At 69.9% G+C, this 55,411-nt stretch carries 57 protein-coding genes and 2 pseudogenes (1 of these 59 cut by a window edge); 23 read left to right on the plus strand and 36 right to left on the minus strand.

Annotation, left to right across the window (positions count from 1 at the left end; genetic code table 11):
• The coding region (gene mobF / locus ACIBF8_RS16390; protein WP_396783792.1) for a MobF family relaxase at nt 1-4,550 on the minus strand (4,550 nt) is incomplete at its 3' end.
• A 347-nt stretch (nt 4,551-4,897) separates the two neighbouring features.
• Here mobF and ACIBF8_RS16395 point away from each other — a divergent pair.
• The gene (locus tag ACIBF8_RS16395) at nt 4,898-5,299 is read left to right on the plus strand and encodes a hypothetical protein (RefSeq protein WP_396783793.1); all 402 of its coding nucleotides are present in this window, start codon (nt 4,898-4,900) and stop codon (nt 5,297-5,299) included.
• A gap of 118 nt (nt 5,300-5,417) precedes the next feature.
• Here ACIBF8_RS16395 and ACIBF8_RS16400 read toward each other — a convergent pair whose 3' ends face one another.
• From ACIBF8_RS16400 to ACIBF8_RS16415, 4 genes are all read right to left on the minus strand, one after another.
• On the minus strand, nt 5,418-5,579 hold the full coding sequence (locus tag ACIBF8_RS16400; RefSeq protein ID WP_158630759.1) for a hypothetical protein: 162 nt from the start codon (nt 5,577-5,579) through the stop codon (nt 5,418-5,420).
• A gap of 292 nt (nt 5,580-5,871) precedes the next feature.
• A complete protein-coding gene (locus ACIBF8_RS16405; protein ID WP_396783795.1) occupies nt 5,872-6,348 on the minus strand; it encodes a hypothetical protein in 477 nt (158 codons plus the stop codon).
• Nucleotides 6,349-6,445: 97 nt separating this feature from the next.
• Nucleotides 6,446-6,892 (minus strand): single-stranded DNA-binding protein, encoded by a 447-nt coding sequence (locus ACIBF8_RS16410; RefSeq protein WP_357129833.1) that lies wholly within the window; start codon nt 6,890-6,892, stop codon nt 6,446-6,448.
• An 81-nt stretch (nt 6,893-6,973) separates the two neighbouring features.
• Nucleotides 6,974-7,399, minus strand: coding sequence for a single-stranded DNA-binding protein (locus ACIBF8_RS16415; protein ID WP_396783797.1), 426 nt, complete (start codon nt 7,397-7,399; stop codon nt 6,974-6,976).
• Between the two features lie 1,014 nt (nt 7,400-8,413).
• Between ACIBF8_RS16415 and ACIBF8_RS16420 the strand changes: the two genes are divergently transcribed.
• Both ACIBF8_RS16420 and ACIBF8_RS16425 read left to right on the plus strand, forming a co-directional pair.
• Complete coding sequence (locus ACIBF8_RS16420; protein ID WP_396783798.1) at nt 8,414-8,674, plus strand: hypothetical protein; 261 nt, start codon at nt 8,414-8,416, stop codon at nt 8,672-8,674.
• 231 nt (nt 8,675-8,905) lie between these two features.
• Nucleotides 8,906-9,172 carry a hypothetical protein gene (locus ACIBF8_RS16425; protein ID WP_396783799.1) on the plus strand — a complete coding sequence of 89 codons (267 nt, stop codon included), beginning with the start codon at nt 8,906-8,908 and terminating at the stop codon, nt 9,170-9,172.
• On the opposite strand, the gene ACIBF8_RS16430 is transcribed toward ACIBF8_RS16425, so the two are convergent.
• The 5 genes from ACIBF8_RS16430 to ACIBF8_RS16450 all read right to left on the minus strand — a co-directional run bounded on the left by ACIBF8_RS16430 (nt 9,150) and on the right by ACIBF8_RS16450 (nt 13,089).
• On the minus strand, nt 9,150-10,193 hold the full coding sequence (locus ACIBF8_RS16430) for a bifunctional DNA primase/polymerase (RefSeq protein ID WP_396783800.1): 1,044 nt from the start codon (nt 10,191-10,193) through the stop codon (nt 9,150-9,152). The genes ACIBF8_RS16425 and ACIBF8_RS16430 overlap by 23 nt on opposite strands.
• Entirely contained in the window at nt 10,193-10,705 is a 513-nt protein-coding gene (locus tag ACIBF8_RS16435) for a hypothetical protein (RefSeq protein WP_396783802.1), read from the minus strand. The genes ACIBF8_RS16430 and ACIBF8_RS16435 overlap by 1 nt, the downstream gene beginning before the upstream one ends.
• A gap of 103 nt (nt 10,706-10,808) precedes the next feature.
• Nucleotides 10,809-11,123 carry a DUF4192 family protein gene (locus ACIBF8_RS16440; protein WP_396784298.1) on the minus strand — a complete coding sequence of 105 codons (315 nt, stop codon included), beginning with the start codon at nt 11,121-11,123 and terminating at the stop codon, nt 10,809-10,811.
• The gene (locus tag ACIBF8_RS16445) at nt 11,117-11,737 is read right to left on the minus strand and encodes a DUF4192 family protein (RefSeq protein ID WP_396783803.1); all 621 of its coding nucleotides are present in this window, start codon (nt 11,735-11,737) and stop codon (nt 11,117-11,119) included. The genes ACIBF8_RS16440 and ACIBF8_RS16445 overlap by 7 nt, the downstream gene beginning before the upstream one ends.
• A gap of 74 nt (nt 11,738-11,811) precedes the next feature.
• Nucleotides 11,812-13,089: a hypothetical protein gene (locus tag ACIBF8_RS16450; RefSeq protein WP_396783804.1), complete on the minus strand. Its 1,278-nt coding sequence runs from the start codon at nt 13,087-13,089 to the stop codon at nt 11,812-11,814.
• A 481-nt stretch (nt 13,090-13,570) separates the two neighbouring features.
• On the opposite strand from ACIBF8_RS16450, the gene ACIBF8_RS16455 reads away from it, so the two are divergent.
• Nucleotides 13,571-14,776 carry a tetratricopeptide repeat protein gene (locus ACIBF8_RS16455; protein ID WP_396783805.1) on the plus strand — a complete coding sequence of 402 codons (1,206 nt, stop codon included), beginning with the start codon at nt 13,571-13,573 and terminating at the stop codon, nt 14,774-14,776.
• A gap of 103 nt (nt 14,777-14,879) precedes the next feature.
• On the opposite strand, the gene ACIBF8_RS16460 is transcribed toward ACIBF8_RS16455, so the two are convergent.
• From ACIBF8_RS16460 to ACIBF8_RS16500, 9 genes are all read right to left on the minus strand, one after another.
• Complete coding sequence (locus ACIBF8_RS16460) at nt 14,880-15,458, minus strand: GNAT family N-acetyltransferase (protein ID WP_396783806.1); 579 nt, start codon at nt 15,456-15,458, stop codon at nt 14,880-14,882.
• Nucleotides 15,459-15,704: 246 nt separating this feature from the next.
• Nucleotides 15,705-16,478 (minus strand): DUF932 domain-containing protein, encoded by a 774-nt coding sequence (locus ACIBF8_RS16465; protein WP_396783807.1) that lies wholly within the window; start codon nt 16,476-16,478, stop codon nt 15,705-15,707.
• Between the two features lie 16 nt (nt 16,479-16,494).
• A complete protein-coding gene (locus tag ACIBF8_RS16470) occupies nt 16,495-16,848 on the minus strand; it encodes a hypothetical protein (RefSeq protein ID WP_396783809.1) in 354 nt (117 codons plus the stop codon).
• 62 nt (nt 16,849-16,910) lie between these two features.
• Nucleotides 16,911-17,327 (minus strand): hypothetical protein, encoded by a 417-nt coding sequence (locus ACIBF8_RS16475; protein ID WP_396783810.1) that lies wholly within the window; start codon nt 17,325-17,327, stop codon nt 16,911-16,913.
• Between the two features lie 166 nt (nt 17,328-17,493).
• The gene (locus ACIBF8_RS16480) at nt 17,494-19,161 is read right to left on the minus strand and encodes a ParB/RepB/Spo0J family partition protein (RefSeq protein WP_396783811.1); all 1,668 of its coding nucleotides are present in this window, start codon (nt 19,159-19,161) and stop codon (nt 17,494-17,496) included.
• 738 nt (nt 19,162-19,899) lie between these two features.
• A complete protein-coding gene (locus tag ACIBF8_RS16485; RefSeq protein ID WP_396783813.1) occupies nt 19,900-20,967 on the minus strand; it encodes a hypothetical protein in 1,068 nt (355 codons plus the stop codon).
• A gap of 714 nt (nt 20,968-21,681) precedes the next feature.
• Nucleotides 21,682-22,215, minus strand: coding sequence for an AAA family ATPase (locus ACIBF8_RS16490; protein ID WP_396783815.1), 534 nt, complete (start codon nt 22,213-22,215; stop codon nt 21,682-21,684).
• 69 nt (nt 22,216-22,284) lie between these two features.
• Nucleotides 22,285-22,539 carry a hypothetical protein gene (locus ACIBF8_RS16495; protein WP_396783817.1) on the minus strand — a complete coding sequence of 85 codons (255 nt, stop codon included), beginning with the start codon at nt 22,537-22,539 and terminating at the stop codon, nt 22,285-22,287.
• An 88-nt stretch (nt 22,540-22,627) separates the two neighbouring features.
• Nucleotides 22,628-23,185, minus strand: a complete 558-nt coding sequence (locus ACIBF8_RS16500) for a DUF3592 domain-containing protein (RefSeq protein WP_396783819.1) — start codon at nt 23,183-23,185, stop codon at nt 22,628-22,630.
• Between the two features lie 49 nt (nt 23,186-23,234).
• Here ACIBF8_RS16500 and ACIBF8_RS16505 point away from each other — a divergent pair, with 49 nt between their 5' ends.
• Both ACIBF8_RS16505 and ACIBF8_RS16510 read left to right on the plus strand, forming a co-directional pair.
• Nucleotides 23,235-24,005 (plus strand): class I SAM-dependent methyltransferase, encoded by a 771-nt coding sequence (locus ACIBF8_RS16505; RefSeq protein WP_396783821.1) that lies wholly within the window; start codon nt 23,235-23,237, stop codon nt 24,003-24,005.
• 65 nt (nt 24,006-24,070) lie between these two features.
• Nucleotides 24,071-24,397 (plus strand): hypothetical protein, encoded by a 327-nt coding sequence (locus tag ACIBF8_RS16510; protein ID WP_396783822.1) that lies wholly within the window; start codon nt 24,071-24,073, stop codon nt 24,395-24,397.
• A gap of 4 nt (nt 24,398-24,401) precedes the next feature.
• Here the strand turns inward: ACIBF8_RS16510 and ACIBF8_RS16515 are convergent, their stop codons facing one another.
• Together ACIBF8_RS16515 and ACIBF8_RS16520 are read right to left on the minus strand one after the other, a co-directional pair.
• On the minus strand, nt 24,402-25,208 hold the full coding sequence (locus tag ACIBF8_RS16515) for a hypothetical protein (protein ID WP_396783823.1): 807 nt from the start codon (nt 25,206-25,208) through the stop codon (nt 24,402-24,404).
• 59 nt (nt 25,209-25,267) lie between these two features.
• Nucleotides 25,268-25,642, minus strand: a complete 375-nt coding sequence (locus ACIBF8_RS16520; protein WP_396783824.1) for a VOC family protein — start codon at nt 25,640-25,642, stop codon at nt 25,268-25,270.
• Nucleotides 25,643-25,757: 115 nt separating this feature from the next.
• Here ACIBF8_RS16520 and ACIBF8_RS16525 point away from each other — a divergent pair, with 115 nt between their 5' ends.
• Both ACIBF8_RS16525 and ACIBF8_RS16530 read left to right on the plus strand, forming a co-directional pair.
• Nucleotides 25,758-26,216 carry an SRPBCC domain-containing protein gene (locus tag ACIBF8_RS16525; RefSeq protein WP_396783826.1) on the plus strand — a complete coding sequence of 153 codons (459 nt, stop codon included), beginning with the start codon at nt 25,758-25,760 and terminating at the stop codon, nt 26,214-26,216.
• Nucleotides 26,213-26,563 (plus strand): ArsR/SmtB family transcription factor, encoded by a 351-nt coding sequence (locus ACIBF8_RS16530; protein WP_396783827.1) that lies wholly within the window; start codon nt 26,213-26,215, stop codon nt 26,561-26,563. Before ACIBF8_RS16525 ends, ACIBF8_RS16530 begins: the two co-directional genes overlap by 4 nt.
• 427 nt (nt 26,564-26,990) lie before the next feature.
• On the opposite strand, the gene ACIBF8_RS16535 is transcribed toward ACIBF8_RS16530, so the two are convergent.
• The 6 genes from ACIBF8_RS16535 to ACIBF8_RS16560 all read right to left on the minus strand — a co-directional run bounded on the left by ACIBF8_RS16535 (nt 26,991) and on the right by ACIBF8_RS16560 (nt 30,774).
• Nucleotides 26,991-28,271, minus strand: a complete 1,281-nt coding sequence (locus ACIBF8_RS16535; RefSeq protein ID WP_396783828.1) for an MFS transporter — start codon at nt 28,269-28,271, stop codon at nt 26,991-26,993.
• Nucleotides 28,272-28,518: 247 nt separating this feature from the next.
• Entirely contained in the window at nt 28,519-29,250 is a 732-nt protein-coding gene (locus ACIBF8_RS16540; RefSeq protein WP_396783829.1) for a class I SAM-dependent methyltransferase, read from the minus strand.
• 219 nt (nt 29,251-29,469) lie between these two features.
• Complete coding sequence (locus ACIBF8_RS16545; RefSeq protein WP_203147864.1) at nt 29,470-29,832, minus strand: PH domain-containing protein; 363 nt, start codon at nt 29,830-29,832, stop codon at nt 29,470-29,472.
• Nucleotides 29,833-29,842: 10 nt separating this feature from the next.
• Entirely contained in the window at nt 29,843-30,064 is a 222-nt protein-coding gene (locus ACIBF8_RS16550) for a hypothetical protein (protein WP_396783831.1), read from the minus strand.
• Complete coding sequence (locus ACIBF8_RS16555; protein ID WP_396783833.1) at nt 30,021-30,458, minus strand: class I SAM-dependent methyltransferase; 438 nt, start codon at nt 30,456-30,458, stop codon at nt 30,021-30,023. The genes ACIBF8_RS16550 and ACIBF8_RS16555 overlap by 44 nt, the downstream gene beginning before the upstream one ends.
• 7 nt (nt 30,459-30,465) lie before the next feature.
• Nucleotides 30,466-30,774 (minus strand): 4a-hydroxytetrahydrobiopterin dehydratase, encoded by a 309-nt coding sequence (locus ACIBF8_RS16560; RefSeq protein ID WP_396783835.1) that lies wholly within the window; start codon nt 30,772-30,774, stop codon nt 30,466-30,468.
• A gap of 183 nt (nt 30,775-30,957) precedes the next feature.
• Here ACIBF8_RS16560 and ACIBF8_RS16565 point away from each other — a divergent pair, with 183 nt between their 5' ends.
• On the plus strand, nt 30,958-31,401 hold the full coding sequence (locus tag ACIBF8_RS16565; protein ID WP_396783836.1) for a (deoxy)nucleoside triphosphate pyrophosphohydrolase: 444 nt from the start codon (nt 30,958-30,960) through the stop codon (nt 31,399-31,401).
• 214 nt (nt 31,402-31,615) lie between these two features.
• Here ACIBF8_RS16565 and ACIBF8_RS16570 read toward each other — a convergent pair whose 3' ends face one another.
• The 6 genes from ACIBF8_RS16570 to ACIBF8_RS16595 form a co-directional block, all read right to left on the minus strand.
• Nucleotides 31,616-32,680 carry a succinate dehydrogenase/fumarate reductase iron-sulfur subunit gene (locus tag ACIBF8_RS16570; protein ID WP_396783838.1) on the minus strand — a complete coding sequence of 355 codons (1,065 nt, stop codon included), beginning with the start codon at nt 32,678-32,680 and terminating at the stop codon, nt 31,616-31,618.
• Nucleotides 32,677-34,605 (minus strand): fumarate reductase/succinate dehydrogenase flavoprotein subunit, encoded by a 1,929-nt coding sequence (locus ACIBF8_RS16575; RefSeq protein WP_396783839.1) that lies wholly within the window; start codon nt 34,603-34,605, stop codon nt 32,677-32,679. Before ACIBF8_RS16575 ends, ACIBF8_RS16570 begins: the two co-directional genes overlap by 4 nt.
• Before the next feature lie 12 nt (nt 34,606-34,617).
• Nucleotides 34,618-35,424: a hypothetical protein gene (locus ACIBF8_RS16580; protein WP_396783840.1), complete on the minus strand. Its 807-nt coding sequence runs from the start codon at nt 35,422-35,424 to the stop codon at nt 34,618-34,620.
• A gap of 245 nt (nt 35,425-35,669) precedes the next feature.
• On the minus strand, nt 35,670-37,085 hold the full coding sequence (locus tag ACIBF8_RS16585; protein ID WP_396783841.1) for a TldD/PmbA family protein: 1,416 nt from the start codon (nt 37,083-37,085) through the stop codon (nt 35,670-35,672).
• 48 nt (nt 37,086-37,133) lie between these two features.
• Nucleotides 37,134-38,570 carry a TldD/PmbA family protein gene (locus tag ACIBF8_RS16590; RefSeq protein WP_396783842.1) on the minus strand — a complete coding sequence of 479 codons (1,437 nt, stop codon included), beginning with the start codon at nt 38,568-38,570 and terminating at the stop codon, nt 37,134-37,136.
• Between the two features lie 32 nt (nt 38,571-38,602).
• The gene (locus ACIBF8_RS16595) at nt 38,603-39,151 is read right to left on the minus strand and encodes a Uma2 family endonuclease (RefSeq protein ID WP_396784299.1); all 549 of its coding nucleotides are present in this window, start codon (nt 39,149-39,151) and stop codon (nt 38,603-38,605) included.
• 277 nt (nt 39,152-39,428) lie between these two features.
• Between ACIBF8_RS16595 and ACIBF8_RS16600 the strand changes: the two genes are divergently transcribed.
• The 7 genes and pseudogenes from ACIBF8_RS16600 to ACIBF8_RS16630 all read left to right on the plus strand — a co-directional run bounded on the left by ACIBF8_RS16600 (nt 39,429) and on the right by ACIBF8_RS16630 (nt 46,644).
• The gene (locus ACIBF8_RS16600) at nt 39,429-40,487 is read left to right on the plus strand and encodes an ABC transporter ATP-binding protein (protein WP_396784300.1); all 1,059 of its coding nucleotides are present in this window, start codon (nt 39,429-39,431) and stop codon (nt 40,485-40,487) included.
• 55 nt (nt 40,488-40,542) lie between these two features.
• A complete protein-coding gene (locus ACIBF8_RS16605; RefSeq protein WP_396783843.1) occupies nt 40,543-41,583 on the plus strand; it encodes an ABC transporter ATP-binding protein in 1,041 nt (346 codons plus the stop codon).
• Nucleotides 41,580-42,587 (plus strand): ABC transporter permease, encoded by a 1,008-nt coding sequence (locus ACIBF8_RS16610; RefSeq protein ID WP_396783845.1) that lies wholly within the window; start codon nt 41,580-41,582, stop codon nt 42,585-42,587. The genes ACIBF8_RS16605 and ACIBF8_RS16610 overlap by 4 nt, the downstream gene beginning before the upstream one ends.
• A 67-nt stretch (nt 42,588-42,654) precedes the next feature.
• A complete protein-coding gene (locus ACIBF8_RS16615) occupies nt 42,655-43,641 on the plus strand; it encodes an ABC transporter permease (RefSeq protein WP_396783847.1) in 987 nt (328 codons plus the stop codon).
• A gap of 146 nt (nt 43,642-43,787) precedes the next feature.
• On the plus strand, nt 43,788-45,530 hold the full coding sequence (locus ACIBF8_RS16620; protein ID WP_396783848.1) for an ABC transporter substrate-binding protein: 1,743 nt from the start codon (nt 43,788-43,790) through the stop codon (nt 45,528-45,530).
• Between the two features lie 158 nt (nt 45,531-45,688).
• Nucleotides 45,689-46,121, plus strand: a pseudogene (locus tag ACIBF8_RS16625) (uridylate kinase); the annotation flags it as partial.
• Nucleotides 46,122-46,269: 148 nt separating this feature from the next.
• Nucleotides 46,270-46,644, plus strand: coding sequence for a DUF805 domain-containing protein (locus ACIBF8_RS16630; protein ID WP_396783849.1), 375 nt, complete (start codon nt 46,270-46,272; stop codon nt 46,642-46,644).
• A 202-nt stretch (nt 46,645-46,846) separates the two neighbouring features.
• On the opposite strand, the pseudogene ACIBF8_RS16635 reads toward ACIBF8_RS16630, so the two are convergent.
• Nucleotides 46,847-47,589: pseudogene (locus ACIBF8_RS16635) on the minus strand (XRE family transcriptional regulator).
• A gap of 192 nt (nt 47,590-47,781) precedes the next feature.
• On the opposite strand from ACIBF8_RS16635, the gene ACIBF8_RS16640 reads away from it, so the two are divergent.
• The 3 genes from ACIBF8_RS16640 (at nt 47,782) to ACIBF8_RS16650 (ending at nt 50,302) form a co-directional block, all read left to right on the plus strand.
• Entirely contained in the window at nt 47,782-48,969 is a 1,188-nt protein-coding gene (locus ACIBF8_RS16640) for a helix-turn-helix domain-containing protein (RefSeq protein ID WP_396783851.1), read from the plus strand.
• Between the two features lie 135 nt (nt 48,970-49,104).
• Nucleotides 49,105-49,272, plus strand: a complete 168-nt coding sequence (locus ACIBF8_RS16645) for a hypothetical protein (protein ID WP_396783852.1) — start codon at nt 49,105-49,107, stop codon at nt 49,270-49,272.
• Nucleotides 49,262-50,302: a helix-turn-helix domain-containing protein gene (locus tag ACIBF8_RS16650; RefSeq protein WP_396783853.1), complete on the plus strand. Its 1,041-nt coding sequence runs from the start codon at nt 49,262-49,264 to the stop codon at nt 50,300-50,302. Before ACIBF8_RS16645 ends, ACIBF8_RS16650 begins: the two co-directional genes overlap by 11 nt.
• Here the strand turns inward: ACIBF8_RS16650 and ACIBF8_RS16655 are convergent.
• A complete protein-coding gene (locus ACIBF8_RS16655; RefSeq protein WP_396783855.1) occupies nt 50,184-51,086 on the minus strand; it encodes an NADP-dependent oxidoreductase in 903 nt (300 codons plus the stop codon). The two genes, ACIBF8_RS16650 and ACIBF8_RS16655, sit on opposite strands and share 119 nt — an antisense overlap.
• Before the next feature lie 105 nt (nt 51,087-51,191).
• On the opposite strand from ACIBF8_RS16655, the gene ACIBF8_RS16660 reads away from it, so the two are divergent.
• The gene (locus ACIBF8_RS16660) at nt 51,192-51,590 is read left to right on the plus strand and encodes a winged helix-turn-helix transcriptional regulator (RefSeq protein ID WP_396783856.1); all 399 of its coding nucleotides are present in this window, start codon (nt 51,192-51,194) and stop codon (nt 51,588-51,590) included.
• Nucleotides 51,591-51,641: 51 nt separating this feature from the next.
• On the opposite strand, the gene ACIBF8_RS16665 is transcribed toward ACIBF8_RS16660, so the two are convergent.
• Nucleotides 51,642-53,786 carry a prolyl oligopeptidase family serine peptidase gene (locus ACIBF8_RS16665; RefSeq protein ID WP_396783857.1) on the minus strand — a complete coding sequence of 715 codons (2,145 nt, stop codon included), beginning with the start codon at nt 53,784-53,786 and terminating at the stop codon, nt 51,642-51,644.
• An 86-nt stretch (nt 53,787-53,872) separates the two neighbouring features.
• Here ACIBF8_RS16665 and mshB point away from each other — a divergent pair, with 86 nt between their 5' ends.
• The 3 genes from mshB to ACIBF8_RS16680 all read left to right on the plus strand — a co-directional run.
• Nucleotides 53,873-54,796, plus strand: a complete 924-nt coding sequence (gene mshB / locus ACIBF8_RS16670; RefSeq protein WP_396783859.1) for an N-acetyl-1-D-myo-inositol-2-amino-2-deoxy-alpha-D-glucopyranoside deacetylase — start codon at nt 53,873-53,875, stop codon at nt 54,794-54,796.
• 17 nt (nt 54,797-54,813) lie between these two features.
• A complete protein-coding gene (locus ACIBF8_RS16675) occupies nt 54,814-55,251 on the plus strand; it encodes a hypothetical protein (RefSeq protein ID WP_396783860.1) in 438 nt (145 codons plus the stop codon).
• Between the two features lie 114 nt (nt 55,252-55,365).
• Nucleotides 55,366-55,411, plus strand: the 5' portion of a protein-coding gene (locus tag ACIBF8_RS16680) for a hypothetical protein (RefSeq protein WP_396783862.1). 419 nt of this gene lie beyond the right edge of the window; the window shows 46 of its 465 coding nt (coding positions 1-46); it begins with the start codon at nt 55,366-55,368; the stop codon falls past the right edge of the window.

Here is a 55,411-nt window from a genome sequence, read left to right on the forward strand (position 1 = left end):
CCGCCCAGTCCTCCACGCTCAGCACCTCCCGATGCTTCAGGAGGTGGTCCCGATTCAGCCGGAACCACATGGTCAGTTTTCAGGCGGAGCCGACAGGGCGGGGTGTGCTGTATGCCGACGCGCTGATCAGGCGGTGCGGCAGGCCGCGCGGGGTCGGGCGTGGCTGCAGAGATGCAGTAGCCCTCGGCGATGAGTTGAGCGTTTAGACGTGCTGCGTACGTGGGCGTGGTGAGGATGCCGTCCGGATCGCCCTCGCGGGGGCCGAGCCAGTCTCTGCCCAAGTCGTCGGCGATTCGGGCGGCGATGTGTGCCCGTTGTTCGTCGGGTAGAGCGAGGTAGATGTCGCGTGTGATTCTCGCGGTGGCGGGGTCCGCGGGGGCGGTCTGCGGGTGTCGGGCGGCGAGGACGGCGTCGGCGGCGTGGAGGTATGCCCGATGCCCGGCGTGGTGCTGGGGAACGTAGGGGCCGATGGGTTGGTCGGGGTCGTCGCCGGTGATCTGGTACTGGTCGCGGTAGGCCGCGACAGTCGCCACGTGGGTCCTCCACGTCGTGTGCATGTTCGGCTGGGTGACGTCGCCCTTAAGCCCGGCGAGCCAGGCGGGTTGCTCGGCGAGGGCGCGGTCGGTGACCTCGTTGACCCGCTTCTGGATGAGCCGGGTGGCGTCTTCGAGGTAGGCCGTCAAGGCGGTGTCTGCGGTACGTGACGTGGCGTCGAGCCAGGGAACCGGCCCGGCCTCGGGGGCGGGGCGGGTGAGTTTGTGGAGTTGGTGGCGGACGCTGTCGAGGTCGCTGCCGGGACGGGCAACGGTGAGGAGTTGTTCGGCGGGGTGGCCGTGGGTTTCGGCGGCCTTGAGGGTCCATGCGAGGGTGCGCCAGCCGTCGGTGGTGCCGACTTCGACGGGTGGTGGGGTGGTGTCGAGGTGCTGGTTGAGGCGCCAGGCGAGGACTTCGGAGAGCGACCGAGCGTCGTGCAGCGGTCGAGCGAGGGCGGCCGTGGCGACGGCGGTGAGGGCGTCGTGTCCGGCGTTTTCGGCGCGGCGGATCGCGGCGGTGAGGGCTGGCCAGGCGGGCTCGCCGGTAGCTTGGTCGGCCTTTCGGTCGCCGAGAACGGTGGCGATCAGCTGTCGGTGGTCGCCGTCGTGTGAGGTGGGCTCGCTTGCGAGAAGCCGCGGCGGGCGGGTCGCGTCGGTGGGGTCGAGGGGTTCGGCCGTACGCAGGATCGGTCGGAGGAGGGCGGCGTACCGCGCGGTGTCGTCGACGCTTGGTTGGGTAAGGCCCGGGCTTGGGCGGCGGCCGTCAAGGTGGTCTTTGATGCGCCAGGTGAGAAGTTGAGCAGGGGATTCGGCGTCGGCGAGGGTGCCACGGCGGGCGGTGCTGGCGAGGACTTGGGGCAGGTCCCAGCCGTTGCTCTCGGCGGTGCGCAGCGCGCGGACGACGGTAGGCCAGGCGGCGTCACGGTGCACCGCGCCGGCGTCGGGGCCGAGTGCGTCGGAGACGAGGGTGTGCAGGCGTTGATTGTCGGCGAGCTCGGTCGCGTAGCGCAGTCGGGGGACCAGGGTGGCGAGGCTGCGGGCCTGGTCGGCGGCGTGGGCGATGGCTTCGGTGGCGGAGGTTTGCGCGCCTTCGGTGGCGAGGACGGTTTCGAGGACTTCTCGGGCGGCGCGGGCGTGTGGGTCGTAGCCGGCGCGGTCGAGGCGGGCGTCCTCGTCGAGGGGCAGGATCCGGTGGGTGACGGCGTAGAGGGTGGTGTGCTGGCGGGCGCGGGTGGCGGCGACGTAGAGCTGTTCGCGGGCCATGTCGTCGGTGATGAGGGCGTGGGAGGTGTCGACGGTGGCGCCCTGGGCGCGGTGGACCGTGGTGGCGTAGAGCAGTTCGACGTGCGCGCCGACGTAGGCGGCGGGGAGGGTGAGAGTGCCGCCGTGCTGTTGGTGTTTGACGGTGAGGGCCCCGTCGGTGCGGCGGTGGGTGACGGTCCAGGCGTCGCCGTTGCGGACCCAGTCCTTGCCCCGGTTGCTGGTCATGGTGCGGCTGTTGAGGCGGGTGACGATCCAGTCCCCGCGGCCTGCGCGGTTGCCGTCGTGCAGGTTGACGCCGTCGGGTTCGACCTGGCCGGCGGTGACGCGGTCGGCGCGGGCGCGGGCGGACAGGGCGGTGACGCCGGCGCTGGTGGACGACGACATGAGGGTGGTCAAGCCTGCGGTCATGTCGGTGTGCCAGGCGGTGTAGGCCTGTTCGACCATTGCCTCGTAGGAGCCGCCGCGGATCCGGCCGTTGCTCTGGTAGTGGTCGAGGGCGGTGGTGTCGCCGTCGCGGAGGCGGCGGGTGGCGTCGGCTTCGGCAGCTGTGGTGAAGCGGTGCAGGGCGGTGAGTTCGACGGCGCCGGCCTCCGTTGCGAGCAGGCGCAGTGCGCCGCCGGACTCGACGGCGGCGAGTTGCCGGTGGTCTCCGAGCAGGCGTACGAGGGCGCCGTGGCGGGTGGCGATGTCGCGTAGGGCGTCGAGGTTGTGGGTGCCGGCGAGGCCCGCTTCGTCGACGAGGATGACGTCGCCGGGCCGTACCCGGAAGAAGTCCTTCTCAGCGGGGAAGGTGCTGTCGGCGTGCCGGTGGGTGGTGTGTTCGTGGACGAACTTGTGCAGGTTTTCGGCGGGGACGCCGAGGTCGGCGCTGAGGACGGCGGACGCGGCGGCGGAGGTGGCCAGGGGGATGAGTCGCTGCCCGTGGGCAGCGACGACGTGTTGGTACGCGCGCATGGTCGTGGTTTTTCCGGCGCCAGCGGGGCCGAGCCCAACGGCGATCAGCCGTGCGTCGGTGGCGAACGCGACGACCATGGCCCGCTGCCCGGCATCGAGCGTGGTGCCGGTGGTGGCCTCGTAACTATCGAGCATCGCCTGCACGGCGGGGGCCGCGTAGCCCAGGACCGTGGGGGTGCGGGCGGCGTCGAGGAGGCGTTGTTCCGCGTCGAGGATCGCCTGGCTGGTGTAGCGGGCGGCGCCGTGCTGCACGAACACCGACGTTCCGTCCTCGCGGCGCAGCCCGGCGGGCTCGACCAGATCCGGCTCGGCCGTCACGGGTACGCAGAGCGCGGTGACGGCCTGGTGGACGACCTGCTGCAGCACCTCAGAGCGATCATGCGGATCGGTGAAGCGCAGCCCGCGAGGGGCGACGGTGGCGGGTGGTTCGCGCAGTAGCCGGTCGGCTTCGGCACGCAGGTTCCACACGGTCCACGTCGACCGGGATCCCTCCGCCTGCCGCACCGCCAGAGCGGCGAGGGCCCCGATCTGCTCTGTGGATAACGTTGTGGAAACCGTCTCGTGTCTGTGGGCGGTGCCGGTGGCGCTGACTACCTGGGCAAGGGATCGCGCGGCCGATTGGCCGTGTTCGGCGTGCAGTCGGGCCGTCCATTCCTCGCGCAGCGCGGCGAGGGAACGGGGAGCGGGTTTGGGACCGCGGGTGTCGAGGTTGGCCTGGCCCGCGAGGCGGAACGCGGCCTGGTTGTCCGGGTCGCGGCCGTGGGCGCGACGGAAGTCGACGACCAACTGCTCGTAGCGGGCCTCGATCTGCGACCGCCGCGATGAGAACGTCCCGATCACGCCGCGCGAAACACCGGCTACCTCACGGACCGGATGCCGCTTGCCCATGGTGTCAGGGCGGACCGCGAACTGCACCCCGAGGTGTTGGATGGCGAGGGTCTCGACGGTGGAGTTGTAGTGCTCGGACGCGGCGACCGCGACGCGGTGCAACGGGCCGCCGTCGAGGCTGCGCCACTTGCCATCCGCTCCCTGGATCTTGTTGCTGATCGCGACGTGGGTGTGCAGGTTCGGGTCGCCGTCGCGGGAGTCGTAGTGGTCGAACATGGCGTAGACCAAGCCGCGGGTGTCCAGCTGCGCCTGCCCGGTATCGCCGCTGCGGGTGAACGCCGCATGCTTCTCCAACAGCTGTAGCGCGGAGTCGCGGGCCTGCTCGTGGATCGCCTTCACCGCGTCGCGGACCCACTCGCGCTCGTCGAGGGCCCACAGCAGGACGAGACTCTTCACGGGGGTGAAGACGAGGTCGTAGCCGGCGACGGCACCGCGGGCCCGGCGGGCCTCCTCGGCGCGTACCTTGCCCGTCTCGGCCTGTGTCGGCTCCCGCCCCGTCTCGGCGCGCACCACGTCGAGCCGCTGCTCGACACGGGTGTCGAAGTCCTGCAGGGTCGCGTAGACGGGGAAACGGCGCCCGAGGGTGGCCTGACGGATCGCCTCCTGCGTGAGACGCTCGACCTCCTCGTCGTCCATGCCGGGCCGAACCCGGGTAGCGAGATGTCGGGCGATGATGGCATCGGCATCGGGGTGCATCCCCTGGCCAAACAGGTGCCGCATCTGCTCCTCGGACACCTGCCCGGCCAGACCGAGCGGGGCCAGACCTCGGCCGCCCCACCGGCCGGGAGGGTTGCCGGGGGCGGTGTAGTAGTCGGTCGCGTCCTGCCCGGGAAGCCGGTCGCGGTCGCCGCCGACGACGTGTCGGGTGAGGTAGGTGTAGCCGTCCCCGACCGACAGCTTGTGCAACGTCATCACTGGGCGACCACCCCCTTCCCTTGCGTCGAATCGCCCCCACCCGCCTTCGTTGGCGCGATTGTTTGCGCCGTCTATTTGACGGTGGAGAAGGGACGGTACCCGCCGCAGGCGATCCATGGCAAGAGCATCTGCAAGAGGTGTGTCGGCGTTCTCTTTTGAAGCTGTGGATCCACGTTTGCGCTGGTAGAGGCGGTGTTGTGCCGGAGTTTAGGCGGCTTTTCTTTTCGGTTGTTTGTAGTTGGATTGACATGGCTTGAAATTGCGACTTGGTCTTGTTGGAAATGGGTTTACGTAGCTAGGGTTTCGGTATGGCTAAGCGAAATTCTGGTGCTGGTGTTAATCGGATGGCGGCGCGGAAGGCGTCGGAGGTTCGGGCGGCGCGGGTCGCGCGGCTCGCGGCGCACGAGGCGAACGTGACGGAGGCGGTGAGGGTCTACTTCGACCGGGTGACACGAGCGGATCAGGTGCGGGACGAGGCGAACCTTCGGGCTCAGCGGATCCTCGCTGCCGGACAGAGCAGGGCGGGGGCGCTGGTCCGGGAAGCCGATGCGGCCGTCGCCCGGCTTCGGAAACTTGGCGAGCCGGTCGCGGAGATCGCGGCCATGATCGAGATTCCTGTCGCCGGGGTGCGCGCCGCCCTCGTCCGCGCCAGCGACCAACCGACCCCCGTGGGCGACCAGCCGGCCCTCGTCGATGAGCACATGGAGCTCCCCACGCAGGAGGAGCCGGCATTGTCGACGGCATGAGGTCGGGCGCGGCCTCCACCACGGCGCAGCGGGCGCGGTCGGCGGGGCGGGCGAGTTCGCCACCGGGATGGTGCGGCGGGGCCAGACTCGACAGTCCGGCCCCGCCGCGCGTCGCGTGTCAGCGGTCGCCGTAGCGCAGGACGGTCCGGTACTCGGCGGCGTCGGCGGCGCTGTACGGGTCGTAGGCGTCCTTCTGCCCGACCAGCACGAGCCGGCGGCGGACGGACGCCGTGGTGGGGGAGCGGTGCTGCGGGGCAGTGGGAGTGGCGGTGGTGCTCATGGGTGAGTCCTCCTGACGGTTCGGGTTGGTGCGCTGCTGCCCGGGTGGGCCCGGGGTGCCGCGCTGACAGGCCGGTGAGGGACCGGCCGCGGCCGGCGGCGGGCAAGCGGGAAGGCCGCGAGATCTTGGGAGCGCAGCGGTCCGGGGAGCGCAGCGAGCCGGCCAAGATGTTGGGGTCGGCGCTTGCCGGACGTGGCCGGGTCGGTCACCACTGGGGACTGGCCAGCGCGCACCACGGACACCGGCGAGACCCCAGCCGGGGTCAGGGCGCAGTGGCGATGCGCGACCTCTCCTACGGGCGGGCGCGTCGTCCGATGAGCCGTAGGCGCAGATGCCTGACCGGTGAGGTGGGGTAGGCGCGGAGGTAAGTCACCAGCGTGTAGGCGAGGTCGGCGGCGCGCTTTTCGACGTCGCCGAGGCTGGGCTGACCCTGGAAGCGGGCGTTGAGGGCAACGAGGAGTTGGTACCAGCCGTAGTAGAGCTCCTTGATGGCGATGACGTTGTCTGCCGTCAGGTGGGTGCAGGTTCGGGTGGCAGTGAGCCACTGCTGGTTCACGGCTTGGGCGTGCTCGTCGAAGAGGTTGCCGGTGAGCATGTCGATTTGGCGGCGTACGTCGTCGGCGTCCTGCGGGAGGTTGATCGCGGGCAGGGGCAGGCAGGCTCCTGGCTGGGGGTGGGCGGCGTGGACGACTTGGGTGATCGTTGCGCAGCCGCGGACCAGGTCCCGGTATGCGTCGGCAAGGTGGTGGCCGGCTGAGGGAGTCTTCACAGGTTCTCCGGGGCGTCGGGCGGGGGGCTCAGTGTTCGAACTGCGGATGGACTGGGCCACGGGCGGGCCGTGGTCAGCGGCCCGCCCGATGTGGTGGTCAGCGGTGCAGGAGCTGTGGGTCGGTGGTGACCTCGGGGTAGAGGTGCGCGGCGTACTGCTCGCCGTCGGGGGTGGTGACGATGTCGCCGCGGCGGGCCTTGACCGCAGTGCCAGCGTGGGCGTCGGTGAACCGCATGGAGACCGACAGGTTGCGGGCCTGGACTTTGAGGCTGGGCATGTCGGAGTCATTGAGGTAGGGCAGGAGTTGGCCGGCTTCGACGAGGACCTGGTCGCCGCGGGTGAGGTTGCGGGCCCGGGCGGCGAGGTCGCCCCAGCACATGACCTCGAAGAACATGGCGCGGGTGTCGACCCACTTGCCGCTGTGGTCGCGGTAACGGTCGCGGTGCACGATCGGGAACTGGACGTACTCGCGGCCGTCGCGGGTGTGGCCGGTCTGCGGGGAGGCGGTGAGCCGGCCCTCGACGATGCAGGTGAACAGGGACATGACGACGCTCCAGACAGTCAGGTCGGGTGAGGGGTGATGGGCGGGGCCGGCCGGCGCGGCCGGCCCCGCCTGCGGTGAGGGCTAGAAGGCGGGCTCAAGCTCGCGGGCGTCGGCGCTCCACGGGTCCTCGACCTGCTCGGCCTTGGCGGTGCGGGCGGACTGGGCGCCGGCGAACCGCATCGAGACCGCGACGTTGCCGGCGGTGACCTGCAGCTGCCCGGCCGGCTTGTCGCTGTTGGGTGACTGGTAGGCCCAGACGGAGAGGTCGTCGCGGGCCTCGACGATGACCGTGTCGCCCTTGCGCAGGTGCTCGGCGCACCGTTCGGCGAGGCTCTCCCAGCAGGTGACCGTGACCCACATCGTCGGCCCGTTGGTCCACTCACCGCCGTTGCTACGGCGGCGGGTGTTGTGGCCGACCCGCAGCTTGCAGACGGCCTTGCCGGAGGGGGTGACGCGCAGCTCGGGCTCGTCGGCGAGGTTGCCTTCGAAGGTGAGGTTGAACAGCATGACCGTGCTCCCTGTCGCTTGGTGTGCGGCGGGCGGGCCGGTCGGGTGACCGGGGCGCCGGGGTGCCGCGCTGACGGGGCCGGTCAGAGCCCGCCCTGGGGCCGGGGCTGCAAGCAACCGGCCAAAAGATCTTGGCGTCGAGCGGAGCGAGACAAGGGGCCAAGATGTTTTGGAAGGGGGCTTAGCGGCCCCGGCCCGGGTGGGCTGACCTTCGGGTCCCTCAGCAGCGGACCCCCGGCCGCCACCCGGGACACCAGCACCGCCAGTGCGCCTCACCCGTGACAGCCTGGCCCGGACGCCCTACCGACCTCGCCGGGCTGCCGAGCTCGGGCGCTGGCGGCACGCTTGGACGGAGCCAAACGTTGTGGGGGCATTCTGCGCCCGCCAGCGCCGTCCGGACGTGTCGTGGCCGGGTCGCTTGTTCCGGGGCGAGATGCTGCCCGCAGGGAGCGACCGTCCGCGCCTGGCATTCCTCGCGCGGGTTGCTGTCCAGCCACACGGGGTGCCGAGTCAGAGGCCCCGATGGCATACGGCGGCGGGGTGGTTGAACTCGACAACTGGTAGGCGCTGGGTGCTGGACTGGTCGTGTTGTGTTCTTACCAAAGTGTTCCGGCCCCACGATTCCGGCTTGTTGTGGCTCCACGGCGGGAGTTCCGAGACGTTCTGGCCCCAAGCGGCCGTCGATGCCGTACGCCGTCAGCGTGGCCCGCCTGGCAGCGTTCGGCCGGGACCATGGAGCTCGTCGGTCGCCGGCGAGCCGGGTGCCGGCCTCGATCCCTTGGCGATCGTGCTAGCGGACTATTTCTCGGTGAGGGTTTGTGCCACTCAACATTGCGCCAGGTTGCGTACGCGTGGCGACCACCCCAATGACGACGGAGCTGCTACGCGCGCCATATGGGCGCAAGGGTTCGACCCGGACATGGTGCGCACGTGACGGGTCGTAGCCGGGCCGATTTGGAGTGGGGTCAATGCAGCCTCCTTGCCCGCCAGCCTGCTGCGTGCCAGCATCTGGACATGGGCATCTTCGACTCCATCGCACGCGGCTTGGGCAGCCTCCGCCCGCTGTCCGACGCGGAACTCGAAGATGAGCGCGAGGCGTTGCGACAGCGCTGTGTGTCCAGCGACAGTGTCGGCGAGGCGTCGAACCTCTACGACGAGCTGCACCGCTACGACGGAGAGATGACGTGCCGCGCCAACGAGGCCTACAAGCGTGACAACCCGGACGCAACCACCAGGCACCGCGAACACGGCTGGTACCTGCCGAACGACGACTAGCCAATCGGGCATGATCTGCCGCCACCGGCTAGCAGCACCAGCGTCCAGACAATTTCTTGTCCGGATCTTCACCGCTCGGGTGACCGGGAGACAAGCTTCGGTGGCACGCGGACACACTTCGGTGGGAAAGGACACCCGCGCCCTGCTGAGCGAGACCGCCGTCTGGCGCAGAGCGCCGCAGATCGCGCGCGACACGAACATGGCGCAACGCCGTCGACGGCCTTACCGCGCATGGATGTGCCTGAGCAGGAGCGGGGCAGCCGGCAGGGCCAGAGCGACGCCGCCCGTGCCCAAGTGACGCGCTGGGCGGGACTGCCGGAGGAGGAGCGCCGTCGTCGACAGTCGCAGAGCGACGCTGCTCGCGCTGCGGCCCGGCGTACCGAGGCACCGCCTGCCCGACGCTCGGCAACCGAGTTGAGCGACGACGAGACCGTCCGGGCGATGGAAGACACGATCGACAACGGCGGCTCCGACTTCATGTCGAAGGACGACTGGTGACAGCAAGACGAAGGCGGCGGCCTGGGTGAGGGCTCGTACCGCCACTGCGCGGTTGTCGTCCCCGGGTTACTGCCCGGGGACGGCGTAGTCCGGCTCGCCAGCCGGAGGCGATCGTCGTACGAGCCTCAGCCGCCGACAGACCGACGGTGCGCGCGGCTTCCGCGAGCCGGGGCCACACCACCTGTGCGTCTAGCCCGTCGTGCGCAGCGAGTTGTCCGAGACGGAATGCCGCGAGGTGCAGGGCCGTGTTGCGGCCGCCAGCGGTGATCCGCTGTCCGCCGCGGATGACCGGTCGGGGTGCGGCGAGGATTCTGCCGACCTCGCCGTTGAGGGCGGCGAGCCCGTACCGGTCGGGGTCGTCGATCCGACCCGGGAGAGCCGTAGCCGGTTCGGGCATCGGGGCCGGCGGTGGTGACAGCATTCGCCGTAGGGCTGGTGGGCAGTCTGGCAGGGCACGGTCGAACTGTTGGGTGAAGATGTACCGGCGGCCGGTGGGGTGCAGCGACGGCGGTGCGACGACGAGTCCACCGCGTCCACGCCAGTCCACCCCGGGTATCACGCCGACGCGGTTGGCGTGCCCGGTCGCGGCGAACCAGAGATGCCACCCGGATCCGGTTCGTACGACGGGCCCCTTCGGGCGGGCGTTGTCGAGGATGGTTGTGACCGTTCGGAGTCCGTCTGCGGTGTCGATGTCGCAGACGTCGAGCAGGGTGCCGGTGGCGAGGCCGATGTTCGCGTCGGGCCACCTCGTCCACCATCGCCGTACGAGAGCGGGGTCGGTGGAGGCATCTCGCAGCCCGTGCCGCAGCCGGGGGTGTTTGCCGGGTGACGGGCAGGCGAGTACCCGCCGGCAGCTACAGCCACCAGCACGCTGGGGAGTGTGTAGGGGCATCACGGGGATACCGGCGGTGGCGTAACGAAGGGCCACGTTGAGGACGGGCTCGGATCGCAGGTCCTGCGGTGGGGGCGGTTGGGTGGCTGGTGCGGCGGTCGGCCCCTGGGCTTGGGTCAGCGTGGTCATCAGAGGGTCCTCAGGTGGTCATGGGTGCGGTTCGTGCCCGACGGATCTGTCGAGGCCGGGGATGGCACCAGGACGGCGGGATGGTGGGCGGGGTGCTGGTTGACCGTGAGGTCGAGGCTGACGTGCTCGCCGTTCTCGGTGGCGATCGCGACGCTGAGCGGCGCAGCGGTGCCGGGGACCGGGGTGACAGCGATGGTGACGGGGCCGGCGGTGATCGTGGCGGTCGGGACGCCGTATCGGTCCTCGCTGACCGCGGCGTTGACGTCCCAGGTTTCGGCCAGCAGCGGCCGGCCGCTGCTGTCGATGAGGCTGCTCATCAGTTCCAACGCGTCTGCGCCGGATGGCTCGGCTTCACGGTTGAGGAATGCGGTGAGCGCGTCGACGATCGCTGTGTCCGGGTGTTGCTGCCCGTTCGTCGTGTGGTGCGAACGCAGATCCCCGTCGTCGGCGACTGTCGGGGTGCGATGGCGCTGCATCAGGCCGGTGTTGGTCAGGGCAGCTTGCGGCGTCACGAGGTACTCCAGAGGCAGTGGTGCGGGCGGGATGGATCAAGGCCGGGGCATGGTTACTTCGGCCCAGGAGGGTTGGCCGTGCGGAGGCGCGACGGGGAACGCGTCACTCGGCGCGCGCGGCGTCGAAGTCGCAGGCTCCGAGCAAGGCCAGGTCGCGGGCGGGTATGTGCCTGCCGGCGGCGAACGCCACGATGCGGCTTATCCGGTCCTGTGGGTCGACGGTGAGTGCCCGCCGGGCCGCGGCGAGTGCGAGGGTCTCGTCGCCGAGTCGCCAGGCGCACCAGGCGGCGAGACCTGCCGGGGCGGTGACGTACTCGTCGGGGAGGCGGCGGGTCAGATCCAGCCACAGATCCCGCTCCCACATCGCCCCCGACGTGGCCCGCCGTACCGTGTCTCGGTTGTGCGGATCGGTCAGCAGATCGCCAGGCGGGCGGCCTGCTCGACGGTGAGGCGGTGGCCGTCCCGGGCCCGGTCGAGCAGCGCTCGTAGCGTCTCCGGCCCGTCGGAGGCGGGCCGTAGAGCGGCAATGGCTGCGGCGACCGCGGCGTGTTGTGCCGGGTCGGGATCGATGAGCGCGAGCAGGGCGGCGCGACTCGGTAGCGCGACGAGGCCCTCGACGGTCGACTGTGCGGCGGTCGCGGTCGCCTTGGCGTCGAAGCTGACCCCCTCGGTGGCGTCGCAGGGGCATTCGAGGCAGAAGTAGCGGTCGGTGATCACCAGGAGTGTCTGGCTGACGGTGAGGTGCGCGGCAAGGGCGTCACTTGCGGCCGTGACCGTTGGTGCGACGTCTCGGTTGCCGTAGCCGACGAGGACGAGGGTCTGCGCCGCCGTCCGATCGGTGACGTCGCGGAAGGCGTCGACGACCTGCGCCATCGGGGCGGCGAGGTCGACCCGGGCCGCGACGGCGACTCTCCGGTCGGCCTTCAAGAACAGCGCGACGAGACTCTGCTCGGGGTGGTAGCCCAGCAGGTAGGGCACCAGGCCCGGTAGCTCCGCCTGCGACCGTACCGTGAAGGTGGGGACATGGGACACGACAAACTCCTTGATCGAGTACGGGTAGAAAACGACCGGCTGTGGTCGCCCGGACCACGGCAGGGGACGCCGCTCTACTGCGGCTTCGGGCGTCGCCGCTCACCGGCGAGGACCCGGACAGTGGTGCTCGCCGCGATAGGCGCGTCAGCGGGGCCGCGGAGGTAGGCGAAGACGTAGACGTCCTTTCGCAGCGCCCGCCCGGGACCGTGGGGCTGGGAGCGCCAGTAGCCGCTGATCCACCGCCGCTGCGCCTGCGGCTCCCGCGCCTCACCCGGCCTGGTCTCCCGCGGGCCGGTGGCCTGCCGGCCGCGGATGCGGACCAGCCGGACCTCCGGTGCGGGCCGTCGGGTCCGTGCGTACGCCTTACGGATCGACCGATCCGCCGCGACGGAGACGGTTTCGCCGGTGCGCTGCGCGATGAGCAGCCACGTCGCGGCCAGCACCGCGAGAGCACCGTCAACGCGTGTGATCGCCTCGCCGTGGACGAGGAGGCGGTGGCTGACGGGGATGAGCCAGCCGACCTGCTCCCGCAGCGCCTGCACCGCCGGCCCGTCGGCGACGCCGGCCGAGCCACCGACCCCGCGGTAGGAGACGATCCGAATCCCTTCATCAGTGCTGGCCCACGATGCGGCGCAGACACCCCCGGCGACCGGATTGGCCCACAGGAGCAGCCCGTGGGGTGCGGGGAGGTCTTCGACGTCGAGGACGGTCGCCGGGAGGTCCGTGGCGGCGGTACAGGCGAGGTCGGTGAACTCGTCGTCAACGGCGAAGAGCCGCCCACCCTGCAAGCGCGCCGCGATGTCCTGCCGCTGGCGGACCTCCAGCAGGTCCATGCGGTCTGGTCCGGTAAGCAGCGCGGTCAGCCGGTCACGGACCTTCGGCAGCGCCGTGGCCGTGACTGGGGTGTGGGGCCAGTGGACGTCGGTGAGCAGGGTGCGCCCTGGCCGCAGGGTCCCCACGACACCGGCATGAATCGCGCGCACGGCTTCGGCCGCGATCGTCGGATCCGCCCACCTCATCCGGGTGACCGCCCGCTGGGTCAGCGCTTCGGTCTTGCTGGCCTGGGCGAGCAGAGTGCAGGTGATGCACGCGGACCAGGTGGTGCCGAAGTCGTGGACGCTGCTGTGGTCCTCGCCGAGAGCGAGGGCCTGTACGGGGCCGCTGTCGAGCCGGAAGACGGGGTATCGGTCGCTGCAGAAATCGCAGGACCGTGCTACCCCGGCCACCTCTGCGCTCGGGACGGGGTCCGGGTCGTGGTCGTAGGAGGTGCGGGCGGCGGGGTGCAGGTGCCGGAGCCGGCCGGTCGCGTCGAAGTAGGTGTTCAGGATCCGCCGGCAGACGCGGCACGCCATATCTCGCCGCAGACCGATCGACGTACCAATGGCGATATCCGGCCCGTACTCCGGTGGTAAATCCTCAGGGGAAGGGGTGAAGTGAGACATGGGGTTGAGGGATCCTCCGGTCGGGGTGGGACTGGCTCGTCGTCAGGGGCCGCCTGTTCGTGGACGTTCGACACGAACCGGCGGGGCGCCGGCGCGCCGGTCAGGGCAGCTCGCGGCTACACACGTGTGCGGCGTGGTCACCGAGCAGACCCGCCACGCTCGCCCCGGGCGTGACCATGACGGTCTTCTGGTCGCAGGTCGGCTAGGTCAGCCAGTCGCCCTCGTCGTCAGCCGTGACGTAGGTGTGCAGGGAGACGCAGGGCAACTCGCCTGCGCACGCGCATGCCCGGGGGCGTCGGGAGCAGCGGCGACGGTGACCAATGCTGCAGCGCTTCCGCGATCGGGTCGGCAACGCCGGTTGCCGGGTTGCGGCTTCCCTACACTGCTCGGCGTGGCATTGCAGGCGTACGACCGTGGACTGCTCGCTGTGCAGCGTGGGGCCTTCCAGGAGGCTCGTGAGCAGTTGACCCTGGCTGGGCCGGATGGCCGTGCGTTGCTGTTGCTGGGGCAGTTGGCCAACGGCGGTTGCGGCGAGGCGGCCGATCCTGTGCGGGCTCGCGGGTGCTACGAACGTGCGGCTGAGTTGGGCAACGCCGAGGCGGCCCACAATCTCGGGGTCCTATTCGCGACCGGCCGGGGTGTCGGCCAGGACCAGGCGACGGCGTTGCGGTGGTACGAGCGTTCGGCTGATTTGGGGCATGTGCCCGCTCGTCGGATGGTCGGTCTGATGTACGCCACCGGTCAGGGTGTGCCGGCGGACCAGGACGAGGCGGAGCGGCATTGGCGCATGGCAGCAAGTGCCGGGGAGGTGCGCGCGCTGCACGATCTGGGCACGCTCTTCGCCTACCACAAGGTGGACTTGCCGGAGGCCGCGTTCTGGTACCTGGAGTCCGCCAAGGCGGGCATCGAGGCGGCAAAGCGCGAGTTGGTTCTGCTCGCGCCGAAGTTGCGCGTGCCGGCGTCGATGGACCGCCGGGCGCGAACGATGCTCGGGGTGATCTGTGCCTTCCATCTCGCAGATCCGGCCGGAGGTGTTGAGCTGCTGACCGTGTCGGCGGACGACGGTGATCCCGTCGCGCAGCGCTCGCTTGCCTACCTGCTTGAGTCCGGCGTCGGCGCGACGCGGGACGACGCCCGGACGGCCGTGCTCTATCGGGCTGCTGCCGAGGCGGGAGACGCGATCGCCGCGTTCAACCTCGGTGTGTTGGCTGGTGGGTCGGAGGATGCGGTGCGCTGGCTGCGCCAGGCCGCTGGGGCTGGGGTCACTGAGGCGTATGCACTGCTCGGTGACCGACTGAGCGAGCGTGATCTCGACGAGGAAGCACTGCGGTGGTACGTGCGGGGCGCTGAGTCCGGCGACAAGGCGAGCATGTACGCTGCGGCGTGCTGGTACCGCGACGGATTCGGCGGACCGGTCGACTTCGTACAGGCACTTCGGTGGTACCTGGCTATGCTCAACGTCGGCAGTGCCGACGGCATCCATGAAGCGCACGGAATCGTGTCACGGATGACCTCCGATGAGATCCACGAGGCCGGCAGGCTCTCAGGCCGATTACTGGAAGCGGACCTCTTCGTTCAGCGCCAGATCACCACTTGACGCGGTGTGCTCGGCTGGCTGCGTCAGGCCGCTGGGCGTCCTGTCTCATGGGTACGCGGATCTGCCGCCATCAGCGACGCGGTCGGGGCGATGGGGTGGGTGGCTATAGATCCGCTGCATAGTCGAGTACGAGCTCACCGAACGAGTTGACCGGGGACCACACGCCGAACCACTGCTCGGCACCGTACTCTTCGAACCGGTCGGCCTCGGTGAACCCCAGCTTCGCCGCGAGGCGCATCGAGCGGTCGTTGGCGGTCTGGGTGCAGAGCACGACCGGCTCGTCGGGAAGCGCGCCAGCGAACCAGTCGAGTGCCGCTGCACATGCCTCGGCGGCATAGCCGTATCCCCATGCTTCTGGCAGGAACATGTAGCCGAGCTCGGCCTCCCCGGCATCCGGACGGAGGTGACCCGGACGTTCTGCGTCGCGCCGGTCGAGCGTGATCGTGCCGATCATCGCTCCGTCGAGATCGACCACGAATAGGCCAGGGCGCCGCCGGGGTACCTCAGGCACCGTGCGCTCGAGCTCATCACGGAGGCGAGGGCCACCGATGTAGGTGCCAACCTCTGGCGAGGCGAATAGCTCGATGACCGCCACGCGGTCTCGGGCCTCGGGTTCACGGAGCACAAGCCGCTCGGTCCTGATCGGGGCAGGTGGCCAGGTGACAGGCCCGAGCTCAGTCATGGTGGGCAAACTACCAATGGATCTGGCTCTCGCCCTACGGGGTACCGCACCACGACGACTTCGGCTAGCCGTCGCGGTCCGTTGTTGCGACGTGCTGGACTCCAACGGCCTGGAAGGAGTTCCGCCACGCCGTCGGAGCGGCCCTCTCGCACGGGCCTGCCCGCGTTGACCAAGTCCTCTTTGGGTGCGCGGCGTGCCCAAACCGGGGGAAGGGTCCGGGCACGCCGGTGTGCGACGGGGTCAGATTTAGGCGGTGGCGGTGGCGGTGGTGGCGGCGAGGTGCAGGGCTTGGACGGCCGTGGCCTCGAGACCGTGGGCGGCGTCAGCGTCGGAAAGGGTCTGGGCGACGGAGGTGACGGCGTGCATGACTCCTCCGGCGGTGGGATCGGCGCCGGCGACGAAGTGGGCGAGGATGTCGCGCTGCTGGTCTTCGCTGTAGCGCAGCCGCTGGCCGACGATCTTGAGGGTGGTGTTGGGGTCGGTGATGGGGGTGCCGGCGGCGGTGTCGAGCTCGCGCAGGACCTCGGCGATGTAGTCGGCGTCGAGGAAGGCGGTGACCGCGTCTGTGGTGCGGGAGGTGATCAGGTCGAGGGTGCGGCGGGTGGTTGCCTCGGAGGCGGTGACGACCCCGTCTGAGCCGGTCATGCGGGAGCCGATGTGGGTACGGCGCAGGGCGTTGCGGCGGATGACCATGCCGTTGCGGCAGACCTCGAAGCGCACCCACGGAGCGATGCTGAATGCACCCGCCCCGGTTTCGGAGTTCGAGATCAGGAATCCGGCTGAGACGATCGGTAGTTCGGCGCCGGCCCGCCCGTCGAACGGGGACCGGTAGCGGGCCAGCAGGCGGGGCGCGGCGACCTGCACCTGGGGGGAGTAGACCCGCAGGTACATGCGCCGGTCGGTCAGGTCACAGCCGGCGAACTGGACTCGCACGTTCGCGCGCCGGATCCCGTCGAGAGCGGCGAAAAGGACATCGAGGTTGTCGATGCGGTGGTACCGGTCGGACAGAACCGCCCGCACAATGCCACCGCCGGTGTCATTGCGCAGGCAGCGGATGAGGAAGCTGCGGGGGTCGCGGGCAAGCCAGCCGTTGACGTTGTGGTCGAACAGGTCGGGGTGTTCGGCGGCGAGACCGCAGGTACGCGACGGGGATGCCGAGCTTGTCGGCGAGGCCGGCGGTGGCGACGTCGTTGACGCTGTAGGCGCCGGAGGTCATCGTCACCCCCTCCGGGCCGAGCTGCGGCTCGGTGCCGTCCAGGACGAGGCTGCCGCCGACGGCGCGCATCCGCCCGGCGCCGGCCTTGACGTCCAAGGCCCGGGTGGACTGGTCAGTGAGCATGCGGCGTAGCTGGTCGAGGTCGACGTTGCGGTGCGCCGGAACAGTGATCATCGAAGACATGAGGGATGGGTCCCTTCGAGAAGATTCTGGGGGTGGGGAGTTCGTTGAGGGAGTCAGCCGCCGGCGCCAGCGGCGGTCGCGACGGCCAGGCGTAGTCGCTCCCACTGCTCGGGCCCGACGGTGCCGAGCGCGCGGGCCTCGTCGAGGAGGTCCAGGGCGGCGGCGGTGTCGCCGGCGGTGACCGCGGCGTCGGCGGCGCGGAACGCCACTTCGCCCTGCTCGCGGCGCAGCTGTCGCCACTGCACGGGGTTGCGGCCCGACCCCGCCTGGGCCAGCACCTCGGGATGGGTTCGGGCGTGGGTGTAGATCCACTCCCACTCGGCGGGGGTGGCGTTGACGATCTGGGCGACGTACCGGCAGCCGTCGCCGGTGACCCGGTGAAAGCCGGGCCCGTACTCCTCGAACGCCAGCAGGATCTCCCGCTGGCGGATCAGCGCCAGACGGCGCTCACGGTCATCGACCTCAGACACCAAGTCGGCGTCAGCGGGCACGGGGCTCCAATCGGGAATGTCGAGAGCTGGCGCGGTGAGTGACTTCTCTCCGCTGCGGAGTCGGGTCGGCACGCGAGTCGGCGGGGGCCTACGCGCAATGCGTGGACCCCCGCCGATAGCGGATCTTCAGATCAGGACTCGTCGCTCACAGGCTCGTCGTCAGGGTCTGCCTCTCGACGTCGGCCAGTTCATCGGCGTCCGAGAGGTCATCGGCCTCGGGGCCCGCTGCCTCCGGCTCCGTCGCCTCGGGCTCGGGCTCCTGCGCGGTGTGTGGTGCGGCGAGCACGTCGTCGTCCGCAGCGACGCCGTCGGCCTGCTCGGTCTCCGCATCGACATCGCCGAAGTCGGGATCCTCGGCGTCTGCGGCCGTGGACTCGTCGGTGTCTTCGTCGTTGGGCAACTCGTCCTGCGGGTCACGGCCCAGCGACTCCCGCAGCGTCGTCTCCGCCTCGGAGAGGGTGTAGCCGTCGGCGACGAGCTGGTCGAGCCACAACGTCGCCGCTTCGTCATCCAACGCCCACGTCTCGTCGCGGGCCGCGTAGCCGAGGTTGCGTTCCTGGACGCAGATCCACTGCGCCACCAGGCAGCGGCGCAGCTTGTCCTCCCGAGCCATCGCGGCAGCGGCGCCGTCTACGCCACCAAGAGTTGCGTACAGGCCGTCGACGTCGTGGAACCGCAGCCCGTCCACGACGGTGGCCCGAAGCGCCTCCAGGAAGAGCCGCTTCACCGCCCGCGTCGACCCGTACGCGGTGCGGTAGAACTCCCGCCGTACCTCCGCCGCGACTGTCAGACCAGCGAGGTACTCGGCGCGGGCCTGCTCGGCTGCCTCCCGGCGGGCACGCTCCTCTTCCGTGACGCCCCGACGACTGCCGTAGCTCAGGCGCTGGTAGCCATACCGGTCCGGCTCCGCACAGTAGAAAGTCGTCTGGGCATGGTCGCCGATCTTCTCGACGAACGCTGCGAGCCCGGCCAACGTGGGAAACATCTCTGGGTCGAGCGGGTTGCCGTTGGCGTCGGCGAGTTGCGTGGCGGCCACGGCCGTACCGCTGTAGGGGTAGCCCTTCGGCTTGGACGTCACCTTCACCCCGGCGAGCACCAACTCCGCCTTCGCCTGCTCCTTCGCCGCCGCGAAGGTCCGCTTCGACCGCTCGGCGGCGATGGCGTGCCGGAATCCCCAACTCGACCCGGTGCTCTTCAGGATTCGATCCAGGGCGGCCGGGTCCTCGGTGAACTCGGTGAGCGCAGAGGCATCCTCCAGCGTCAGGGTGCCGGCGTCGGCCGCGCCGCGCGCCGCCTGCGGCAACTCCCGCAGCTTCAAGGTCTGCTTCACCCTCGCCGCCGGGATCGCCCGCACCGTGGCGATCTGCTCGGGCGACCAGTCCAGCAACGTCAGCTGGTGGAACGCCTCAGCCTCATCGGTGGGGGTCAGCCCCACCCGGTGGCCGTTCTCGGCAAGCTGCGCGACGATCTGCGCCGCCGCGCCCTCGTCGGAAGCGACCCACACCGGCACCTGCTCCATGCCGAGCTCGATCGCCGCGTACTTCCGGCGGTGCCCGATGATCAACTGAAACGCGTTCGGCTGGTCCGTGGCCGGGATGGCTACCAACGGGCAGAGGACTCCTACAACCGTCATCGAGGCAGTCAGATCGCTCAGGTCACCGACGTCCGTGCGCAGGTTACGCGGGTTATCGACCAGGTCACGGGGGTCGAGGTACTGGGCCTGGAGCGTAGGGCCCGCAGGGTCTGCAGGGGCTGTGACCTCGGCGATGCTGAGGTCGTCCGATACGGGTCGGGACAATAGAGTGGTCGTCATTACAGAGAACGTCCTTCCCGAACACAAGGACGCCCTACCCGGCGCGGGAACGGCCGGGTGGGCGGTGTTGGCCCGATCCGCCCGGCCGGCCGATCGGCGCAGCCCCGCACAGGCCCACCCCAGGCTTTGTACGACGCACTGACGCGGCTGCGACGTTGGGCCTTGCGGGGCCAGTCGCGGCCGGTCAGGATCGAGGGCCAGCAACCGCACCCCGGCCTCCCGCCCGAGGGCAGGTCAGCGCACACGAAGAAGCTGCGCGAGAGGCACGGCTGCTATCGCTGGGGTGCTGCCGGACGGCACCTGAGCGCGGCCAGCGGGTGCTACGGTCGGAAGGCGGACCTGCCCCACGTTTGTGGATCGGCAGGTCCTGCTGTGTTCGGGCCGCCGCCGCGGACTCGCCACCGACGTCCTGGGATCGCTCATCGGTGTGATGGCGCCCGCCGGATGCTTTGAGGGCGACCTCACCTACCGGCGAGAGTGGCCAAACCGGTATCGATGGCGATGCTGCCCCGCCCGGGGGGACTCGGGCATGAGGTGACCGCAGTGATCGTCGGTGACCTTAAAGTTCGTATTGCCCAGCCAGACCACGAACTGATGTTGCGGACAGGTGCGGGGCAGAAAGTTGCCACTGCGAAAATGTGGGACCATGGGAAGCGCTGTATGAGTAGCGGACCCGGCGCGGGAGCAGCATTCGCCCCGGGGTAAGCGGTGTCAGAGCCACAGGCGTGGAGCGGAGGCTTACCCGCCTGGTCGTTCGCCCAGCCAGCCCGTAGGAAGGACGCCGTTATTGTCCTTCGCGGCCTCGTCCGCGCGGGCGATGTCGCCGTACGTCTCAGGCATCCACAGGGAGAACTCCACGCGACTCAGGTGCAGGGCAGAGTCGGTCACGAAGGATTCGCAGAACGCGTAGTTCTCCGGTGTGTAGTGGTACTGCCCCTCCATGTGGATCACGTAACGCTCGCCGCCGAACTGCATATCGACCTGCGGGGCAATCATCGCGAAGCGCACGTAGCGGGCTGTGTCGATGCCGGCCACCTGAAGTCGTAGAGCGTGGCGCATGCCGTCTAGTTCGGCGTCCACCTCCTCGAAGGTGCGCAGGACCTCGCGTTTGACGGCGTTGATCGCCCGGTCAGTGTCGCTGTCGCGCACGCTGGTGCGATCGAATTGACGGCGGCGGCGTGTGCCTAGCGGCGACAGATCAAAGGACTTGCTGCCGGTGGTGGCACTCGGCAGGCGCTTCCCCTTCCCCCAGTCTGTGATCAGGGTGTCGAACCCGATCGCGAGCTCGGCCATCGCCGCGGGTATATCCGCCTCGCCTGCGGCCTTACGCGCAGCCAGCAACCGGGCACGGATCTGTTCTTGTGGCACGATCTGGATCATCGAGATCTCGGCGAACGGCATGCCGAAGTAGCGAGGGCAGTTTGCCTCTAGAAAGGCGGTCGCGTCCCGGCGGGTTTGAGCGATCGCGTCAGGGCCGGGGATCGCGCCCGAGTGTTTGAACGCGTTGCGGTGTCGGCCGACCCTGTCAACGGCGTCCGGGTGCGACATCGCCCGGCCGTCGACGGCCCTGAGCGCCTTTACGTTGCTTACGAAGGGCTTGTTCAGGTCGATGCTCTGGTGGCCGCCGCACTGAGCAACCGCGAGGACGTAGAAGAACTCCATCGCGTCGTGGAAGGTGAGCACGCTGGAGAAGTTCAGTGGTGGAGCGGCAAACGACTGGGTGACGGCCTGATCGTAGAGCAGGCGGGCGTAACCGAGTTGCCTGGCGACGGCTTCGTCCGGGGGTGCCGGAGTGGGCTGCGACATGCGAGGCAGCCTAACCCGCAACGCAGGTTTCGGCGCCCACCGCAGGCGGCCGGCAGGTCAGCGCCCAAGGGCTGAAGGGCATCGGCTGATTGGTCTTGTCAACCATGAGCCAACAATTCGGGCGACGTGGGCAGTCGACATGCCCTGAGGCTCCCACCGATAGTCGCGGAGGCCAGCGGCGACGTGCAGACGGCCACGTCGCCACCGCCAACGTCCTGGCCGGAGTTGCAACCTTCGTGCTCGGGCCGTGGCCGCCGATTCCAGGGCTGAACGGTCCGCGCGTAGTCCGCAGAGTCCGCGAGAAGTCCGCAGAATGACCAGTAATGACCAAGGATGATCAACGTTATCCAACGGGTATACGAGCAGTTCAGAGGGCTGTTGCGCCGATCGGTGCTGGTGGGAGGTCCGCCCTCAGAAGTTCCGCTTCAACGTCTGAACCCAGCCTGTTCCCACAGGTCAGGCGGGTTATTCGTTGACGCGCTGCACCACGGCGGCCAGTCGTTCGGAGGGATGCCTCGTCGGATCCGGGCAGTACGCCCCCAAAGCCATCCTTGTGGGCTCACTCGAATCCCGTCGTGCCCGACCCGTGCCCGATCTGGAGGGCAGCAAGGGCCACCAGCGGCCATGCGCCCGACGCGTTTCAGCTCCTTATTCGCCTTGCGCAAGATCCGGTAACGCTGTCGGCCTTGAGTGCAACCGATCCACAAGCTGAGGTTAGGCACCTGAGCGTCCCTCGGTAGCCCCGAGGACGATCTGCGCGGCGACTTGGGCGGGAGTCAGGTGCGTGGTGTCCACGACCTCGGCCTCGGCATGCAGCCACGTTCGGGCCGCCTCGGCGTAGGGCTGAAGGTACTTGAGACGAAACGGGGACGGGATGGGGTGTTCCCCCTCGATACGGCTGCGGAGGGTGTCTTGGTCAGCGTGGAGGACGAAGTGCCTGATCGGGATGGCGTATTGGGCGAGGCCCGTACCGATTTCGTGCCAGTACTGCTCGACCAGGACAGTCATCGGCACTACCAGCGTGCCGCCGGTGTAGTCGAGAACACGGCGGGCGGTCTCGACGACGAGTTGCCGCCACGGCGGCCAGTGCTGGAAGTTGTCCGTCGCGGGCAGTCCTGGCGTGATGTCCATGAGTGTCTCGCCGACTTTCTCGGCGTCGAACACTCGCGAATCTGGGATCAGTTGCTGCACGAGCATGCTGGTCGTCGTCTTGCCCACGCCGTGGGTGCCGTTGAGCCATACGATCACGGGCCACATTAACGCGAGTGAGCAACCGGATCTGGCCGGACTCCATCGTGACGCGTAGCAGCGGAGCTGTCATTGTTCCTCCCGGACCGACGAGTCGGCTGTGGTCTGCTGTTCCAGCTGCCGACGAGCGTCCCGCCACAGGCGCTCGAACTCCTGGGCCCCCGAATCGCGGGCGATGAGCACCTCCGCGAGCGACGCCGCCGCCATGAAGACCCCGTCCGAGCCGCGTAGCTCGACGTGGCGCAGCGCCCGCCGATCGGCGCCCAGCTCGTCGTAGTTCCAGCGGCCCTCATCTGGCCAGTACCAACGGACGTAGGTGAGCACCTGGCTAGTGTCGTGCGTCGTCGGTTCCTGAGCTGACCGGGAAGCGGAGCGTGCGGTGGAGGCTTGGTTTCCGCTGCGGATCGTGAGATCAGTCCTGGTTCGGCCGTCGCCGGCTCGGCTTGCGTTTTCTTCCGGCCCCGGCGTTCGCGAACTGTCGTTGGCGCTGGTCTCGTTGCTGCCGCTGCCAGTTCTGTCGCCGGCGGTCGCGTCGTCGCTGGTAGCCGCGGGCGATGACGGCTAGCGCCATCCACCCGGACAGCACTAGGCCTGCCGCCCCGACCACCCCTTGCAGCCGGCCCCGGTGCCCGCTGAGTATGCCGAAATCGGTGATGAAATCCCCCGGATCGTTGGGGTTCACCCAGATCCGCACCGCACTGCCGGCCGGCAGGCAGACCTCCCAACAGCCAACCTCGGCCTGCCGGTGAGCGCCGGCGAACTCGTAGCGCAGGTGCATCGTGTTCCGCCGCTTGTGTACGAGTTCATCGACGGCTGCCTGGGCTGGCACGCCATCGACCCGCAGCCGACGTCCCCAGGTGTCGTTGTCCTGAGCGGTCTTGAACGGCAGCCACATCATGACCAGCCCGACCGCGAGGCCGAGTATGTAGAGGGGGTAGCGGACGCGCCACCAGCTCCGCAAGATCTGCACGGTGGTCATGGTCGCAGTCGATGTCGACAAGCGGCGGTACGTTGACCGCGTGACGAGACAGCTGCTCCGATCGTCGTTCGGCGCGGCGGCGACCGCGTACGCCGAGCACCGCCCGGACTACGCGCAGGCCGCGGTGTGGTGGGCGCTGGAGTCCGCACCCGGCCTGCGCGTGCTCGACCTGGGTGCCGGCACCGGGAAGTTGTCCGCGACGCTGGCGGCGGTGGGCGCGGACGTCGTGGCGGTCGAGCCCGACCCGGCGATGCTCACCGAGCTACGCCGCGCGCTGCCGGCGATCCGTGCCCTGGCGGGTAGCGCGGAGGCGATCCCGTTGCCGGACGCGTCCGTCGACGCCGTGCTGGCCGGCAACGCCCTGCACTGGTTCGACATGGCCGTTGCTGGGGCGGAGATCGCCAGAGTCTTGGCACCCGGCGGCATCCTGGCCGGTCTGTGGAACGTGATGGACGACCGGGTCGACTGGGTTGCCGGGCTCGAACGGGTCAGCGGGAGTGCGGCCATCGGCCCGCGTGACACGCTGAGCAGTTGGCGCGCGGCGACGGCGGGCATGCTCGTTCCGAGCACCGGCCTGGTCGCCCGGTTCGGGTCGGCGGAGCAGGTCGAGTTCCCGCACGGGCAGCGGCGTACCGCCGACTCGCTCGTCGCGACGCTCGCGACGCGGGCCGGGATGCTGGTCATGGCGGACGAGGAGCGGGAGGCCATGCTCGGCCGGATCCGCGCCTTCCTCGCGAGCCGACCCGAAACCGCCCACGGCGAGTTCACCCTGCCCATGCTGACCGGCGTGCTGCGCGCCCGGCGACGCTGACGGCCGGTGACCCGGCGGACCGACATCGGGGCGGGGCGTTGAAAGCTGTGCTGGCAGGTGCCGACGTGGCACTGGTGGGCCTGTTCTCGGCGAAGGACAAGGATTTCGAAAGCAAGCTCAATCTGCTGGCCAGCTTGGTGGAAGCCCACGGTGGCCAGGTCGTGAGCCGGCACGTGCAGCGGCGGGGTGTCTCTTCTGGCGGCGCGGACAAGATGGGCGAGCCGTTCTCGCGGCGGACGTTGCTCAGCCCCGGTAGGGCACGCGAAGTCGCGGACGCCTGCCAGCAGTGCGGGGTCGGCGTCGCGGTCTTCGCGAACCCGTTGACCGACCACCAGCGGGCCGTCCTCACTGACATGTTCGGCTGTCTCGTCCTGAGTGGCGAGGACCTCTGACAGGTCAGGGACGGGCGGCCTTCTCGCCGTGGACGGTCACGTACTCGGCGGCGAGCCAGGGCCCAAGGTCGTCGATGAGTTCGTGCAGCACAAGCGGGACCGGCGGGGGCGTGCGGCCAACGACGGCAGCTCTACGCATCTGCTCGGCGCGTTGCGGATAGTAGACCCCGAACGCCTCGGCGGACTCGCTGAGGTCGCTTGTCCAGCCTCCCCACCGCGGCATGACCAGCGTGAGTCCTGTCCTGACGATGCGCCGCGCGACGATCCGGCTGAGGGCCTTTCGTTGCTGGTCGGTGTTCGCTTCGGCTGCCTGGCGGCGCCATTTCGGCAGCGCACGTGACAGGTCGCCGTTCGTCTCGCGGGCGAGCAGGGGAGTGGGCCGGTAACGGGGAAGTTGGTCGGCGAGGTCGTCGCCCAGCAGGGGACTGCACAGGCAGGCGACGAAGAAGCCGAGGTCGTACCGCTCAAGCTCGCTCAGCAGCGTACGTGCACTGAGCAGCAGGATGCCCACGCCGTCGATCTGCGGAAATGACTCATCGAGGTCTTGCTCGATCCTGGTGGCAGCCGCCCGGTCGGCCTCGGTTGGTTCGCTGCGCAGGGCGAGGAGCAGGTCGAGATCGGAGACGCCGAGGATGGCGCTGCCACGCGGGATGCTGCCGTAGATGTAGGCGCTGTGCAGCCGACCACCGTCGAACGACTCGGCTATCCGGGCGCGTGCCGCGTCGACAACACGGGCGAACGCGGCCGGGACCCGGCTCAGTGCACCCTCGCGCGCGATCCATCCCTCGACGTCCAGTCCTGTTCCGGCCATGGCGACACTCTGCCGGAGCTGGCGAGGACGCGCAGCCCAACCCGGGCGACCTCGGAGTCCTACTGCTCGGCCCAGGCGCCCAGCTCGTTGCCGCTGGGGTCGGTGAAGTGGAACCGCCGGCCGCCGGGAAACTCGTACGGCCCGTTCACCACCTGACCGCCGGCCTCCTGCACGGCCTGCACGGACCGGTCCAGGTCGCTGGAGTAGAGCAGCACGAGCGGGCCGCCTGGCCGAACCTCCTCGTCGAGCCGGAGCCCGCCCACCTCGGGTGCGTCGTCGCCGTGTGGGCTGCGAATGCCGGCGTACTCCGGCCCGTAGTCGGTGAACTGCCAACCGAACGCGTCGGCGTAGAAGCGCTTGGCCACGGCGAGGTCGGTCACCGTGAGCTCGACGTAGTCGATGGCGTGGTGTCGGTGCGGCACTGGGTCAGACATACCCCGCATCGTGCACCTCGGGTACGACGCAACCGCGACATGCAACGAAAGGTTGCGCGATGGGGGTGGGGTGTCATAGGTTCAGTGCAACCAAAGGTTGCGAAAGGTTGTGAGCATGGAACAGGGAACCATCGAACGCGACATCCACGTCGACGCGTCACCCGAGGTGGTCTTCGAGGTCGTCAGCCAGCCCGAGCACATGCGGGAGTGGTGGCCTGACGACGCCCGGTTCGAGTCGGTCGCCGGCGCGCCCGGCGAGCTGGTGTGGCGCAACGCCGACACCGGCGAGACGACGACCGTCGCGCTCGCCGTCGTCGAGGTCGACCCGCCCAAGCGATTCTCCTTCCGGTGGTGCTTCACCGAGCCGGACCGGGGCGGGCAGGCACTGCTCGTCACCTTCGACCTGATCCCCGACGGCACGGGGACGCAGATCCGGATGACCGAGACCGGGTTCCGCGAGATGGGCTGGGAGATTGCCGTCCTGGAGGAGCAGTACCGCGACCACGAGAACGGTTGGGACCACTACATGCCCCGGCTGGGCGCGTACGTCGCGCGGTTGGTCGCGACCCCGTGAGCGCGGTGGTCGACGACGAGTTGTGGTCGGCGATCGGCGACCCGACTCGGCGTACGATGATCGATCTTCTTCTCTCTGACGGGCCGGGCACGGCCACCTCGTTGAGTCGGCGGCTACCCGTCACCCGGCAGGCCGTCTCGAAGCACCTGGCGGTGCTGGACCGGGTTGGGCTGATCCACGCCGAGCCGGCCGGTCGCGAGCGCCACTACCAGGTGGACGAGGCGCAACTCGCCCGCGCTGTCGCCCAGTTGTCGGCGGTCGGCTCCACCTGGGACGCCCGACTTCGCCGGATCAAGCGCATCGCCGAGGCGATCGAACGCACCCGCACCACTGACGAAGGAGACTGAGAATGGTCGACATTCTGCACCGGGTCGGCGTCGTCGCTCCGCTCGGCGACGTCTATCGCGCGGTGGCGACGCCGGAGGGTCTCGCCGGCTGGTGGACCACCGACACGGTGGGCAAGAGCGAGGTCGGTGGGCAGTTGGCCTTCCGGTTCGGCGATGTCGGCGGCTTCGACATGGAGGTTCTGGAGTTGAACCCCGCCGGCCGGGTGCGGTGGCGCGTCGTCGACGGCCCTGAGGAGGGTCGGCACCGAGGTCGACTGGCGTCTCGACCAGCGTGGCGAGTACACGATCGTCCAGTTCGCGCACCAGGGCTGGCGCGAGCCGGTCGAGTTCATGCACCACTGCAGCACCAAATGGGCGCTGTTCCTGATGAGCCTCAAGGAACTGGTCGAGACCGGGCGTGGCCGGCCGGCACCGGACGACGTCCGCATCAGCGACTGGCACTGACCTCGGTGACGGCTTGGTCGCCGGAGGGTCGCGGGCTCCGCCGCGAGAGCGCCAACCCTCCGGCGGTCAGGCCGACGGTCACGATCGCTGTGGCGCAGAGCAGCATCGCCGACCGGGCGCCGATGGCACCCACCAACGGCCCGCCCAGCATGGCGCCCAGCGGCACCGCCACCACCAGGATGGCGCCGTTCGCGGCGAGCACCGCCGGTAGCTGCGCGATGGACGTGCTGCGCTGGAACAGCGCCATCGACGTGGACATGTACGGTGCCCAGATCAGGCCCGCCAGGGCGAACGCCGGCAGCGACACGCCGACGGGTGCACCCAGGCCCAGCGGCAGCATGGCCACGCCGAACGCGACGACGATGGTGATGGTGGTGGCCCGCAGCGGCCAGCGGCGTAGGTGTCCGGCAATCACACCGCCGACGAGACCGCCGACGCCGAACGCGGTGTAGTAGGCGCCCAGCAGCGTCGCCGAGGCGTGCAGGTCATCGGTGATGTGGATCGGCATGGCCACGTACACCGGTCCGAACAGGAAGAAGAACGCGAGGCTCAGCGCCAGCAGACCCAGAAGGGCGGGGTTGTGGCGAATGAACGCGAACCCGGCGGTCCGCGACGCGCCGTGCTCCTGCCGATGGTGGCTGTCCGCGGTGGACATTGCGAAGCGGTACGTGAGGGCCAGCGCGGCGAAGGTGGCGGCGTCGATGGCGATGACCCACACCGGCCCGACCCAGGCGATCAGGAGACCCGCCAGTGGTGGACCGACGATGGTGGCGAACCCGGCGATGGTGGAGAGCACCGCATTCGCCGGCAGGTGGTGTCGCTGCGGCAGCAGCTCGGCGATCAGGGTGAAACGCCCGGCGGAACCCCACGAGTGCAGCAGCGCGGACGCGGCCAGCAGGACGACGTACAGCCCGATGGTGAGCGCACCGAAGAGGTGGGCGACGGGGATCGCCGCGAGTGCCGTGGCCCGCAGGATCGCGTCCCACCCGGCGAGCTGGCCGCCGCCGCGACCGCGCAGCAGCCGGCCGAAGACGACAGTCCCGGCCGCGCTGGGCACTGTGTACGCCGCCATGGCCACCGCGATCCAGGTGCCGCGCTGGTCGTGCGGGGCGAGCTGGATGGCGAGCCAGGTCACCGCGACCACCGCCATCCCGTCGCCCAGCGCGGACACGGTCAGGCCGGGTAGGACCCGTCTGAGCAGTGGGTGACTCACCACCGGCCAGTACGGCGAGGTGCGCAGAAGGCGGGTGGGCTGCAGTGGCATGGTGCCAGCTGACCCCGTGCGGCCCTCGCAGACCAGCTAAAGCTGCTCTCAGCAGAATCCGCTCACGGCGGAGCGTGCCCGGATCTCAGCCGCGTCCCCGGTCTGGGCTGTCGCCGTCGCGGGACGCCCGGAAGGACGAGCCGATGGCCGCCTTCAGGCTGCGGGAGATCGACTCGGGTTCCTTGAAGTCGGGGTGTCGTCGTGGCGATGACACCCCGACTTTCCGAAACCCGAGTCGATCGAACCGCTACTCCGTCCGGTAGACGGAGATGTGCGACGGGCTGTCGGCCTGGAACGGCCGTCGGTGCCAGTCGGCGTACCGCTCGGTGAGCCGGAGCCCGGCCTGCTGAGCCATCTCGTCGATCTGGTGCGGCCAGGCGTACCGCATGGCGAACGGCTTCAGGTGCACACCGTCGCCGTCGAACGTGATGGTCTGCCGGATGAACCGCTGCGCCGGCCGGTCGTACCGGTGTAACCGGATCGTCGCGGAGTCCTCGGTGACCTCACGCACCTGCACCTGCTCGTCCGAGTCGAAGCTGCGTGGGTCGGGCACGAACGTCTCGATGACGAACGCGCCGCCGGGCGACAGCACCCGGGCGACGTTGCGGAAGCAGTCCGCCTGCCGCTCGGCGTCCACCAGGTTGAACAGGGTGTTGAAGACCAGGTACGCGAGCCGGAACTCACCGGTCACCGGTACGTCCGCCATGTCGGCGACGACCACCGGGATCCGCTCGCCGCCGGGCTTTGCCCGCAGCTGCGCGAGCATCTCCTCGGACGCCTCGACGCCGTGCACGGCGAGGCCGCGCTCGGCCAGTGGAAGCGCAACCCGGCCGGTGCCGATGGCCAGTTCGAGAACCGGGCCGTCGTCGGCCAGGTCGGCCAGGAATTCCACGGCGGGGGCCGGGTCGGGGTTGCCTGGGCCGTCGTAGTCGGCGGCCCACAGCCGGCCGAAGAGGCCGGGATCGTCGAAGACCGACATCAGCGGCCTCCGGGGTTGGAGTCAGTGGCGCCCAGCGCCAGGGGAACGGTGCTGCTCACGAAGTCTCGATTCGTCAGATCGGATGACGGTGGGTTCGGGGGACTTCGTCGTATTGGGCATGGCGGCTGCTCCCTTCGCGCGGCTGTCGACCGAGGACACCAGAGACGCCGCGGGCCGGCAAGGCAATTACGCCAGCCGGGCCCACGCCGGGATGTGCCGTCAGGAGATGTGGTGCAGGATCACGTTGTGTACGTGGTGGCTCTTCTGCGCGCCACGGAACTCCACCTCGTAGGTGTGCGTGCCGACGTGGATGGCGATGGCGCCGGTGGAGAAGAACGAACCACCCCACGACTTGTTGCTGACCACGCTCACGCTGGTGATCTTCGAGTACGGAATGCTGGTGATCGCGAACCGCTTCCCGACGAAGGAGCGGTCCTGGATGATCACGCGGCGGTCGGTCAGCCCGATGAACCCGGTGCCGGTGCCGACGGCGTCGTAGACGGCGATGATCTGCTCACCGTCGAGGAGGCCACTCTCGATCTGCTGGACCTGCTCTTTGCGGTCGTACGCGATGTTCGCCATGCGATCCAGGCTAGAAAACCGGTGCCAGCGCGCCCGCGCGGGCGAGGACCACGAACTCCCCGTCACCGTGGCCGACGGGCTCGCCGTGCCAGCCCCCGTGAATGCGGTCCACGAGGAAGCCCGCCCTGGTCAGGGAGGAGCGCAGCTCGGCCTCGGTGCGGAAGCGCAGGGTCGCCGAGCTGAGCAGCTCATCGCCGTCGTCGAAGCGGTAGTGGTGGGTGAAGTCGACCACGCCGTCGCGTACCCCGTTGACCGTGGTCCACGCGCGGACCCCGCCGCCGTCCGGCAGCCTGATCAGCCGCTGCGAATCCGCCGGGTTCCACCGCTCCCAGCAAAGCCCGCTCCGGCAGCAGCGCCGAGGTGCCCTCCAGCCAGGTCACCCGTTCACCGCCCGGCTTGGCGCGAGCGGCGGCCAGCGACGCGCCGGCCGGGTCCACGCCGGTGACGGTGTGGCCGGCGGCGGCGAGGGCAACGGTCAGCCGGCCGGTACCGCAGCCGAGGTCGAGCACCCGGGCGGCCGGGGTCTGGTCGACCACCGACTGGAAGAAGTCGTCGTCCGGCCCCCATCGGCACTCGGCGTCGTACACCTGGACCAGCCGGTGGTGGCGGAACTCGGCGTGTCTCATCCCGTCGTCAGGACTCGGTGACCGCCCGGTACGCGTCCTCGATGCGGGCGGCCAACAGCACCTCGCCCTCGGTCAGCGGCTCACCGTTGCCGTGCCCGACCCGGATCTGGGTGCTGTCGGCCCGGCGGCTGATCTCGGGCCGCAGATGCAGCGCATCCGCGACGACCTTGACGCGTTCAGTTAGTGCCGCGTGTTGGGTATCGTCGATCACGAGCGTCCGTCGGATCTGCTCGCCCTCGCGTGTCCAACCAGATAGCAAGGTCAACGCGTCGGAAAGGTAGTCGTGCTTGGCCCTGCTGTTGAACAGCACGCGCATCACCGCACCCCCCAAGCGCCGTTGCCGGCTTGTGGCCAAATCGTCGCCATCCCGTGTCTTGTCGGTGTCCCCTAGTCTCTCGCTGCTCGGAGGGGGTGTCCACGCCCACACTTCCGTGTCTTATTGGCCTAGCGGACGGCTACGGTACCCAAACCGCCGATTGATCTGGCACCCTGGACGCCCGTGCGGACCGAACGGGCGAATGGCGGCGGGCAGGCCGAACGGCGGGACCTAAAGGTGATCGTCGGTGCGGCGATCATCCGGGATGGGCGGGTGCTCGCCTGTGCGCGTTCCGCCCCACCGGAGGTGGCGGGCATGTGGGAGTTTCCGGGCGGAAAGGTCGAGCCGGGGGAGGCCGAGACCGACGCCCTGATCCGGGAGTGTGCCGAGGAGCTGGCCGTACGCGTCGAGATCGGCGACCGGGTCGGCCGCAACGTCCGGATGGCGCACGGCCGCTCGGTGCTGAAGGTGTACGCGGCCCGCCTGCTCGGCGGAGACCAGCCGCAGGCGTTGGAGCACGAGGCGATCCGTTGGCTCACCGCGAACGAGCTGGACTCGGTCACCTGGCTCCCCGCCGACGCCCCCATCGTGGCCGCCCTCCGCCCCCTCCTGACCCCAACCCCCTAACTCCACCCACCCCCACCCACCCGGCCCGACCCGACGGCTCTCGTTGATCATGAAGTTATTGCCACGACACGCCGCGCTCAGTGGCAACAACTTCATGATCACCGGGGGCGGTGGGTGGGCACGTGGGGGCGCCGGGGCGCCGGGAGGGGTGGGAGGGGTGGGACTGGGACGGGGGCCGTGGCAACTGCCACGGCCCCCGTTGTTGTTCAGGTGATCAGTGCTTGTTGTCCTGATCCGGGTGGGCGAAGTTGAGGTGCTCCGGAGGCAGCGGGAACGTCACGTCGTCGCCGAACGGCGACGGCGCGGCGGCCCGGTCGAAGGTGAGCTCGGTCAGCGGCAGCTTGCCCCGGTCGTCGACCGCCGGAGCGGTCGGGTGGGGCACCTCCCGGTGCCAGTTGACGCCGCTCTGCGCCTGCGCCTCAGCCCGCGAGTCGTGGGAGCCACCCGCGTGCGAGTGCACCCCACCCCGGGCTGAGCCCGGCGTCGCCGAGCCCGGACGGGCGGTGGTCACGCTGGTCTGGGGCGTCTCGCCCCGACGGAAGATCTTGCTACCAAGCCACACAAGGGGATCGTACCTGCGGTCGACGACCCGCTCCTTCATGGGGATGATCCCGTTGTCAGTGATCTTGATGTGCTCGGGGCAGACCTCGGTGCAGCACTTGGTGATGTTGCAGAAGCCGAGGCCCTGTTCGGCCTGCGCGTACTCCTTGCGGTCGGTCCGGGTGTCCAGCGGGTGCATGTCCAGCTCTGCCGCCCGGATGAAGTACCGCGGACCGGAGAACGCCTGCTTGTTCTCGTCGTGGTCGCGGATGACGTGGCAGACCGTCTGGCACAGGAAGCACTCGATGCACTTGCGGAACTCCTGCGAGCGCTCGACGTCGACCTGCTGCATCCGGTAGTCACCCGGGGCCACGTCCGCCGGAGGGGCGAACGCCGGGGTCTCCCGTGCCTTCTCGTAGTTGAACGAGACGTCGGTGACCAGGTCCCGGATGACCGGGAAGGTCCGCAGCGGGGTGACCGTGACGGTTTCGTCGTCGCCGAAGGTCGACATCCGCGTCATGCAGCCCAACCGCGGCTTGCCGTTGATCTCCATGGAGCAGGAGCCGCACTTGCCGGCCTTGCAGTTCCACCGGCAGGCCAGGTCGGGCGCGTCGGTGGCCTGCAGGCGGTGGATGACGTCGAGGACGACCTCGCCCTCGTTTACCTCCACCATGTAGTCCTGCAGGTCGCCGCCGGTCTCGTCGCCCCGCCAGATCCGGAACTGACGCTTCGCGCTCATCGGTTGTCCGCCTCTCCAGCGTCGGCAACGAGGGCGTCGAAGTCGGCGAGCTCCTCGTCGGTGAGGTACTTGGCCAACTCGGCCCGGTCGAAGAGGCCGATCAGCTCCGGCCGCATCTTCGGCAGCGGCTTGCGGGTCAGCCGCACGGTGTCGCCGTCCAACGCGCAGACCAGGTTGACCTGTCGCCACTTCGGCTCCATCGCCGGGTAGTCCTCCCGGGTGTGCCCGCCGCGCGACTCCTGCCGCTCCAGCGCCGCCTTCGCGGTGCACTCCGAGACCACCAGCATGTTGCGCAGGTCCAGGGCCAGGTGCCAGCCCGGGTTGTAGCGTCGGCCGCCGGCCGCGCTCACCTTGGCCACCCGCTCGCGCAGCTCGGCGAGCCGGACCAGCGCGTCGGCCAGCTCACCCTCCCGGCGGATGATCCCGACCAGGTCACCCATGACCGCCTGGAGGTCCTGCTGCAGGGTGTACGGGCTCTCGCCGGTGTCCCGCTGCAGCGGAGCGAGCGCGGTCTCCACCGCGGCCTCGACCGCGTCCACGGCCACCTTCGGCCGGGCGGTCAGCCCGTCGGCGTAACTGGCGGCGTGGCCGCCCGCCCGCTTGCCGAAGACCAGCAGGTCGGACAGGGAGTTGCCGCCCAGTCGGTTGGAGCCGTGCATGCCGCCGGAGACCTCACCGGCGGCGAACAACCCGCGTACGTGGCCGAAGGCGGCACCCGAATCCGGGTCCACCTCGACACCGCCCATCACGTAGTGGCAGGTCGGCCCGACCTCCATCGGCTCGGCCGTGATGTCGACGTCGGCCAGCTCCTTGAACTGGTGGTACATCGACGGCAGCCGCCGGCGGATCTCGTCGGCCGAACGCCGGCTCGCGATGTCCAGGAAGACCCCGCCGGCGGGGGAGCCCCGACCGGCCTTGACCTCACTGTTGATCGCGCGGGCCACCTCGTCACGGGGCAGCAGCTCCGGCGGACGCCGGTTGTTGTCCGGGTCGGTGTACCAGCGGTCCGCCTCCTCCTCGGTCTCCGCGTACTGCTTGCGGAAGACGTCGGGGACGTAGTCGAACATGAACCGCTTGCCCTCGGAGTTCTTGAGGACGCCGCCGTCGCCGCGCACCGACTCGGTGACCAGGATGCCCTTCACCGAGGGCGGCCAGACCATGCCGGTGGGGTGGAACTGGAGGAACTCCATGTTGATCAGCGTCGCCCCGGCGCGCAGTGCCAGCGCGTGCCCGTCCCCGGTGTACTCCCAGGAGTTCGAGGTGACCTTGTAGGAGCGTCCGACGCCGCCGGTGGCCAGCACGACTGCCGGCGCCTCGAAGAGGATGAACTCGCCCGACTCGCGGTAGTAGCCGAACGCGCCGGCCACCCGGTCACCGTCGAGCAGCAACTCGGTGATGGTGGTCTCGGAGAACACCTTGATCCGGGCGTCGTACGAGCCGAACTCCCGGTGGTCCTCCTGCTGCAGGGAGACGATCTTCTGCTGGAGAGTGCGGATCAGCTCCAGGCCGGTCCGGTCGCCCACGTGCGCCAGCCGCGGGTACTCGTGGCCGCCGAAGTTGCGCTGGGAGATCTTGCCGTCCTTGGTGCGGTCGAAGAGCGCACCGTACGTCTCCAGCTCCCAGATCCGCTGCGGCGACTCCTTCGCGTGCAGCTCGGCCATCCGGAAGTTGTTGAGGAACTTCCCGCCGCGCATGGTGTCGCGGAAGTGCACCTGCCAGTTGTCCCGGCTGTTCACGTTGCCCATCGCGGCGGCCGCGCCGCCCTCGGCCATCACCGTGTGCGCCTTGCCGAACAGCGACTTGGAGATGATCGCGGTCTTCTTGCCGGCAAGCCGGGCCTCGATGGCCGCGCGCAGACCGGCGCCGCCGGCCCCGATGACGACGACGTCGTAGTGGTGTCGTTCGATGCGAGTGGTAGTGGTCATGTCAGGGGCCCTTTAGTTGATGAACCGCAGGTCGGAGAACCAGCCGGCCGCGACCGCCATGATGTAGAAGTCGGCCAGCGCGAGGGTGCCGAGGGTGATCCAGGCGAGCTGCATGTGCCGGACGTTCAACGCCGAGACGAAGGTCCAGGCCCGGTAGCGCACCGGGTGCTTGGAGAAGTGCTTGAGCCGGCCGCCGATGATGTGCCGGCAGGAGTGGCAGGAGATCGTGTACGCCCAGAGCATCACCACGTTGACCAGCAGGATGATGTTGCCCAGCCCGAAGCCGAAGCCCTTCGGCGAGTGGAAGGCGAGGATCGCGTCCCAGGTGTTGATCAGCGAGATGATCGCGGCGGCGTAGAAGAAGTAGCGGTGCAGGTTCTGCCCGAGCAGCGGGAAGCGGGTCTCACCGCCGTACTCCTTGTGCCCGTCCGGGACCGCGCAGGCCGGCGGCGACAGCCAGAACGACCGGTAGTACGCCTTGCGGTAGTAGTAGCAGGTGAGCCGGAACAGCAGCAGGAACGGCAGGGTCAGCGCGGCGTCCGGGATGATCCACCAGCCGGGCAGGAATCGCCCGAAGTGCGAAGCCGCCTCCACGCACCGGTCGGTCACACAGGGGGAGTAGAACGGGGTCAGGTAGTGATACTCGTCGACCCAGTAGTTGTCGTGCATGAACACCCGGACCGTCGCGTACGCGACCCAGGCGCTGAGCCCGATCACGGTGATCAGCGGGGCGAACCACCATCGGTCGGTACGCAACGTCTTCGCCGCGATGGCGGCGCGCGCCCGCGCCCCCCTCGGCCTCGTTGCCGTTGAAGTCATTCGAGTCGTCTCCTCGACGGGCCCGTACGGGCGGGCTGGTCTCTCTCCGGTCGGCACGCGGACCGGCGAACCCGCACCCGCTGCCACGTCATGCGCACACCAACGACCACGCCGGATTGACCGGCGCAGCTAAGTGACACACGTTACGCCGATCTCTGCGAGCCGTCCGCGCAAGGGAGTGTCCCGTGTGTCTGGCCTGCGGCAATGCCCCCGACACGCCGATCTGTCGCGCGTCGTCGAGAACGTCAGCCCGAGGCGCCCCCGGTGAAGTGCCAGGACGCGAGGCGCAGCGAGGGGGCGGCCCACCAGGCACCGTCCACCCGGTCCGGTTGGCGTACCGCCCGCGCGCCCAGCCCGAGCACGGCCCCCGGCCCGAGCGCCCGCGGGTACGACTCGGTGAACCGCAGGTCACGGACTGCCCGGACGACCGTGCCGTCCTCGATCAGCCAGACGCCGTTGCGGGTCAGCCCGGTGACGACGAGGCTCTTCGGGTCCAGCACCCGGGTGTACCAGAGGTCGGTGACCAGCAGCCCCCGGCGTACGCCGGCGACCAGGGCGGCGGTGTCCGCGTCGACGACCGCTCCGGCGGCCGCGCCGGTGGTGCTCCGGCCGGCCGCGCTGGCCGGGCCCGCCACCGCGCCGGTCAGCCGCAGGTTGCGGGCCATCGGGCCCCAGGTGGCGCCACCCGCGACCGCGTGCCCGGTGGACTCCGCGCCCGCCTCGGCGGCGGTGCGCCGGTCGTGCGCCACTGCCCGGGTGGTGCCCGCCTCGACCAGCGTCAGCGCCCGTCGACCGGTGCCCTCCGCGTCGAACGGCAGCCCCGACCAGCCCAGCGGGTCGTCCACCAGGGTCACCGCCCGGTCGAACTGGGCCACGCCCGGCTCGGCGAACGACTGCCGCTCGGTGTACCGCTTGCCGTTGAAGCCGTACCAGGACAGGTTCTGCAGGAGGTCCGCCACGGCGGCCGGCTCGAACACCACCTCGTAGTGCCCCGGCGGCAGCTCGACCGGGTCGGCCGCCGCCTGCGCCTTCGCGGCCGCCTGCGCCCCCAACTCCGCGCCGTCGAGGTCGGACAGTCGGTCGGCGCAGCGCCGGGCCACCCCATCCGCGCCGTCGCGACGGGCGATGCCGTCCATCGCCGCCTCCACCGAGCGGCCGTACGCCGAGTGCCCGGCCGAGTTGGCGAACGCCGACGAGCGGTGGGCGGTACGGCAGTAGCCGGCGGTGCTCAGGCCCCCGGCGGCGGCCACGAACGCCCCCACCCGGTCGGCCCGCTGATCCGGCTCGGCGTGCGCCGTGGCCTCGTCGACGGGCGGCGCGTCCGGGGTGGGCATGGGCGGGGCCAGCCCTGGCCAGTTCGGGTCGGGCGGGCAGAGTCGCGCCGCGGCCAGGGTGCGCTCCACCAGGGCGCTCAGCCCGTCGGCGGTGACCACGCTGCCGCTGCCGGCGGCCGTCCGACCATCCACGTGCACCCGTAGCCGGACCCCGACGGTCGACTCGGAGACATTCTGGTGGATGCCCGAGTTGGCGAACCGGGTCAGCGCCAGGTCGGCCCGCGTCACCACCGCCTCGGCCTGGGCGGCCGGCCCGCCAACCCGGCGAACCAGCTCGACGACCTGCCCCGCCAGCTCCGGCTCACTCCTCGCGCTCACCTGTGCCACCTTCCGTTCGCGACTGCGGGGCTCGCAAACCCGGCTCACTCCTCGCGCTCACGCCGACACCCCCACCCGGACGTTGCGGAACCGGGCCGGCGCGGCCGGGTGGCCGGTGTGCCCGATCTGGCCGGGCTGGCCCTTGCCGCAGTTGGGCGTGCCCCAGGAGACCGTTTCGCTGGAGAGCATGTCCATCGAGCGCCAGAACAGCGGGCCGATCCCGGTGTAGGTGGGGTTGCGCAGCATCCGCCCCCGCCGCCCCTTCTTGATCTCCCAGCCGACCTCGCAGCCGAACTGGAAGTTGAGCCGCTTGTCGTCGATCGACCAGGACCGGTTGAGGTCCATCAGCACGCCGTCGTCGGTGGCCTCGATGATCTCCTCCAGGGTGTGCGGGCCGGGTTCCAGGCCGACGTTCGTCATCCGCACCATCGGCAGTCGGGCCCACCCGTCGGCGCGGACGCTGCCGCCGTAGTCGAGGCTGGCCATCGCGGCGGAATCCCGGCCGGCCAGCACACCCACCCAGCGACCGTCGCGGACCGCGTCCCGCTTGACCGCCGGGGAGCCCTCGTCGTCGAAACCGAAGCTGCCCAGCGCACCCGGGATCGTCGGGTCGATGGTGATGTTCATCAGCTCCGAGCCGTAGCGCAGCGAGCCGAGCTGGGCCAGGTCCAGCCAGGACGTGCCGGCGAACGCCGCCTCCCAGCCGAGGATCCGGTCCAGTTCGATGGCGTGCCCGACCGATTCGTGGATCTGCAGAGCCAACTGCTCGCCACCGAGGATCAGATCCGTCTCGCCGGCCGGGCAGGGCGGCGCGGTGAGCAGCGCCCGGGACTCCTCGGCGATCTGCGCGGCATGCGCGGCCAGGTCGAGCGATTCGACCAGCTCCCACCCGGTGGTGCCGTACTGCCCGCGGTAACTCGGCCAGGACCGCCGCTGCGTCTCGCCGTCGCCGATCGAGGTGGCCGAGATGCCACCCCCGCACTCGCGGATCCGCTGGTCGATGCGGTGGCCCTCACTGGACACGAACCATTTCGTGGTGTCCCAGACCTGGTAAAGGCCCTCGGCCAGGTCCGCGCCGTGCTCGGCCATCGTGCGGGTCGCGCCGACCAGCAGGTCGCCCTTGTCCGACAGGGGCACCCCGAGTGGGTCGATCTGGCAGCCGGAGGCCCAGCTCGCGGTGACGGCTTCGACCGGTACCAGGTCGACCGAAGGGCCCGGCACCCGCGCGCTCGCCATGGCGGTCCGCGTCGCGCGCCGGCCGGCGTCGCGGGCGGCGGCGTCCGACAGATCGGGTACGGCGTGAAAGCCCCAACTCGCCCCGACCAGCGCCCGGACGCCCAGCCCGATGCTCTCGTCCTGGGTCAACTCCTCGATGTCGCCGTTGCGCGCGGTCATCGACTCGTAGCGGCGGTGCATCACCCGGGCGTCGGCGTACCGGGCGCCCGCGTCGAGGGCGGCCTGGACGGCGGCGGTGGCCGCGTCGAACTCGGTCATGGACCGACCCTAGGCCAGCCGACCGACACCCGTCAGGGGAGCAGATCCTCCGGCCGGATGCTGACCTTCACCGGCTCGGTGAGCACCAACAGATCGCCCGGTCGGGTCACGGACTGCTCGCTGTAGTGGCCGCCCTGCTGTCGGTACAGACGCATGGTGCCGGTGTCCTGCTCGACCAGGAGATACCACTCGATGCCGGCGGCGGCGTAGTAGTGCATTTTGAGGACCTTGTCGGTCGACGCGTTGCTCGGCGAGATGATCTCGCAAACCAGCCGCACGTCCCCCGCCTCGACGTTGAGTTCGTCGAAGTCGATTGGGCCGGTAATAACAAGATCGGGAATCGGGATCCGGCCGGGCCGGAGGCGGACGTTGACCGCTTCCAGGACGTGCAGCCCGGCTTCGCGGACCGGGGCTCGCAGCACCGCGCGTAGTTCGCCGGAGATGTTCTGGTGTCGAGGGGTGGGGGCTGGGGTCACGTGGAGGCTCCCGTCGAAGAGTTCGACGCGTTGCTGCGTCTCGCCGAGGGCGAGGTACTCCTCTTCGGTCCACGGGCCTTCGTGGTTGAACACCGCCGCGGTCATCGTCACCTCCACCTCGTGCCACGGGCATCCGCTGCTGGTCGTTCGCCCCATGGTCGCACCTGACGTGCGGGTACGGCCATGAACGGGCGTGGATGGCGAGGTGACGGGGGTGCGGGGCCGATGCCGACTCGTTACGCTCGGGCCCGCTGACACGTGCCGACTTTGTAGCTTATTTTCACCCTCGGGACTTTCCTGTAAGTTCTCTTCGTCACTGAGGGAGGTGGCCGTGGACAGCTCGGAACCCTCGCCGTCCGGGGACCCGGACGACCGCCCCGCCGTGCCGGCGCAGCGCGCCGACGAGGACGCCTATCTGCGGGTGCGTGACCTGCGGGTCCGGTTCGACACCGAGGACGGCGTGGTGCGCGCGGTCGACGGGGTGTCGTTCGCCGTCGAGCGGGGTCGCACGCTCGGCATCGTGGGTGAGTCCGGCTCCGGTAAGAGCGTCACCTCGTTGGCCATCCTCGGCCTGCACGATCCCAAGCGGACCACCATCACGGGGGAGATCTCCGTCGGCGGCCGGCAGGTGGTCGGCCTCGCCGACGAGGAGGTACGCCGGCTGCGCGGCCGGGACATGGCGATGATCTTCCAGGATCCACTGTCGGCGCTGCACCCGTACTACACGGTGGGCCGGCAGATCGCCGAGGCGTACCGGGTGCACCACCCGAAGGTCAACCGGCGCGAGGCCCGGCAGCGGGCGGTCGACATGTTGGACCGGGTGGGCATTCCCCAGCCGGCACGCCGCTTCGACCAGTACCCGCACGAGTTCTCCGGCGGCATGCGCCAGCGGGCGATGATCGCGATGTCGCTGGTCAACGACCCGGCGCTGCTGATCGCCGACGAGCCGACCACCGCGCTGGACGTCACCGTGCAGGCGCAGATCCTGGACCTGCTCGCCGACCTCCAGGCCGAGTTCCACTCCGCGATCATCCTGATCACCCACGACCTCGGCGTGGTCGGTCAGGTCGCCGACGACGTGCTGGTCATGTACGGCGGGCGAGCCGTCGAGCGGGGCAGCGTCGAGCAGGTCCTCCGCGCGCCGCAGCATCCGTACACCTGGGGGTTGCTCTCCAGCGTGCCGTCGCTGCACGGCGACGCGGACGTGGACCTGGTGCCCATCCCCGGCAACCCGCCCAGCCTGATCAACCTGCCGTCGGGCTGCGCGTTCCACCCACGCTGCCGGTACGCCGACCGCGCCGGCAGCCGGTCGCGCAGCGAGGTGCCCGAACTGCGCCCGGCCGGCGAGGCCGACGGCCACCTGGTCGCCTGCCACCTCAGCGCCGAGGAGCGGGCCACGTTCTACGCCGAGGACATCGCACGAGTGGGGGTGGCTGTGTGAGGGCGAGGAACGCAGCACAGCGGAGTACCGCAGTCCCGAACGGAGGACTGTGGAGATGACCGCCGAGCCACTGCTGCGGGTACGCGGCCTGAGCAAGCACTTCCCGGTACGTCAGGGGCTGCGCACCACCGGTCTGGTGCGGGCGGTCGACGGGCTGGACTTCGACGTGCGCCCGGGCGAGACGCTCGGCCTGGTGGGGGAGTCGGGCTGCGGCAAGACCACCACCGGCCGGATGCTGGTGCGGCTGCTGGAGCCGACGAGCGGGAGCATCGAGTTCGACGGGCGGGACATCACCCACGCCGGGCGCCGGGAGTTGCGGCCGCTGCGCCAGGACCTTCAGATCATCTTCCAGGACCCGTACGCCTCGTTGAACCCGCGGCACACCGTGGGCCGGATCGTGGCGATGCCGTTGCAGGTCAACGGGATCAAGCCGCCGGGTGGGATCAAGGCGCGGGTGCAGGAGCTGCTGGAGCTGGTCGGGTTGAACCCGGAGCATTACAACCGGTACCCGCACGAGTTCTCCGGTGGGCAACGCCAACGCATCGGCATCGCCCGCGCGCTGGCCCTGCGGCCGAAGCTCATCATCGCCGACGAGCCGGTGAGCGCACTGGACGTCTCGATCCAGGCGCAGGTCGTCAACCTGCTGCGTGACCTGCAACGGGAGCTGGGCCTGGCCTTCGTGTTCATCGCGCACGACCTGGCCGTGGTCCGGCACTTCTGCCAGCGGGTCGCGGTCATGTACCTGGGCCGGATCGTGGAGATCGGCGACCGGGCGGACATCTACGAGCGCCCGCAGCATCCGTACACCCGGGCGCTGCTGTCGGCGATCCCGGACGTCACCCAGCTCGGCCCGGCGGGCCGGATCCGGCTGGCCGGCGACGTGCCCACCCCGTTGGACCCGCCGTCGGGCTGCCGGTTCCGCACCCGGTGCTGGAAGGCGCAGGACATCTGCGCCACCGAGGAGCCCGCGCTGGTCCCGCGCGACGGCGGCAACCAGGCCACCGCGTGTCACTTCCCGGAGCCCGTCGAGGCGGGTGCGGCCGGGGCCGGGGCGCCTCGCGGGGCCGCCGCGAACGTCGAGGAGGTGTCGTCGTGAGCCTGTCCCCGGTGGAGGGTGTGGCGCTGGCCGAGATCGAGTCCGGCACGGACGTGGGCGGGCCGGCCACGAAGAGTGTCGTCGGCCGCTCACCCGGTCAGCTCGCCTGGCTGCGGCTGCGCCGCGACCGGACGGCGATGGTCAGCGGCGTACTCCTGGTGGTCTTCCTGCTGTTGGGTTTGGCCGCCCCGCTGATCGAGATGGTCTACGGGATCGGCCCACGTGAGCAGTTCCAGAACCTGCTGGACGGCTTCGGTATGCCGCTGGGTTACGCCGGCGGTGTCAGCGGCGAGCACTGGTTCGGTCTGGAGCCGGGGCTGGGCCGGGACATCTTCATCCGGCTGATCTACGGACTGCGGACCTCGCTGTTCATCGCGTTCGCGGCCGCCCTGATCACCGCGACGATCGGGGTCGTGCTGGGTGCGCTCGCCGGCTACCTCGGCGGTTGGCTGGACGCGGTGATCAACTGGATCACCGACCTGACCCTGGCCATGCCCTTCCTCATCATCGCGCTGGCGCTGACGCCCACCATCACGCTGCGCTTCTACGGTGAGCGGGGGCAGGTGTCGTCCGCCTTCGGGGTGGGTGTGCTGATCGCCGTGTTCGCCATCTTCGGCTGGACCAGCACCGCCCGGCTGGTGCGCGGGCAGGTGATCGCGCTGCGCGAGCGTGAGTTCGTGGAGGCCGCCAAGGCCAGCGGAGCCGGGTTGGGGCACATGCTCTTCCGACAGCTGCTGCCGAACATCTGGGCACCGATCCTGGTGTCGTTCTCCCTGGCGGTGCCGCAGTTCATCACCAGTGAGGCCGCGCTGTCCTTCATCGGCGTCGGCCTCAGCGACGAGACGCCGAGCTTCGGCCGAATGATCTACCGCAGTCTGGACTTCCTCCAGACCGACCCGGCGTACGTGTTCTTCCCGGGCATCACGATATTCGCGCTGGTGTTCGCCTTCAACCTCTTCGGCGACGCGTTGCGGGACGCGCTCGACCCGAAGTCGTCCCGGTAGGGGTTTGTGTGAGCGCGAGGAGTGCAGCGAAGCGGAGCCCCGCAGTCGCGAACGAAAGGTGGCTCTCATGGCGCGATTTCTGATCAAGCGGCTCTTCTCCGCCACGCTGACGCTGTTCGCGGTGAGCGTGCTGACCTTCCTGATGTTCTTCGCCCTGCCCCGCGACCCGGTCACCAGCATCTGCTCGAAGAACTGCAACCCGGAGCGGCTGGAGCGGGTCCGCGACGACCTGGGCCTGAACGACCCGCTGATCAGCCAGTACGCCGGTTACATGAAGGGCATCGTGGCCGGTCGGGATCTGGGCAGCGCGCAGGGCGGCCGGTGCGACGCGCCCTGCCTGGGCTGGTCGTACGTCAGCAACGAGGCCGTCTCGGACACCATCGCCCGGGTGCTGCCGGTGACCTTGAGCATCGTGATCCCGGCGGCCATCCTCTGGTTGCTGCTCGGGGTGGGGCTCGGCATGATCTCCGCACTGCGCCGGGGCACCTGGCTGGACCGCGTGGCCATCGGCTTCTCGCTGACCGGCGCCTCGTTGCAGCTCTACTTCGTGGGTGCGGTGCTGCTGTTGGTGTTCGTCTACAACCTGCGGATCCTGCCGGTGCCCAGCTACACGTCCATCTTCGACAATCCGGCGAAGTGGGCCAGTGGGCTGGTGCTCGCCTGGGTGGCGCTGGCCTTCCTCTTCTCGGCCATCTACGCCAGGTTGTCGCGGGCGCAGATGTTGGAGACGCTGTCGGAGGACTTCGTCCGGACCGCGCGGGCCAAGGGCCTAACCAAACCCAAGGTGTACGGGCGACACGCGCTGCGCGCCGCGATCACGCCGGTGGTGACCATCGCCGGGTTGGACGTGGGCGGGGCGCTCGGTGGCACGGTGATCACCGAGACGACGTTCGGTGTCCAGGGGTTGGGGCGTACGGCGGTGGACGCGGTGCGCTCGGGTGACCTGCCCACCATCATGGCCACCGTGCTGATCGCCGCGGTCTTCGTGGTGCTGGCGAACGTGCTGGTGGACCTGCTCTACGCGGCCATCGACCCGCGGGTGCGGCTGCGCTGACCCCGCCGATGTCCGGTGGGTGGGTCGTGGCGAAATTTATCGACAACTGTTACACAACTCGTAGGTTTTCTTCCTTACGATCCTCGGGACGTCGGCGGTTCTCGCCCCGACGAAACCGCACGGCACATGGGTGAAGGAGGTACTTCATGCGACCACGCGTGGCGGTTGCCGCAGGCGGCGCGATCGCTCTGGTTGTGGCATTGGGTGCGTGCTCGAAGAACACGGGCGAGGGCACCACGGTCGACACCGAGCGGCAGCAGACCGGGGTCATCGCGACCGACCCCAAGGACTCGCAGGGCCCGGCGGCCGAGGTGAGTGGCGCCCAGAAGGGCGGCACCTTCACCATCATCCGGGAGTCGCCGATCTCGCACCTGGACCCGCAGCGGACGTACTCGTTCGCCGGCCTGATGACCAACCCGCTCTTCGCCCGTTACCTGACCACCTGGAAGGACGACGGCAAGGGCGGCCTGGTCCTGGTGGGTGACCTGGCCGAGACGCCGGGCAAGAACGTCAACAACGACTGCAAGGTCTGGGAATTCACCATCAAGGACGGGGTGAAGTTCGAGGACGGCCGGCCGATCACCTCCAAGGAGATCGCGTACGGCATCGCCCGGTCCTTCGACCCGGACCTCTCCGGCGGCCCGACCTACATCCAGGAGTGGCTGGCCGACACCGCGCAGTTCGACACCAAGTGGGACTTCAAGAAGAACAAGACGTCGCTGCCGCCCGGCCTGAGCACGCCGGACGCCAAGACGCTGCGCTTCGAGTTCGCCAAGCCCCGCTGCGACCTGCCGTTCGCGGTCTCGCTGCCGACCACCGCGCCGCTGCCCGCCGACAAGGACACCGGTATCGACCTGGACAAGCAGCCGTTCTCGTCCGGCCCGTACAAGGTCGCCAAGAACCAGGTCGGTGTGCAGATCACCCTGGACCGCAACCCCAACTGGGACCCGAACACCGACCCGGTCCGGCACCAGTATCCGGACCAGTTCGTCTGGAGCTTCGGCCCCACCGCGGACGCCGCCAACAACCGGGTGATCGCCGACAACGGCGCCGACCAGAGCGCGCTCGCCTTCAACGCCGTGCCCGCCTCGCTGGTCGCCAAGGTGGCCGGTGACGCCGCGCTCAAGTCGCGCACCATCCTCTCCCCGACGCCGAGCGCCAACCAGCTCGTCATCAACAACCAGCGGGTCAAGGACCTGAAGGTCCGCCAGGCGCTCAACTACGCCATCGACCGCGAGGGTCTGATCAAGGCGATGGGCGGGCAGACCGTCGCCGCGCCGCTGACCACGCTCATGCCGCCGGCCACCATCGGCTACAAGGCGTACGACGCGTACCCGGCGGGCGCCAACGGCAACGTCGAGAAGGTCAAGGAACTGCTCGGCGGGCAGACGCCCGAGTTGGTCCTCGGTGTCGCCGACAACTCGACCGAGCAGCAGCAGGGCGCCCAGCTCAAGGCCAACCTGGAGCGGGCCGGCTTCAAGATCACGCTGCGGAACATCTCCGACGACGCGAAGCTCGACGAGATCAAGAAGAAGGACAACCCCTGGGACCTGTACATCGGTAACTGGGCGGCGGACTGGCCGAGCGGGGCCTCGATCCTGCCGGTGCTCTACGACGGTCGCACCATCAAGGCCGAGGGCAACAGCAACCAGTCCTACTTCAACGACCCGACGATCAACGCCGAGATGGACCGGATCTCGGCGCTCTCCGCAGCCGAGCAGGGCCCGGAGTGGGCCAAGCTCGACGAGCGGATCATGAAGGAGCACGCTCCGGTGGTGCCGCTCTTCGTCGACGTGGCCTACCACGTGCACGGGTCCAAGGCCGGCGGGGTCTTCATCTCCAGCGTCTTCGGCTACCCGTCGTTCGTGAACGCGTACGTCAAGCCCTAACACCTCTCGGACAGGCCCCTGGTCGACAGCGTCGTCGACCAGGGGCCCTTACCGTTTCCGCGAAGAGGTACGACGGTGGTCCCTGAGTCCGGTTGCGCGTCAGCCTCTTCGTCCAGTCGGCTTCCGCCGGCGACCGGACGGGGTAGGACATGAACCACGACACCCACGACTACGAGGCACTGAACCGGGTCCTGCTCGATCCGCTCGGCCCGGGCGGAGATCGACGCTTCCAACACTCGGTTTACGACCGCGCCACGGATACGGCGTTGTCCCCGCCGGTCACGACCGCCCCGCTCGACGCCGTGCTGCTCTTCGACGGCGTCTTCCTCCTGCGCCCGGAACTGGTTGACCGGTGGGACCTGCGCATCTTCGTGTCGACGGCACTCGAGAAGACCGTGGACCGCGCCGTGATCCGAGAGCGCCGGGTGTCATCTCGGGCCGAGATCGAACGGCGCTGGCGCGAGCGTTACATCCCCTCCCAGCAACTCTACTTTCGCTACCGTCAGCCCGACCCGGCACGCCGACATCGTCGTGCACAACGACCGGCCCCAGCAGCCGGTCTGGGAGAGCCGCCACACGGACCGCACGTAATTCCACAGTTTCCGGAAAAGTGCGGCCGATCGTTTGTCGGCGCTGCGGCCAGCACCCCTCGGCCGCTCGGCTGTTGACCCCGCCGGGTCAATCTGTTTGGCTGCCTCCGCGATGACCTTGAAAACCCCTCGAAAGACCGGAGATAGTTATGTCCTTCATTGCCGCAATCAAGTCCGTGTTCAGCCAATACGTCGGCTTCACGGGTCGGGCCCGCCGGTCCGAGTACTGGTGGTTCTTTCTGTTCACAATCCTCGTCAGTATTGTCACTGCCGCCCTGGACAGCGCGCTGGGACTGAACTTCGTGGACGGTTCGTCGAGCGGTCTCATCGGTACTATCGTCTCGCTGGCGCTGCTGCTGCCCGGGCTGGCCGTCGCGGTGCGACGCCTGCACGACACCGACCGGACGGGGTGGTGGCTGCTCATCGCCCTGGTGCCGATCGTGGGCGCCATCGTCCTGATCGTGTTCTTCGTACAGGGCGGCACGCCCGGACCGAACCGTTTCGGCGCCAGCCCCAAGGACTGACTGCTGCCCGCGCGCAGCATCGCGTGACCATGCCGAACGCGTACGTCAAGCAGTAGCTCGATCGCAGGCACGCAAGGGCCCCCTCCCGAAGCATTTTCGACGGAAGGGGGCCCTTGCGTTCTCCGCGGCACAGGTCACCGGTGCGATCCTGGCAGCGTGCGAGCATGCGCGCAGCCGGCTGCGGATTAGTTGGCGAGGCGTCCTATTCGGGCGACGTGTTGTAGTGATCGAGCGTCGCCTTGGACGTGGAGGCATCCCGGAAGGCCAGCTCCCACGGCCCGGTGTTGACGTCCATGTCCTTGCCGAACCCGACCCATTTCCCGGCCATCCGTCGGCCGGTGGGCTCCACCAGCAACTGGACTGCACCGTGGTACCGGGCTCCCCGGTAGTAGCCAGCGGGATCGGTCTGCTCCACCCAGGTGCGGTGACCACGGCACCGTCGACGGTGAGGTCCATTGACAGCGACGATGCCGCCGAGCCGGGCAGGCTGCGCACCGTCAGTCGGTCGCCGTGCTGGAGCACGACCACGAAGTGCTGCCCGGCGAAAGACTTTCCTCGGCCGCTGGAGTGAAATTGGTAGCGGCTGAGCCAGACGCCCTCGTATGACGCGTGGACCGCCAGCGGCTTGGGCATTGGAGTGGCCAGGCTGGACAGTGGCGTGGTCAGATCGTGGCCACCGCGTTGGTCATCGACGGGATGGCCGTCGGGTATCGCGGCGAAGCCGAGCAGTGAGACTGGCAGGCCGGTGACGACCTCCAAGGCGCGGGCGTACACGGGTCGCGGTGCGGCGATCGCCCCAGATTCCCAGCGTTGGGCAAGTCTCTTGTTGGCGTCGTTGGGCTCGCCGACGCGACGGCCGGCGGCCTGGAGCGCGCGGGCGAAGTCATCCTGGCTCATGCGCATCCCGGTGCGGACCGCGCACAGGGCGGCGTTCGGGGCGTTCATGTCCGCCACGATAGCGCTGGGTCACTCCAATATCGCTATGAGTGCCCCCCGTGGTGTGCGCCGGCATGACGCGTCAGACGACACCTCGGGGGCGCTGGTGATTTGCGAGGGCTTCAGCCAGCATGGCTTCGTATTCGTTCGATGTACTCTCCGTAGCAGTGGTCCGTCGATCCGGTCCGAGTTCTCCTGCTTGTGAGAGGGGGCGTCGTCGTGTCGCAGGTCGATCCGCGCTTCGGTGTTCGCCTTCGTGCGCTTCGGGCCGAACGCGGGCTGTCGCTGCGGGCACTAGGTCAGCTCGCTCATCGGGGCAAGAGTCACCTGCACGATCTGGAGACCGGCGCGAAAGCCCCCACCCCCGAGACGGCGAGGCACCTCGACGAAGTCCTGGGGGCAGAAGGGACACTTCTCCGCCTGGTGGACGAGCCCATTGACCACGACACCGAGGCCGGGGAGTTGCTGGCTCGGGTGCGGGTCAGCGATGTCAGTGCCGAGACGCTCGCTCGGATCGAGGCGGGTGTGGACGACCTGGCCAGCGCATACGCGCTTTTGCGCCCAGTTGATCTGCTGCCGCTGGTGCGGCGTCAGTTGGCCTACGTGGGTCGATTGCTCGACGGGCGTGGGACGCTGACGCAGCGTCGGCGGCTGATCGTTGCCGCGGGTTGGCTGACGGTGCTGCGGGCGACGGTGCACATCGATTTGCTGCAACAGCCCGCAGCGGGCTCTCATCTGCGCACGGCCATGGCTCTTGCCGAGCATGCTGAGCATTCGGAGATCCAGGCGTGGTGCCTGGAGACGCAGGCGTGGGACTGGCTCACCCGGGGCGGCTATCGACGGGCGATGGACTTTTCGCGGCAGGCGCAGCGGGTGGCGCCTCGTGGGAGCTCGGCGTACCTCCAGGCCACTGCCCAGGAGGCGCGGGTATGGGCGCGGTTGGCCGACGTGCGGCGGACGCGCGATGCGTTGGAGCGTCTGGGGCGACTGACAGCCAACTTGCCGGTGCCGGAGCGGGCCGAGCACCACTACCGGTACGACCCGACGAAGGCGTTGGCATACACGGCGACCACGCTGTCGTGGGCGGGTGACCCAGCGGCAGAGCAGATGGCCCGGATTGCCCTGGCGGAATTGGACCCGCGTGGCGATGGTGGTGAGCGGCCACGGCGCTCTGCTTCCGCCCGTCTGGATCTCGCCATGGCACTGGTGGCCGCCGACCAGATGGACGAGGCCAGCGTTGTCGCCGCCGACGCGGTCCGGTCGGGGCGAGTGGTCTCGTCGAATTGGTGGCGGGCGCGGGAAGTGCTCCGGAAGGTCGAGCGCACCGGGACAGCGGAGGCGGCAGCATTCCGTGAGGTGTACGAGGCGTACCGGCCCGTGACTCGATAGCGGACGGCACATGCGACCAGCGGACATCGGCTAGCTTTCTGCTACCGCCTGTTCACCAGATGCTGTGAGTGAGGGCGGGAGCAGAACGAAGAGTTCGCCAAAGCGAGACCACCTGCCCCCGCCAGCGGAGGTGGAATGAGCGGCACGGACGACACCAGGACGCCCGCCAGGGGTGAGCAGATCGACGCCGCTGATCGGGAAGAAGCCAAACGCCGGTTGCTTGCGCAGGCCGAGGCGGAGCGGATACCGGTGCAGGAGACGACCCGGGCAGTGCCGGATCGGCGGTGGCGTAATGAGCCGTGATCCGGTGCCGATCGGTCGACGCGTCGCGTACCTGCGGGTGCGGCGCAGGTTGTCGCAGCAGTCGTTCGCGGATCGGCTGGGTAAGTCGAAGAGCTGGGTGGACAAGGTCGAGCGTGGGGTCCGTTCCCTGGAGCGGGTGTCGACCATCCGGGAGATCGCGGCGGTGCTGAGGGTCGACACCGCAGCGCTGCTCGGCCGTGATGCCCAGCCCGCCGGGGCGGCCGAGCGCAGGGACGGCGTCGCGCGAATTCGGGTGGCGCTGTCCGCGTACCCGATGGCTTTTGGACGCCCGACGGACCGGGAGGTGATGTCGCCCGATCGGTTGGCTCGGCAGGTGCGGCACACGTGGACGACCTACCAGCACGCCCGGTATCCGCGTCTGGTCGAGTTGCTGCCCACGGTGGTGACCGAGGCTCACCGCGCCCACGGTCAGGACCCGGAGGCCGGGCGGGCGGCGGTGGTGGAGGTGTACCGGGTGACGGCGGCGGTGCTCGTCAAGCTGGGCGAGGGAAGCCTCGCCTGGTTGGCCGCTGATCGGGCGATGTCCGCCGCCGCCGGTGATCGGCTCTTGCTGGCCTGCGCGGCGGTGCAGCTCGGCCAGGTGCTGCGGGCATCGGGGCGGGCAGGGCCGGTAATGCTGGCCGCCGCCTCCCAGGTGGCTCCGAATCCGAGGGCTGGCACGCCGGCGGAATTGTCGCTGTGCGGGTCGCTACTCGTGCAGGCCGCCCTGATCGCGGCCCGAGCGGGCGACGATCGGGCGGTCGGTGACCTGCTGGACGAGGCCGCCGAGCGGGCCGCTCGCGTGGGCGACGGGCACGACCATTACCGGACGGCGTTCGGGCCGACGGCCGTCGAGCTGGCGCGAGCGGCACGCTCACCGCGGAACGTGACGGTCGAGCTTTCGCTGTGGATCAGGGGACGATCACCACGCCGCCACGCACGCCGCCCTGGGCCAGCCGGTCGTGGGCGGCCGCCGCATCGGCGAAGGGATACACGCCGGCGACCCGGAGCGGGATGTCGCCGCTGGTGACGAGTTTGACCAACTCGCCCAGCCGGGTCCCGTCCGGCAGCACCTCCAGCGCGAAGGTCCGGATCCCCCGCACCGGCTCCGGGCGAAGCGGAGGTGACGCGGCCACGTAGCCGCCGCCGTCCCGAATGAGGTCCAGCAGCGAGGAGCCGATCACCGCCAGGTCGATGACCGCGTCGAACGTCCCCGTCGGATCGTCGGTGCGCGACAGGAACGCCGCGCCCAGCGACTCGACGAACTCGCGGTCGTCGGCTCCGGCGAGCCCCGTGGCGTGCAGACCGGCCGCCCGGGCCAGCGCCAGAACGAACCCACCGACCTGCCCGGCGGCGCCGGTGACGAGCACGGTCGAACCCGCCGGGAGCGCGAGCAGGTCGAGGGCCTGGGCGGCGGCGAGGCCGTTGGTCGGCAGGGTCGCCGCCTCGATGGCCGGGACACCGGCGGGTGCGGCGGTCAGCCAGGCGGCGTCGAGGATCACGTACTCGGCGTGGGCGCCGGCCGTGGTTTGCAGCCACGGTGAGAAGCCGATGACCTCGTCGCCGATCGTGAACTCCTCGACCGACGGGCCGACCGCGTCGACGCTGCCGGCTACGTCCCAGCCGGGCGTGTACGGCAGACCGGTCGGCAACGGGGCCGGGAACCGACCGGAGCGGACCATCAGATCGACCGGATGTAGCACCGACGCGGCGACCCGCACCCGCACCTGCCCCGGCCCGGGCTGAGGCACCGGCACCTCGGCCACGTGTAGGACCTCGGGCCCTCCGAACTGTGCATAGCTGACTGCGCGCATCGCCTTCTCCTTCGTGGGATTTCGTGATCACCACGAACGTACGAATCGTCGGCACTGTGAGAAAGTAGGTACCTTAAAGTGCCTAGGGCACCAAAGGAGGACAGAATGGCGACGTCGACCGCAGCGCAACGCCGCGAACAGGCCAAACGCGACTACGACGCGTTCCTGGAACAGTGCCCGACCCGTGAGCTGCTGAGCAGGCTCACCGACAAGTGGGTCGCCCTGGTGATCCCAGCGCTCGTCGACGGCCCGCAGCGGCACGGCCAGCTCGCCCAGCGCATCGCCGGCGTCAGCCAGAAGATGCTCACCCAAACCCTGCGCACGCTGGAGCGTGACGGCCTGGTCACCCGCACGGTCACCGCCTCGGTGCCGGTCCGCGTCGACTACGAACTGACCCCGCTCGGCCATGAACTGTTCCCGGTCATGATCGCGATCAAGGACTGGGCGGAGACGCACATGGACCGTGTTTTCGAAGCCCGGACGCAATACGACGCCCGCCCCTGAGACCTACGGCGCCGATCACGTCAGCGACCGCCGCGACGTATCCGCCGGAGATCAGCCAAGATGGGTGCGGAGGAAATCCAGCTCCAGGGGGAGTAGCCGTTCGGCGGTGCCGTTCGCGGCCAGGTGGGTGGCCCCGGTAAGCGGCAGCACGGCGTGCGGCCGGCCGGTGCTCAGCAGGGCCGCGGAGAGCCGGAGCGTGTGCGCGGCCACCACGTTGTCGTCGGCCATCCCGTGCACCAGCAGCAACGGGCGGGCCTGGTCCGGCCCGGTGACCGGCTCGGCGGCCAACTCGACGAGCGAATGGTGTGCGTAGACGTCCAAGCCGTCCTCCGGCAACCCCAGATAACGCTCGGTGTACGCGGTGTCGTACAGCGCCCAGTCGGTCACCGGCGCACCCGCGATCCCGCACCGGAACAGCTCCGGGTGGCGCAGCACGGCCAACCCGGCCAGCCACCCGCCGAACGACCAACCGCGCACCCCCACCCGACCCAGGTCCAGATCCGGGTGCTTACCGGCGAGCGCGGTCAGCGCGTCAATCTGGTCGGTCAGGATCACGTCGGCCACCCGCCGGTGGATCGCCTTCTCGAACGACGGCGCCACGCCCGGCGTACCCCGGTTGTCGATGGTGACCACCGCGAACCCGGCGTCGGCCCACCACTGCCGCTCCAGCCACGCGGCCCGCGCCGCCACGACCTCCTGGTGCCCCGGGCCGCCGTAGATGTCCAGCAGCACCGGCAGCCGCCGGCCCGTCACATGGTTGTCCGGGTAGAGCACCGCTGCCGGCAGCCGCCGATCGGTCACCCGCTCCAGCAGCGGCAGCGGAGAGTACGGCGGGGTGGCGGCGAACGACCGCAGCTCGGCGACCTCCTGACCGCCGCGACGCACCGTCCAGCGCACCCCGGCGTGATCCAGCGAGGCGACGCCGACCGCCAGCACGTCCCCGCCCACCGCAGCCGTGTACCAACCGGAGTCGGTGGTGAGCCGACGGGCGTCCACCCCGCCACCGATGGTGGTGCGGACCCGGAACAGGTGCCGCTCGCTCGGCTCGCCGTCGCTCGCCTCCACCAGCAGATCGGCTGGGCCGGCGGCGGCCGGCAGGCGACCCACCACCCGCCGCACGTACAGCGACGGCGGGGTGAGCAGGGTGCCGTCCGCGAACAGGCACCGGGCGTCGTACCCGTCGTGGGCCAACTCGCCACCGACCAGCACCCGGCCGTCCGGCAGGTGGGCCGGTGTGCCGGCGATCGGTTCGACCCAGCGCGGATCGGCCAGCTCGGCGTGCACCTGCGTCTCACCCGTCCGGGGGTCCACCGCCAGCACCAGCCCGTGCTGCTGCGATCGGCGCAGCACGGTGATCAACGGGCTGCCCTCGCCCCAGCTGACCCCGGTCAGGTACGGGTACGTCTCCCGGTCCCAGTGCACGTCGACCCAGCCGTCGTCCAGGTCGAGCAGGTGCAGGCTGACCTCCGCGTTCGGCCCACCGGCCCGGGGGTAGGCGACGGCCGTCGGTGGGCTGGCCGGCTGCGCCGGGTCGTGTAGGTGCCACCGCTCCAGGCGGGACTCGTCGACCCGGGCGGCGAGCACCGAGCGGCCGTCCGGCGCCCACCAGTATCCCCGGTACCGGCCGAACTCCTCGGCCGCGATGTGCTCGGCCAGCCCCCAGCTCACCCCGGCGTCCTCGCCGGCCAGCAGGGTGTCGGTGCCGTCCGGGTCGATCACCCGCAGCTCGCCCCGACGCACCCCCTCGGCCGCGTCCGTCACGTACGCCACCCGCTGCCCGCTCGGGTCGGGGCGCGGGTCCAGCACCGGGCCGACGGCGGCCACCTCCACCACGTCGCCGTGCACCAGATCGGCCCGGAACAACCGCCCGGCCAGCGCGAACACCGCAACCCGGCCGGCCGCGTCCAACGCATACGAACCGATGCCGGCGGCGCTGAGCCGCAGCCGCTCGCGCAACGCGCGTTCACCGGGGCTCAGGGACCGCACGTCGCCACCCTCGCCCAGCAGGGTCGCCGGATCGGCGACCAGCCGCTCCTCACCGGTGCCCACGTCCAGCAGCCAGAGCGCGTCCGCCGGATCCTCGGGGCCGGCGGAGCGCAGGAAGATCACCCGGGAGCCGTCCTCAGCCACCGAGACAGCGCGTGGCGCGCCGTGGCTGAACCGGCGGGTGCGGGCGGCCAGCTCCGGAAAGTCCACACGCCAAATCGTAGAGCCGGAGCGGGGGTGATGTGGCCGACCTGGGCGGACGCGTCAGCGTCAGCGGGACCCAACTGCCGGTTAGAGTGACCGTCGTGACGATGCTGCCCGACCGCCGCCTGCTGCTGGTCCACGCGCACCCCGACGACGAGTCGATCGGCACCGGGTCGACGATGGCCCACTACGCCGCGAACGGCGCGCACGTCACGCTGGTGACCTGCACGCTCGGCGAGGAGGGCGAGATCCACGTGCCCGCGCTGGCTCAGCTCGCCGCCGCCGAGGCCGACCAGCTCGGCGGGTACCGCGTCGCCGAGCTGGCCGCCGCGTGCGCCGCGCTCGGCGTCAACGACCACCGCTTCCTCGGTGGTGCCGGCCGCTACCGCGACTCCGGGATGATGGGGCTCGCGACCAACGAGCACCCCCGGGCCTTCTGGCAGGCCGACCTCGACGAGGCCGCCGGGCATCTCGTGGAGATCATGCGGGAGGTACGCCCGCAGGTGCTCGTCACGTACGACCCGAACGGCTTCTACGGCCACCCCGATCACATCCAGGCGCACCGGGTGGCCATGCGCGCCGTCGAGCTGGCCGCTGCCGAGGGCTGCGCCCCGCTCAAGGTCTACTGGACGGCCATGCCGCTCAGCGTCCTGGAGGCCGGCATGACGCACTTCGCCGAGTCCGCCGACAACCCGTTCGGTGGCATCGAGGACATCGCCGACCTGCCCTTCGGCACCCCTGACGCCCAGATCGCCGCCCGGATCGACGGCACCGACCAGCACCAGGCCAAGGAGGCCGCGATGCGGGCGCACGCCACCCAGATCCCGGCCAACTCCTGGCTCTACTCGATCGCCGGCAACTTCGGTGGCGAGTTCATGGGCGTGGAGTTCTTCACCCTCGCGGTCGGCGAGAAGGGCCCGGGCACCGGGCCGTACGGCTGGGAGGACGACCTCTTCGCCGGCCTGCCCGCGGACGTCCCGGACCGGTCCCCGGTCGCGGCGGCGGGTCTCCGGTGACCCTGCCCGCCGCACCGATGACGGTCGTGGACAACCAGGAAGCCCCGCCCCCGGCGGGGCCACCGCCGCGACTGGTGGACCTGGGCCTGCGGCTGATCGGCGCGTTCGTCGTGGTCGTCGCCGGAGTGGTGACCGGAGTGCTTGAGCTGCTGCTGGCCACGGTCCGCGTCGGCGGGCAACTGATCGGTGTGTCGGCGCTCCTGGCCATCGGTGCCAACATCGTGTTGAGCTGGTTCGCGTACGAGGCGGTGGGCCGCCGGTGGGCGGTGGCGCTGCCGGCGGTGCCGTGGTTCGCGTTGATGGCGGTCGCCGCCATCCGGACCAACGAGGGTGACCTGCTGCTGGCCGGCGACAACTGGGTCGGGCTGGCCATGATCGTGGCCGGCGCGATGACGTTCGCGGTGATGGGCTTCCGGCAGATCCTTGCCCCGCAGCCGCCCATGCTCGGCGGCTGAGCCCGGCTGCTGCCCGGGTGGTGTTGGCTGATGACGTCACTCAGGTAAGGGTGGTAGATATTCCTGCCAGGGATGTGAACCCGACGACGGGTCGTACGGCAGGAGGGTCCGGCGATGGACAAGCGGTGGCGTGACATCGGGGTGCTCGTGGCAGCGCTGT

The organism is Micromonospora sp. NPDC050276, assembly GCF_044459545.1.
Classification (GTDB): domain Bacteria; phylum Actinomycetota; class Actinomycetes; order Mycobacteriales; family Micromonosporaceae; genus Micromonospora.

Bases quoted from the DNA above. Each gene is read 5' to 3' on its own strand.
- ACIBF8_RS16615 (WP_396783847.1), top strand. From the start codon at position 42,655: ATGGCGCGATTTCTGATCAAGCGGCTCTTCTCCGCCACGCTGACGCTG.
- ACIBF8_RS16675 (WP_396783860.1), top strand. From the start codon at position 54,814: ATGACGGTCGTGGACAACCAGGAAGCCCCGCCCCCGGCGGGGCCACCG.
- ACIBF8_RS16415 (WP_396783797.1), bottom strand. From the start codon at position 7,399: ATGCTGTTCAACCTCACCTTCGAAGGCAACCTCGCCGACGAGCCCGAG.
- ACIBF8_RS16520 (WP_396783824.1), bottom strand. From the start codon at position 25,642: ATGTCTGACCCAGTGCCGCACCGACACCACGCCATCGACTACGTCGAG.
- ACIBF8_RS16480 (WP_396783811.1), bottom strand. From the start codon at position 19,161: ATGACGACCACTCTATTGTCCCGACCCGTATCGGACGACCTCAGCATC.
- ACIBF8_RS16545 (WP_203147864.1), bottom strand. From the start codon at position 29,832: ATGGCGAACATCGCGTACGACCGCAAAGAGCAGGTCCAGCAGATCGAG.
- ACIBF8_RS16595 (WP_396784299.1), bottom strand. From the start codon at position 39,151: ATGACCGCGGCGGTGTTCAACCACGAAGGCCCGTGGACCGAAGAGGAG.
- ACIBF8_RS16420 (WP_396783798.1), top strand. From the start codon at position 8,414: ATGGGCATCTTCGACTCCATCGCACGCGGCTTGGGCAGCCTCCGCCCG.
- ACIBF8_RS16535 (WP_396783828.1), bottom strand. From the start codon at position 28,271: ATGCCACTGCAGCCCACCCGCCTTCTGCGCACCTCGCCGTACTGGCCG.
- ACIBF8_RS16540 (WP_396783829.1), bottom strand. From the start codon at position 29,250: ATGTCGGTCTTCGACGATCCCGGCCTCTTCGGCCGGCTGTGGGCCGCC.
- ACIBF8_RS16460 (WP_396783806.1), bottom strand. From the start codon at position 15,458: ATGACTGAGCTCGGGCCTGTCACCTGGCCACCTGCCCCGATCAGGACC.
- ACIBF8_RS16430 (WP_396783800.1), bottom strand. From the start codon at position 10,193: ATGACCACGCTGACCCAAGCCCAGGGGCCGACCGCCGCACCAGCCACC.
- ACIBF8_RS16620 (WP_396783848.1), top strand. From the start codon at position 43,788: ATGCGACCACGCGTGGCGGTTGCCGCAGGCGGCGCGATCGCTCTGGTT.
- ACIBF8_RS16605 (WP_396783843.1), top strand. From the start codon at position 40,543: ATGACCGCCGAGCCACTGCTGCGGGTACGCGGCCTGAGCAAGCACTTC.
- ACIBF8_RS16575 (WP_396783839.1), bottom strand. From the start codon at position 34,605: ATGACCACTACCACTCGCATCGAACGACACCACTACGACGTCGTCGTC.
- ACIBF8_RS16395 (WP_396783793.1), top strand. From the start codon at position 4,898: ATGGCGGCGCGGAAGGCGTCGGAGGTTCGGGCGGCGCGGGTCGCGCGG.
- ACIBF8_RS16660 (WP_396783856.1), top strand. From the start codon at position 51,192: ATGGCGACGTCGACCGCAGCGCAACGCCGCGAACAGGCCAAACGCGAC.
- ACIBF8_RS16450 (WP_396783804.1), bottom strand. From the start codon at position 13,089: ATGGCGTGCCGCGTCTGCCGGCGGATCCTGAACACCTACTTCGACGCG.
- ACIBF8_RS16400 (WP_158630759.1), bottom strand. From the start codon at position 5,579: ATGAGCACCACCGCCACTCCCACTGCCCCGCAGCACCGCTCCCCCACC.
- ACIBF8_RS16525 (WP_396783826.1), top strand. From the start codon at position 25,758: ATGGAACAGGGAACCATCGAACGCGACATCCACGTCGACGCGTCACCC.
- ACIBF8_RS16570 (WP_396783838.1), bottom strand. From the start codon at position 32,680: ATGAGCGCGAAGCGTCAGTTCCGGATCTGGCGGGGCGACGAGACCGGC.
- ACIBF8_RS16655 (WP_396783855.1), bottom strand. From the start codon at position 51,086: ATGCGCGCAGTCAGCTATGCACAGTTCGGAGGGCCCGAGGTCCTACAC.
- ACIBF8_RS16630 (WP_396783849.1), top strand. From the start codon at position 46,270: ATGTCCTTCATTGCCGCAATCAAGTCCGTGTTCAGCCAATACGTCGGC.
- ACIBF8_RS16590 (WP_396783842.1), bottom strand. From the start codon at position 38,570: ATGACCGAGTTCGACGCGGCCACCGCCGCCGTCCAGGCCGCCCTCGAC.
- ACIBF8_RS16555 (WP_396783833.1), bottom strand. From the start codon at position 30,458: ATGAGACACGCCGAGTTCCGCCACCACCGGCTGGTCCAGGTGTACGAC.
- ACIBF8_RS16410 (WP_357129833.1), bottom strand. From the start codon at position 6,892: ATGTCCCTGTTCACCTGCATCGTCGAGGGCCGGCTCACCGCCTCCCCG.
- ACIBF8_RS16580 (WP_396783840.1), bottom strand. From the start codon at position 35,424: ATGACTTCAACGGCAACGAGGCCGAGGGGGGCGCGGGCGCGCGCCGCC.
- ACIBF8_RS16645 (WP_396783852.1), top strand. From the start codon at position 49,105: ATGAGCGGCACGGACGACACCAGGACGCCCGCCAGGGGTGAGCAGATC.
- ACIBF8_RS16650 (WP_396783853.1), top strand. From the start codon at position 49,262: ATGAGCCGTGATCCGGTGCCGATCGGTCGACGCGTCGCGTACCTGCGG.
- ACIBF8_RS16485 (WP_396783813.1), bottom strand. From the start codon at position 20,967: ATGTCGCAGCCCACTCCGGCACCCCCGGACGAAGCCGTCGCCAGGCAA.
- ACIBF8_RS16560 (WP_396783835.1), bottom strand. From the start codon at position 30,774: ATGCGCGTGCTGTTCAACAGCAGGGCCAAGCACGACTACCTTTCCGAC.
- ACIBF8_RS16515 (WP_396783823.1), bottom strand. From the start codon at position 25,208: ATGGCCGGAACAGGACTGGACGTCGAGGGATGGATCGCGCGCGAGGGT.
- ACIBF8_RS16425 (WP_396783799.1), top strand. From the start codon at position 8,906: ATGGATGTGCCTGAGCAGGAGCGGGGCAGCCGGCAGGGCCAGAGCGAC.
- ACIBF8_RS16470 (WP_396783809.1), bottom strand. From the start codon at position 16,848: ATGATCACTGTTCCGGCGCACCGCAACGTCGACCTCGACCAGCTACGC.